70 protein-coding genes and 1 tRNA gene (2 of these 71 cut by a window edge) are annotated in these 52,717 nt (G+C 60.1%); 43 read left to right on the top strand and 28 right to left on the bottom strand.

From position 1 onward, the window contains the following. From ACFOGH_RS05910 to ACFOGH_RS05895, 4 genes are all read left to right on the top strand, one after another. Positions 1–814: the end of a hypothetical protein gene (locus ACFOGH_RS05910; protein ID WP_380072140.1), read on the top strand. The gene continues 929 nt to the left of window position 1, outside the view; only the last 814 of its 1,743 coding nucleotides appear in the window; its start codon lies beyond the left edge, outside the window; its stop codon occupies positions 812–814. Positions 815–1,144: 330 nt separating this feature from the next. Further along, on the top strand, positions 1,145–1,519 hold the full coding sequence (locus tag ACFOGH_RS05905; RefSeq protein ID WP_380072139.1) for an NADH:ubiquinone oxidoreductase subunit NDUFA12: 375 nt from the start codon (positions 1,145–1,147) through the stop codon (positions 1,517–1,519). 36 nt (positions 1,520–1,555) lie between these two features. Further along, entirely contained in the window at positions 1,556–2,038 is a 483-nt protein-coding gene (gene mlaD / locus ACFOGH_RS05900) for an outer membrane lipid asymmetry maintenance protein MlaD (protein WP_380072138.1), read from the top strand. After that, a complete protein-coding gene (locus ACFOGH_RS05895; RefSeq protein ID WP_380072137.1) occupies positions 2,035–2,490 on the top strand; it encodes a DUF2155 domain-containing protein in 456 nt (151 codons plus the stop codon). Before mlaD ends, ACFOGH_RS05895 begins: the two co-directional genes overlap by 4 nt. On the opposite strand, the gene aat is transcribed toward ACFOGH_RS05895, so the two are convergent. The 3 genes from aat to accB all read right to left on the bottom strand — a co-directional run bounded on the left by aat (position 2,439) and on the right by accB (position 5,253). Next, positions 2,439–3,083, bottom strand: coding sequence for a leucyl/phenylalanyl-tRNA--protein transferase (gene aat, locus ACFOGH_RS05890; RefSeq protein ID WP_380072136.1), 645 nt, complete (start codon positions 3,081–3,083; stop codon positions 2,439–2,441). The genes ACFOGH_RS05895 and aat overlap by 52 nt on opposite strands. A gap of 321 nt (positions 3,084–3,404) precedes the next feature. Further along, positions 3,405–4,754 carry an acetyl-CoA carboxylase biotin carboxylase subunit gene (gene accC / locus ACFOGH_RS05885; RefSeq protein ID WP_380072135.1) on the bottom strand — a complete coding sequence of 450 codons (1,350 nt, stop codon included), beginning with the start codon at positions 4,752–4,754 and terminating at the stop codon, positions 3,405–3,407. A gap of 4 nt (positions 4,755–4,758) precedes the next feature. Next, positions 4,759–5,253: an acetyl-CoA carboxylase biotin carboxyl carrier protein gene (gene accB / locus ACFOGH_RS05880; protein ID WP_380072134.1), complete on the bottom strand. Its 495-nt coding sequence runs from the start codon at positions 5,251–5,253 to the stop codon at positions 4,759–4,761. Between the two features lie 215 nt (positions 5,254–5,468). Here accB and ACFOGH_RS05875 point away from each other — a divergent pair, with 215 nt between their 5' ends. Further along, on the top strand, positions 5,469–6,773 hold the full coding sequence (locus ACFOGH_RS05875; protein ID WP_380072133.1) for an NAD(P)-dependent oxidoreductase: 1,305 nt from the start codon (positions 5,469–5,471) through the stop codon (positions 6,771–6,773). A gap of 10 nt (positions 6,774–6,783) precedes the next feature. Further along, complete coding sequence (gene preA, locus ACFOGH_RS05870; RefSeq protein ID WP_380072132.1) at positions 6,784–8,085, top strand: NAD-dependent dihydropyrimidine dehydrogenase subunit PreA; 1,302 nt, start codon at positions 6,784–6,786, stop codon at positions 8,083–8,085. A 21-nt stretch (positions 8,086–8,106) separates the two neighbouring features. Here preA and ACFOGH_RS05865 read toward each other — a convergent pair whose 3' ends face one another. Continuing rightward, positions 8,107–8,706, bottom strand: coding sequence for a hypothetical protein (locus ACFOGH_RS05865; RefSeq protein ID WP_380072131.1), 600 nt, complete (start codon positions 8,704–8,706; stop codon positions 8,107–8,109). Positions 8,707–8,954: 248 nt separating this feature from the next. On the opposite strand from ACFOGH_RS05865, the gene ACFOGH_RS05860 reads away from it, so the two are divergent. Continuing rightward, positions 8,955–9,941 (top strand): LLM class flavin-dependent oxidoreductase, encoded by a 987-nt coding sequence (locus ACFOGH_RS05860; protein WP_380072130.1) that lies wholly within the window; start codon positions 8,955–8,957, stop codon positions 9,939–9,941. Between the two features lie 274 nt (positions 9,942–10,215). Here ACFOGH_RS05860 and ACFOGH_RS05855 read toward each other — a convergent pair whose 3' ends face one another. The 3 genes from ACFOGH_RS05855 to ACFOGH_RS05845 form a co-directional block, all read right to left on the bottom strand. Continuing rightward, positions 10,216–10,905 (bottom strand): ankyrin repeat domain-containing protein, encoded by a 690-nt coding sequence (locus ACFOGH_RS05855; RefSeq protein ID WP_380072129.1) that lies wholly within the window; start codon positions 10,903–10,905, stop codon positions 10,216–10,218. Between the two features lie 102 nt (positions 10,906–11,007). Beyond that, entirely contained in the window at positions 11,008–11,469 is a 462-nt protein-coding gene (locus ACFOGH_RS05850) for a disulfide bond formation protein B (RefSeq protein WP_380072128.1), read from the bottom strand. Positions 11,470–11,476: 7 nt separating this feature from the next. Further along, positions 11,477–12,061 carry a YqaA family protein gene (locus tag ACFOGH_RS05845; RefSeq protein ID WP_380072127.1) on the bottom strand — a complete coding sequence of 195 codons (585 nt, stop codon included), beginning with the start codon at positions 12,059–12,061 and terminating at the stop codon, positions 11,477–11,479. 121 nt (positions 12,062–12,182) lie between these two features. On the opposite strand from ACFOGH_RS05845, the gene ypfJ reads away from it, so the two are divergent. The 4 genes from ypfJ (at position 12,183) to ACFOGH_RS05825 (ending at position 15,474) form a co-directional block, all read left to right on the top strand. Beyond that, positions 12,183–13,043 carry a KPN_02809 family neutral zinc metallopeptidase gene (gene ypfJ / locus ACFOGH_RS05840; protein WP_380072125.1) on the top strand — a complete coding sequence of 287 codons (861 nt, stop codon included), beginning with the start codon at positions 12,183–12,185 and terminating at the stop codon, positions 13,041–13,043. 126 nt (positions 13,044–13,169) lie between these two features. Beyond that, positions 13,170–13,253, top strand: a tRNA-Leu gene (locus tag ACFOGH_RS05835). A 264-nt stretch (positions 13,254–13,517) separates the two neighbouring features. Further along, complete coding sequence (locus ACFOGH_RS05830) at positions 13,518–14,363, top strand: tyrosine-type recombinase/integrase (RefSeq protein ID WP_380072124.1); 846 nt, start codon at positions 13,518–13,520, stop codon at positions 14,361–14,363. A gap of 244 nt (positions 14,364–14,607) precedes the next feature. Then, complete coding sequence (locus ACFOGH_RS05825; protein ID WP_380072123.1) at positions 14,608–15,474, top strand: hypothetical protein; 867 nt, start codon at positions 14,608–14,610, stop codon at positions 15,472–15,474. Positions 15,475–15,634: 160 nt separating this feature from the next. On the opposite strand, the gene ACFOGH_RS05820 is transcribed toward ACFOGH_RS05825, so the two are convergent. From ACFOGH_RS05820 to ACFOGH_RS05725, 20 genes are all read right to left on the bottom strand, one after another. Beyond that, positions 15,635–15,880 carry a hypothetical protein gene (locus ACFOGH_RS05820; RefSeq protein ID WP_380072122.1) on the bottom strand — a complete coding sequence of 82 codons (246 nt, stop codon included), beginning with the start codon at positions 15,878–15,880 and terminating at the stop codon, positions 15,635–15,637. Continuing rightward, positions 15,877–16,281 (bottom strand): ASCH domain-containing protein, encoded by a 405-nt coding sequence (locus ACFOGH_RS05815; protein WP_380072121.1) that lies wholly within the window; start codon positions 16,279–16,281, stop codon positions 15,877–15,879. Before ACFOGH_RS05815 ends, ACFOGH_RS05820 begins: the two co-directional genes overlap by 4 nt. Continuing rightward, positions 16,278–16,691 carry a DUF4326 domain-containing protein gene (locus tag ACFOGH_RS05810; protein ID WP_380072120.1) on the bottom strand — a complete coding sequence of 138 codons (414 nt, stop codon included), beginning with the start codon at positions 16,689–16,691 and terminating at the stop codon, positions 16,278–16,280. The genes ACFOGH_RS05815 and ACFOGH_RS05810 overlap by 4 nt, the downstream gene beginning before the upstream one ends. Continuing rightward, positions 16,688–16,960: a hypothetical protein gene (locus ACFOGH_RS05805; RefSeq protein WP_380072119.1), complete on the bottom strand. Its 273-nt coding sequence runs from the start codon at positions 16,958–16,960 to the stop codon at positions 16,688–16,690. Before ACFOGH_RS05805 ends, ACFOGH_RS05810 begins: the two co-directional genes overlap by 4 nt. Continuing rightward, positions 16,957–17,991, bottom strand: a complete 1,035-nt coding sequence (locus ACFOGH_RS05800) for a phage Gp37/Gp68 family protein (RefSeq protein ID WP_380072118.1) — start codon at positions 17,989–17,991, stop codon at positions 16,957–16,959. Before ACFOGH_RS05800 ends, ACFOGH_RS05805 begins: the two co-directional genes overlap by 4 nt. Continuing rightward, positions 17,984–18,175: a hypothetical protein gene (locus ACFOGH_RS05795; protein ID WP_380072117.1), complete on the bottom strand. Its 192-nt coding sequence runs from the start codon at positions 18,173–18,175 to the stop codon at positions 17,984–17,986. Before ACFOGH_RS05795 ends, ACFOGH_RS05800 begins: the two co-directional genes overlap by 8 nt. 5 nt (positions 18,176–18,180) lie before the next feature. Further along, complete coding sequence (locus ACFOGH_RS05790; RefSeq protein ID WP_380072116.1) at positions 18,181–18,474, bottom strand: hypothetical protein; 294 nt, start codon at positions 18,472–18,474, stop codon at positions 18,181–18,183. A gap of 2 nt (positions 18,475–18,476) precedes the next feature. After that, positions 18,477–19,001, bottom strand: coding sequence for a hypothetical protein (locus ACFOGH_RS05785; RefSeq protein WP_380072115.1), 525 nt, complete (start codon positions 18,999–19,001; stop codon positions 18,477–18,479). Positions 19,002–19,015: 14 nt separating this feature from the next. After that, positions 19,016–20,902: a ParB/RepB/Spo0J family partition protein gene (locus ACFOGH_RS05780; protein WP_380072114.1), complete on the bottom strand. Its 1,887-nt coding sequence runs from the start codon at positions 20,900–20,902 to the stop codon at positions 19,016–19,018. Between the two features lie 58 nt (positions 20,903–20,960). Continuing rightward, entirely contained in the window at positions 20,961–21,275 is a 315-nt protein-coding gene (locus ACFOGH_RS05775) for a Gp49 family protein (protein ID WP_380072113.1), read from the bottom strand. Positions 21,276–21,333: 58 nt separating this feature from the next. After that, entirely contained in the window at positions 21,334–21,486 is a 153-nt protein-coding gene (locus ACFOGH_RS05770; protein WP_380072112.1) for a hypothetical protein, read from the bottom strand. 1 nt (position 21,487) lies between these two features. After that, complete coding sequence (locus ACFOGH_RS05765; protein WP_380072111.1) at positions 21,488–21,922, bottom strand: TerB family tellurite resistance protein; 435 nt, start codon at positions 21,920–21,922, stop codon at positions 21,488–21,490. Position 21,923: 1 nt separating this feature from the next. Continuing rightward, complete coding sequence (locus tag ACFOGH_RS05760) at positions 21,924–22,211, bottom strand: hypothetical protein (RefSeq protein WP_380072110.1); 288 nt, start codon at positions 22,209–22,211, stop codon at positions 21,924–21,926. Between the two features lie 10 nt (positions 22,212–22,221). Continuing rightward, complete coding sequence (locus ACFOGH_RS05755) at positions 22,222–22,527, bottom strand: hypothetical protein (RefSeq protein WP_380072109.1); 306 nt, start codon at positions 22,525–22,527, stop codon at positions 22,222–22,224. Continuing rightward, positions 22,524–22,727, bottom strand: coding sequence for a hypothetical protein (locus tag ACFOGH_RS05750; RefSeq protein ID WP_380072108.1), 204 nt, complete (start codon positions 22,725–22,727; stop codon positions 22,524–22,526). The genes ACFOGH_RS05755 and ACFOGH_RS05750 overlap by 4 nt, the downstream gene beginning before the upstream one ends. Further along, on the bottom strand, positions 22,724–22,921 hold the full coding sequence (locus ACFOGH_RS05745; protein ID WP_380072107.1) for a hypothetical protein: 198 nt from the start codon (positions 22,919–22,921) through the stop codon (positions 22,724–22,726). Before ACFOGH_RS05745 ends, ACFOGH_RS05750 begins: the two co-directional genes overlap by 4 nt. After that, positions 22,921–23,106 carry a hypothetical protein gene (locus ACFOGH_RS05740; protein ID WP_380072106.1) on the bottom strand — a complete coding sequence of 62 codons (186 nt, stop codon included), beginning with the start codon at positions 23,104–23,106 and terminating at the stop codon, positions 22,921–22,923. Before ACFOGH_RS05740 ends, ACFOGH_RS05745 begins: the two co-directional genes overlap by 1 nt. A 341-nt stretch (positions 23,107–23,447) precedes the next feature. Next, positions 23,448–24,038 (bottom strand): hypothetical protein, encoded by a 591-nt coding sequence (locus tag ACFOGH_RS05735; RefSeq protein WP_380072105.1) that lies wholly within the window; start codon positions 24,036–24,038, stop codon positions 23,448–23,450. Between the two features lie 262 nt (positions 24,039–24,300). Beyond that, positions 24,301–24,663, bottom strand: coding sequence for a hypothetical protein (locus ACFOGH_RS05730; protein ID WP_380072104.1), 363 nt, complete (start codon positions 24,661–24,663; stop codon positions 24,301–24,303). Between the two features lie 159 nt (positions 24,664–24,822). Then, entirely contained in the window at positions 24,823–25,149 is a 327-nt protein-coding gene (locus ACFOGH_RS05725) for a helix-turn-helix domain-containing protein (RefSeq protein ID WP_380072103.1), read from the bottom strand. 80 nt (positions 25,150–25,229) lie between these two features. On the opposite strand from ACFOGH_RS05725, the gene ACFOGH_RS05720 reads away from it, so the two are divergent. Continuing rightward, positions 25,230–25,454 carry a helix-turn-helix domain-containing protein gene (locus tag ACFOGH_RS05720; RefSeq protein ID WP_380072102.1) on the top strand — a complete coding sequence of 75 codons (225 nt, stop codon included), beginning with the start codon at positions 25,230–25,232 and terminating at the stop codon, positions 25,452–25,454. A gap of 11 nt (positions 25,455–25,465) precedes the next feature. Here the strand turns inward: ACFOGH_RS05720 and ACFOGH_RS05715 are convergent, their stop codons facing one another. Then, the gene (locus ACFOGH_RS05715) at positions 25,466–25,750 is read right to left on the bottom strand and encodes a hypothetical protein (protein ID WP_380072101.1); all 285 of its coding nucleotides are present in this window, start codon (positions 25,748–25,750) and stop codon (positions 25,466–25,468) included. A gap of 323 nt (positions 25,751–26,073) precedes the next feature. Between ACFOGH_RS05715 and ACFOGH_RS05710 the strand changes: the two genes are divergently transcribed. The 31 genes from ACFOGH_RS05710 to ACFOGH_RS05560 form a co-directional block, all read left to right on the top strand. After that, positions 26,074–26,385 carry a hypothetical protein gene (locus ACFOGH_RS05710; RefSeq protein ID WP_380072100.1) on the top strand — a complete coding sequence of 104 codons (312 nt, stop codon included), beginning with the start codon at positions 26,074–26,076 and terminating at the stop codon, positions 26,383–26,385. Between the two features lie 354 nt (positions 26,386–26,739). Continuing rightward, positions 26,740–26,991, top strand: coding sequence for a hypothetical protein (locus ACFOGH_RS05705; RefSeq protein WP_380072099.1), 252 nt, complete (start codon positions 26,740–26,742; stop codon positions 26,989–26,991). Then, entirely contained in the window at positions 26,978–27,328 is a 351-nt protein-coding gene (locus tag ACFOGH_RS05700) for a hypothetical protein (RefSeq protein ID WP_380072098.1), read from the top strand. Before ACFOGH_RS05705 ends, ACFOGH_RS05700 begins: the two co-directional genes overlap by 14 nt. A 49-nt stretch (positions 27,329–27,377) precedes the next feature. Beyond that, on the top strand, positions 27,378–28,418 hold the full coding sequence (locus ACFOGH_RS05695; protein WP_380072097.1) for a helix-turn-helix domain-containing protein: 1,041 nt from the start codon (positions 27,378–27,380) through the stop codon (positions 28,416–28,418). Between the two features lie 48 nt (positions 28,419–28,466). Beyond that, complete coding sequence (locus tag ACFOGH_RS05690) at positions 28,467–29,843, top strand: DeoR family transcriptional regulator (protein WP_380072096.1); 1,377 nt, start codon at positions 28,467–28,469, stop codon at positions 29,841–29,843. Further along, entirely contained in the window at positions 29,840–30,133 is a 294-nt protein-coding gene (locus tag ACFOGH_RS05685) for a hypothetical protein (protein ID WP_380072095.1), read from the top strand. The genes ACFOGH_RS05690 and ACFOGH_RS05685 overlap by 4 nt, the downstream gene beginning before the upstream one ends. A gap of 36 nt (positions 30,134–30,169) precedes the next feature. Further along, positions 30,170–31,303: a DUF7146 domain-containing protein gene (locus tag ACFOGH_RS05680; RefSeq protein ID WP_380072094.1), complete on the top strand. Its 1,134-nt coding sequence runs from the start codon at positions 30,170–30,172 to the stop codon at positions 31,301–31,303. Continuing rightward, positions 31,296–31,646 (top strand): hypothetical protein, encoded by a 351-nt coding sequence (locus ACFOGH_RS05675; protein WP_380072093.1) that lies wholly within the window; start codon positions 31,296–31,298, stop codon positions 31,644–31,646. The genes ACFOGH_RS05680 and ACFOGH_RS05675 overlap by 8 nt, the downstream gene beginning before the upstream one ends. Positions 31,647–31,651: 5 nt before the next feature. Continuing rightward, a complete protein-coding gene (locus tag ACFOGH_RS05670; RefSeq protein WP_380072092.1) occupies positions 31,652–31,885 on the top strand; it encodes a hypothetical protein in 234 nt (77 codons plus the stop codon). A gap of 1 nt (position 31,886) precedes the next feature. Next, on the top strand, positions 31,887–33,749 hold the full coding sequence (locus ACFOGH_RS05665) for a phage/plasmid primase, P4 family (protein ID WP_380072091.1): 1,863 nt from the start codon (positions 31,887–31,889) through the stop codon (positions 33,747–33,749). Between the two features lie 437 nt (positions 33,750–34,186). Further along, positions 34,187–34,849 (top strand): hypothetical protein, encoded by a 663-nt coding sequence (locus ACFOGH_RS05660; protein WP_380072090.1) that lies wholly within the window; start codon positions 34,187–34,189, stop codon positions 34,847–34,849. 94 nt (positions 34,850–34,943) lie between these two features. Then, complete coding sequence (locus tag ACFOGH_RS05655) at positions 34,944–35,666, top strand: hypothetical protein (RefSeq protein WP_380072089.1); 723 nt, start codon at positions 34,944–34,946, stop codon at positions 35,664–35,666. Positions 35,667–35,823: 157 nt separating this feature from the next. Further along, positions 35,824–36,447 carry a DUF1441 family protein gene (locus ACFOGH_RS05650; RefSeq protein WP_380072088.1) on the top strand — a complete coding sequence of 208 codons (624 nt, stop codon included), beginning with the start codon at positions 35,824–35,826 and terminating at the stop codon, positions 36,445–36,447. Positions 36,448–36,455: 8 nt separating this feature from the next. Then, positions 36,456–38,606 carry a terminase gpA endonuclease subunit gene (locus ACFOGH_RS05645; protein ID WP_380072087.1) on the top strand — a complete coding sequence of 717 codons (2,151 nt, stop codon included), beginning with the start codon at positions 36,456–36,458 and terminating at the stop codon, positions 38,604–38,606. Next, on the top strand, positions 38,591–38,818 hold the full coding sequence (locus tag ACFOGH_RS05640; RefSeq protein WP_380072086.1) for a phage head-tail joining protein: 228 nt from the start codon (positions 38,591–38,593) through the stop codon (positions 38,816–38,818). Before ACFOGH_RS05645 ends, ACFOGH_RS05640 begins: the two co-directional genes overlap by 16 nt. 1 nt (position 38,819) lies before the next feature. Beyond that, positions 38,820–40,298 carry a phage portal protein gene (locus tag ACFOGH_RS05635; protein ID WP_380072085.1) on the top strand — a complete coding sequence of 493 codons (1,479 nt, stop codon included), beginning with the start codon at positions 38,820–38,822 and terminating at the stop codon, positions 40,296–40,298. A 19-nt stretch (positions 40,299–40,317) separates the two neighbouring features. After that, the gene (locus ACFOGH_RS05630; RefSeq protein WP_380072084.1) at positions 40,318–42,417 is read left to right on the top strand and encodes a head maturation protease, ClpP-related; all 2,100 of its coding nucleotides are present in this window, start codon (positions 40,318–40,320) and stop codon (positions 42,415–42,417) included. 84 nt (positions 42,418–42,501) lie between these two features. Then, complete coding sequence (locus tag ACFOGH_RS05625) at positions 42,502–42,834, top strand: DUF2190 family protein (protein ID WP_380072083.1); 333 nt, start codon at positions 42,502–42,504, stop codon at positions 42,832–42,834. Further along, positions 42,834–43,160: a head-tail joining protein gene (locus ACFOGH_RS05620; protein WP_380072082.1), complete on the top strand. Its 327-nt coding sequence runs from the start codon at positions 42,834–42,836 to the stop codon at positions 43,158–43,160. The genes ACFOGH_RS05625 and ACFOGH_RS05620 overlap by 1 nt, the downstream gene beginning before the upstream one ends. After that, the gene (locus ACFOGH_RS05615) at positions 43,157–43,576 is read left to right on the top strand and encodes a hypothetical protein (protein WP_380072081.1); all 420 of its coding nucleotides are present in this window, start codon (positions 43,157–43,159) and stop codon (positions 43,574–43,576) included. Before ACFOGH_RS05620 ends, ACFOGH_RS05615 begins: the two co-directional genes overlap by 4 nt. Positions 43,577–43,620: 44 nt before the next feature. Beyond that, positions 43,621–43,965 carry a hypothetical protein gene (locus tag ACFOGH_RS05610; RefSeq protein WP_380072080.1) on the top strand — a complete coding sequence of 115 codons (345 nt, stop codon included), beginning with the start codon at positions 43,621–43,623 and terminating at the stop codon, positions 43,963–43,965. 7 nt (positions 43,966–43,972) lie between these two features. Further along, the gene (locus ACFOGH_RS05605; RefSeq protein WP_380072079.1) at positions 43,973–44,347 is read left to right on the top strand and encodes a hypothetical protein; all 375 of its coding nucleotides are present in this window, start codon (positions 43,973–43,975) and stop codon (positions 44,345–44,347) included. 10 nt (positions 44,348–44,357) lie between these two features. Then, entirely contained in the window at positions 44,358–44,702 is a 345-nt protein-coding gene (locus tag ACFOGH_RS05600) for a hypothetical protein (protein ID WP_380072078.1), read from the top strand. A 35-nt stretch (positions 44,703–44,737) separates the two neighbouring features. Continuing rightward, a complete protein-coding gene (locus tag ACFOGH_RS05595) occupies positions 44,738–45,172 on the top strand; it encodes a hypothetical protein (RefSeq protein ID WP_380072077.1) in 435 nt (144 codons plus the stop codon). Positions 45,173–45,266: 94 nt separating this feature from the next. After that, complete coding sequence (locus ACFOGH_RS05590; RefSeq protein ID WP_380072076.1) at positions 45,267–45,815, top strand: hypothetical protein; 549 nt, start codon at positions 45,267–45,269, stop codon at positions 45,813–45,815. 98 nt (positions 45,816–45,913) lie between these two features. Next, a complete protein-coding gene (locus ACFOGH_RS05585; protein ID WP_380072075.1) occupies positions 45,914–46,189 on the top strand; it encodes a hypothetical protein in 276 nt (91 codons plus the stop codon). A 97-nt stretch (positions 46,190–46,286) separates the two neighbouring features. Beyond that, on the top strand, positions 46,287–50,477 hold the full coding sequence (locus ACFOGH_RS05580; RefSeq protein ID WP_380072074.1) for a hypothetical protein: 4,191 nt from the start codon (positions 46,287–46,289) through the stop codon (positions 50,475–50,477). Next, positions 50,474–51,472, top strand: a complete 999-nt coding sequence (locus tag ACFOGH_RS05575; protein WP_380072073.1) for a hypothetical protein — start codon at positions 50,474–50,476, stop codon at positions 51,470–51,472. The genes ACFOGH_RS05580 and ACFOGH_RS05575 overlap by 4 nt, the downstream gene beginning before the upstream one ends. Further along, a complete protein-coding gene (locus ACFOGH_RS05570) occupies positions 51,472–51,900 on the top strand; it encodes a hypothetical protein (protein WP_380072072.1) in 429 nt (142 codons plus the stop codon). Before ACFOGH_RS05575 ends, ACFOGH_RS05570 begins: the two co-directional genes overlap by 1 nt. Further along, positions 51,897–52,247, top strand: coding sequence for a hypothetical protein (locus ACFOGH_RS05565; RefSeq protein ID WP_380072071.1), 351 nt, complete (start codon positions 51,897–51,899; stop codon positions 52,245–52,247). The genes ACFOGH_RS05570 and ACFOGH_RS05565 overlap by 4 nt, the downstream gene beginning before the upstream one ends. Further along, positions 52,244–52,717, top strand: the 5' portion of a protein-coding gene (locus ACFOGH_RS05560; RefSeq protein WP_380072070.1) for a glycoside hydrolase family 19 protein. Its footprint extends 207 nt past the window's final position; the window shows 474 of its 681 coding nt (coding positions 1–474); its start codon is at positions 52,244–52,246; its stop codon lies beyond the right edge, outside the window. The genes ACFOGH_RS05565 and ACFOGH_RS05560 overlap by 4 nt, the downstream gene beginning before the upstream one ends.

Below are 52,717 nucleotides of genomic sequence, written 5' to 3'. Positions count from 1 at the left end.
CCCGGTGCCCGTCACCGAAAACCAGCGCATCCCGGAAGTGGACGAGGTGATCGAGGCGCAGCTTTTCGCAGGTCGCCTGATCGAAATGTCCGATCCATGGCAGCCGCTGATCGACCCCGCCGCCGTCGCGGCCCTGTCGCAAACCCTGCGCCAAGGCGCTGCAGCCTTCCGCCAGAACCTCTGGCACGGCCTGACCGAGGCGGGGATTGATACGCAAGACCCGTTCGAATGCCTGCTCTCGCTGCGCCGCCTGGGCGGTCGCCGCATCGAATCCGCCTATGGCGCGGGCACCCCAAACCCCCGCATCATGGGCGGGCGCACGCCCATCGTTCCCGCCACCATCCTGCAAGAAATCGCCCATCTGGCCAAAGCCGCACTTGGCGCGCAGCCGCCGCAGATCAACCTGCGCGTTCTCGTCGCCACCTCGGATGTGCATGAACACGGCAAGATGCTGATCGACGAGATGCTGCACCAGATCGGCGCCACGGCGCTGGATGGCGGCACCTCGACCGACCCCGACAAGCTGATCGCCCAAACCCTCAGTCAATCCCCCGACGCCATTGCGATTTCCACCTATAACGGCGTCGCACTCAGCTATTACCAAGCCCTGCGCGCGGGCCTTGACCAACACGGCCTCAGCACCCCGATCCTGATCGGCGGACGGCTGAACCAGATCCCCGAAGGCTCGAATTCCTCGCTGCCGCAGGACGTGGGCGCGCAACTCGCCGCCGAAGGCGCGCTTGTCTGCCGCGAGGCCGCCGAACTTCTGCCGATCTTGCAGCAGATTGCAGCCCGTGGCCTGCGTTCCCCCTAGAGCGGATCGACAGTCATCCCGGACAATCTGGCGAAGGCCATCGCCTTCGCCACGTGATACACGTGCGACTGAAACCGCCGGGCCCCAAAGGCCCGGCCAGCGCCCGACCCGCCCATGGCGGGCGCTTCTCGCCCGCCGGGTCGGACACTGGCCTCAGGGGGTTTCTTGCGGCACTGACTACAGGGCGACACCGCCCACGCGTGCGGGGAAACGCGATGCGTTTCCTGTTTCCGCCCGGACCTCTGCGCAAGCAAGCGCGTGAATGTAGATCGGCTCTAGACCTTGCCGCGCCAATCGGCCATATCAGACGAAACCCCTGCGGAGGCTTACATGTATTTCCTCAAGCGACTGTTGACCTGGTGGAACAGCCAGACTTTGGGCACCCAGATCTTTACCGCGCGCCGAGGCCAGAAAGTTGGCGAGGATGAGCAGGGCAATATCTATTACCAGACCGCAGATGCCAAACGCCGCTGGGTGATCTACAACGGCGAAACCGAGGCCAGCCGCGTGTCGCCCGATTGGCACGGCTGGTTGCATTTCACCTGGGATCAACCGCCCAGCAAAGCGCCGCTGAAGCATAAACCTTGGGAGCAGCCGCATCAGGAAAACCTGACCGGCACCGCCGCCGCCTATGCCCCCCCCGGTTCGATCCGCGCCCATGCCCCGGCCAAGCGCACCGACTACGAGGCATGGCAGCCTGAATAAGGCCCGCCCCTAAACAGCCCGAATAGGCCCGTTGAAATGAGCGAAAATCGCGCCGAAATCCTTGCCGGAGCCGCCGTTCTGGCCGCAGCCATCGGCTTTCTGGTCTATGCCACCGGCGGCCATGGCCTGTCGGCGCAGGCGGGCACCTATCCGCTGAAAGCCTCGTTCCGCTCGGTCGATGGCATCACGCCGGGGTCGGATGTCCGGCTGGCGGGTGTGAAGGTCGGCAGCATCACCGCCCTGACCCTGAACCCGGAAACCTTCTTTGCCGATGCCACCGTCGCCATCGACAGCAAGATCCAACTGCCTACCGATACCGCCATCCTGATTTCATCCGAGGGTTTGCTCGGTGGAAATTACGTTGAACTGGTGCCGGGTGGCGCGCCAGATGTGCTGGCTCCGGGCGATGAGATTGAAGACACCCAAGGCTCTGTCAGCCTGATTTCGCTGCTGATGAAATTCGTCTCGGGCGGTGGCTCGGGCGGCGACAAACCCGCAGCCTCCAGCACAACGCCATGAAAAGGCTGGCGATCTGCCTGTGTCTGATGGCCACTTTGGCCAGTGCGCAAGAGGTCGCCGAGGCCCCCGGCGCGAAGCTGCGCCTGCTGGATAAGCTGACCGGCAAAGTCACCGATCTTGATCTGTCCAAAGGCCAGTCGCAGACAATCGGGCGGTTGACGGTGCAGATGGACGGCTGCCGCTACTACCCCGACAGCCCCGCCGCCGAGGCCTTTGCGCATCTGACCATTCTCGATTCCAACGTGCCCGACCCGGTGTTCAACGGCTGGATGACCGCTTCCAGCCCCGCGCTGTCGGCTTTGGACAATGCGCGCTATGATGTCTGGGTGCTGCGCTGCGCCGTGCCAGACGTGGTGCTGCCCGAGGTCGAGGACCCGCCCGAGGATACCCCCGGCGAAGGTCAGCCTGCCGAGGATAACCCCGACGCCACCACCGATGACGGCAACGGCTGATAGCCCTTGGGCATAAAGCTGGCCTGTGCCTGCTGCGCCTGCGCAAGGCGGCGATGATACTCGGCCCGCGGGATTTCCACCGCGCCGAGGGATGCCAGATGCGGCGTCAGGAACTGCGTGTCAAACAACTGGAACCCGCCCGCCCGCAGCCGATGCACGAGGTAGGCGAGCGCGGTTTTTGACGCATTGGTGCGGCGCGAAAACATGCTTTCGCCAAAGAACGCCGCCCCCAAAGTCACGCCATACACCCCGCCAATCAGCGCATCTTCCTGCCAGACCTCAAGGCTATGCGCCTGGCCCATCTGGTGCAGCGCGGTGTAAAGCGCCGTGATCTCGGCATTGATCCAGGTTTCTGGCCGATCCGCACATCCTGCGACCACCTCGGCAAAGGCGGAGTTGACCGTCACGCGATAGTCTGCCGTCAGGATATGCTTGGCGAGCGAGCGCGAGATATGAAACCCCTCCAGCGGAAATACCCCGCGCCGTTTCGGGTCTACCCAATGAATCTCAGGATTATCGCGGCTTTCGGCCATCGGAAAAATCCCGATGCCATAGGCGCGCAGCAGGATGTCGGGGGTCAGGGCAGGGGACATTGGGGCACCTTTGTTCCCGCCATCTCAAGCAAACAACCCGCCCGGAATCAAGGCGCGAATGCGCCGCCGGGCAGCGCCCGACCGCCCCCTCGGGCGGGCGCTTCTGCGCTGTCTCGCCTAGAATTTCGGGGGAGGAGGTTGAACCATAAACCGCCTAGAACTTCTGTGGCTCGCCCACCCGGCGGTCTGGCGCAGCCCTGAGACAGCGCCCAATCGTTAAAACTTCGTTAAAATGACACATTCAACCCATTGACCCAAAACAATAAAAAATAGTCCCGAGTTGGGACCATGAAAAAGGGCGCCCGAAGGCGCCCCAATATCTTACTGTCCGAAGGTTCTCTCCAGCCATTTCTCCAGCCAGTGGATCCCATAATCCCCGGTCTGAATATCCGGCTCGGCCAGCAGCATGTCAAACAGCGGCACGGTGGTTTCAATCCCGTCAATGATCAACTCACCCAAAGCCCGCCGCAACCGCGCCAAAGCCTCGGGCCGATCCCGGCCATGCACGATCAGCTTGCCGATCAGGCTGTCATAATAGGGCGGGATCGAATAGCCGCCATAGAGCGCCGAATCCATCCGCACGCCCAAACCACCGGGGGCGTGGAACACCTTGACCTTGCCGGGGCGCGGCGCGAAATCGGGCAGGCGCTCGGCGTTGATCCGCACCTCGATGGCGTGGCCGTTGATCTCCAACTCATCCTGCGTGAACGACATCTCCATGCCAGCCGCAACGCGGATCTGCTCGCGCACAAGGTCGACACCAAAGATCGCCTCTGTCACCGGATGTTCCACCTGCAAACGGGTGTTCATCTCGATGAAGAAGAACTCGCCATCTTCATACAGGAACTCGATGGTGCCAGCGCCGATATAGTTGATCTTGGCCACCGCATCGGCGCAAGTCTTGCCGATCTTGGCGCGCATCGCAGGCGTGATGCAGGGGCCGGGGGCCTCCTCGAACACTTTCTGGTGCCGACGCTGCAGGCTGCAATCCCGCTCACCCAGATGCACGGCGCGGCCCTTGCCGTCACCGAACACCTGAATTTCGATGTGACGCGGCTTTTGCAGATATTTCTCGATATAGACTTCATCATTGCCGAACGCGGCCTTGGATTCCGATCGCGCGGTGCGGAAGGCGATCTCCAACTCCTCGGCATTGCGCGCGACCTTCATGCCGCGCCCACCGCCGCCCGCCGTGGCCTTGATGATCACCGGAAAGCCGATGCCCGCTGCCACGCCCACAGCCGTCTCAAAATCCGCCACACCACCGTCCGAGCCCGGTACCACCGGAATCCCCAGATCTTTCGCGGTGATCTTGGCGGTGATCTTGTCGCCCATGATGCGGATATGCTCGGCCTTGGGGCCGATAAAGGTGATGCCGTGATCTTCCAAAGCCTGCGCAAAGCTGGCGTTTTCCGACAAAAAGCCATAACCCGGATGCACCGCCTGCGCGCCGGTGATCTCGCAGGCCGAGATGATCGCGGCTTTCGACAAATAGCTGTCGGTGGACGAGGCCGGACCGATACAGACAGATTCATCCGCCATCCGCACATGCATCGCATCGGCGTCGGCGGTGGAATGCACGGCGACCGATTTGATCCCCATCTCGCGGCAAGCGCGGATCACGCGAAGGGCGATCTCGCCCCGGTTGGCGATCAGGATTTTTTCAAACATCGGCTTACTCGATGATCATCAGCGGCGCGCCGTATTCGACAGAATTGCCGTCGGCGACCAGAATACGCTTCACCGTGCCCGCGCGCTGTGCCGGGATGTGGTTCATGGTTTTCATCGCTTCGATGATCAGCACGGTCTGGCCTTCGCTCACGGTCGACCCCACGCTGACAAAGGGCGCAGCCCCCGGTTCAGCCGACAGATAGGCGGTGCCGACCATGGGCGAGGTCAAAGCGCCGGGATGCTGTGCGGGGTCTTCATGCGCAACCGGGGCGGCAGCGGCAGCCGGGGCCGCAGCGGCAGCAGGGGCCGGTGCATATTGCATCGTTGGCGCTGCGGCTGCGACCTGCACGATATTGGCCTGTTTGACGACGCGCACTTCAAGGCTGTCATCCTCGGCATATTCGCGTTTCACCGACAGTTCGGTCAGGTCATTCTTGTTCAAAAGCTCTGCCAGAGCCGAGATAAACGCAACGTCTGCGTCGGAAGATTGTTTGCTCATGCCGTCCTCTTTTGGCGTCATTTGAGGGCGCTGGATGGGCCATATCCGCACCTTGATCGGGCACTTATACATAGACAAGCGCCTAGAAAAAAGGCCCAACATCGGTCGCGGCGGTTTGGGGGCAAAAAAACTGTCTCGCGTAAAATTTACCGTTTGATAAAAAAATAAAGCTGTGCCAGCCTCAAAAAAACAACATAGCCAAGGGAGGCACCGCCTTGTCCAATAGCCCGTTGACCCCCGGCGTCGTGGCAGATCGCCTGCCACCTGCCGCCTACACCGACAATTTTTCCGATGTTCAGCCGGTGTTTGACCGGCACGAGGCGCGGGTGGCGGCAGATCGCTGCTATTTCTGCCATGATGCGCCCTGTATGACGGCTTGCCCGACCAGCATCGACATCCCTTTGTTCATTCGCCAGATCGCCACGGGCACACCCGATGCGGCAGCCAAGACGATCTTTGCGCAAAATATCCTTGGCGGCATGTGTGCTCGCGTCTGTCCGACCGAGCAGTTGTGTGAAGAGTCTTGTGTGCGTGAAACCGCCGAGGGTAAGCCCGTTGAGATCGGGCGCTTGCAGCGCTTTGCCACCGATACGCTTATGGCCAAAGGTGTGCATCCGTTCACGCGCGCGGCCTCAACGGGTAAGCGTATCGCGGTGGTGGGGGCAGGGCCTGCGGGTCTGGCCTGCGCGCATCGCCTGGCGATGAAGGGGCATGACGTGGTGGTGTTTGAACGCCGCGCCAAGCCCGGTGGTCTGAACGAATACGGCATCGCCACCTACAAGACCCCCGATAATTTCGCCGCGCGCGAGGTCGAATGGCTGCTGAAGATCGGCGGCATTACGATGAAAACCGGGGTGGAACTGGGCCATCATGTGACGCTTGAGGCGTTGCAGGCCGATTATGACGCGGTGTTCCTTGGCATCGGTCTGGCTGGCGTCAACGCACTGCGGGCGGCGGGGGAAGACCTTGCCGGGGTGCGCAATGCGGTTGATTTCATTGCCGAACTGCGCCAGTCCGACAAAGCCTCGGTCGCCGTGGGCCGTGATGTGGTGGTGATCGGTGGCGGCATGACGGCGGTTGATGCCGCCGTGCAATCCAAGCTGTTGGGTGCGAACTCAGTCACGATGGTCTATCGCCGTGGCAAAGATAAGATGAGTGCTTCGGAGTATGAGCAGGACCACGCGACGCAAAGCGGCGTGCGGATTATTTATGGCGCGGCTCCCGTCAAGGTTCTGGGCAGCGCTGCGGTGGAAGGCGTCGAGTTTGCCTATACCCATGACGGCCCGAATGGGCTTGAGATGGGTGAAACCTTCACCCTGAAGGCCGATCAGGTGTTCAAGGCGATTGGCCAGACGCTGACCGCTGCTCCGATTGCCAAGGATGGTGCCAAGCTGGTGAAACAGCAGGGCAAGGTCTGGGCAGGCGGCGATTGCGCCGCGGGTGGCGAAGATCTGACGGTGACCGCCGTGGCCGAGGGTCGCGATGCGGCGGAAGCCATTCATGCAAGCTTGATGGCGTAAGGGGAACATCATGGCAAATCTGACAACCAATTTCATCGGCATCAAATCCCCCAACCCGTTCTGGCTGGCCTCTGCGCCGCCGACTGACAAAGAGGTCAACGTGCGCCGCGCGTTTGAGGCTGGCTGGGGCGGTGTGGTCTGGAAAACCCTTGGCGCCGAAGGCCCGCCGGTGGTCAACGTCAACGGCCCGCGCTATGGCGCGATCTGGGGTGCGGATCGCCGCCTTTTGGGCCTGAACAACATCGAACTGATCACCGACCGGCCTTTGGAGGTCAATCTGCGCGAAATCAAGGCAGTGAAGCGTGACTATAAAGACCGCGCGATGATCATCAGCCTGATGGTGCCCTGTGATGAGGACAGTTGGCGCGACATTCTTGGTCATCTCGAAGATACCGAGGCCGACGGGGTGGAACTCAACTTCGGCTGCCCGCATGGCATGGCCGAGCGCGGCATGGGCGGCGCCGTGGGTCAGGTGCCTGAATATATCGAGATGGTGACGCGCTGGTGCAAAAAGCACACCCGGATGCCGGTGATCGTCAAGCTGACACCGAATATCACCGACATCCGCAAACCCGCCGAGGCCGCCAAGCGCGGCGGGGCGGATGCGGTTTCGCTGATCAACACGATCAACTCGATTACGTCGGTGAACCTCGACAGCTTTGCGCCAGAGCCGACGATCGACGGCAAAGGCACCCACGGCGGCTATTGCGGCCCGGCGGTGAAGCCGATTGCGCTAAACATGGTGGCGGAAATCGCCAGAAGCCGCGAAACCCACGGGCTGCCGATTTCCGGCATCGGTGGCGTCACCACTTGGCGCGATGCGGCGGAATTCATGGCGCTTGGCGCGGGCAATGTGCAGGTCTGCACGGCGGCGATGACCTATGGCTTCAAGATCGTGCAGGAAATGATTTCGGGTCTGTCCGAATATATGGACGAAAAGGGCATGACCAGCACGTCAGAACTGGTGGGACGTGCGGTGCCGAATGTCACCGATTGGCAATTCTTGAACCTGAATTACGTCACCAAAGCCCACATCAGCCAAGACGATTGCATCAAATGCGGGCGCTGCTATGCCGCCTGCGAGGATACCAGCCACCAAGCCATCGCGATGAGTGCGGATCGCACCTTCACCGTCAAGGACGAGGAATGCGTCGCCTGCAACCTTTGCGTCAACGTCTGCCCGGTGGAAAACTGCATCACCATGGTGGAACTGCCGAAGGGGGCGATCGACGAACGCACCGGCCGGCCGGTCAGCGATTATGCCAACTGGACGACGCATCCGAACAACCCCACCGCCACCGCCGCCGAATAAGGCTGCGTCACGCGCGCCAGATCAGGCGCGCGTGTCCACATGGTCTGGTTTGGCGTTGTCTGTCAGCGGCGCGGGTGGCTCCTCTGCTTCGGCAGGCGCATCGCCGGGCAGGGCGGAAATCTCACGCTCTTCCTGATAGGCACGCTCGGCTTGTTCGGACAGCACCTGCTCGGGCGGGGCTGTCGCCTCAACCTCGGGGCGCATCGGCTGGGCTGCTACCAAAGCCATCGCGGCGGCGGCGGTTTCATCCGGGGCCGATGTCACCGGAGCGGCGCTTGCGCTTTTCGGCAGATCATCCAGCAGCACCGCGCCATCGTTCAGATAAGGGATACCGTCAAGACTGATGCCATCCACCTCGGTTTCCGGCGCAATCGCCGTGCCATTTGCCTCTGCCGTGCCCGGATGCATCGGCAACAGCCCCTTGAAGATCGCCTCACTGGCCGCAGGGGGCAGCACGGGGCGAAGATTGGCCTCAGCAGGCAGTTCTGCACCGCCAAGCAGGCGCGCCGTATGCGCATCGTCCCCAACGCCACCCTGCGCCGCGATGCGCGCCACAGGCCTTACGGCCAGCCCCTGAATTTGCGCACCTGATGGCGCCGCAAGTGACGAGATCAGTCCCATCGCCATGCCCTTTCTACAGTCGCCCCCACCCTCGACCCTAGCAGAAAACGGCACGCCCCGCAGGCACAAAGCCCAAAGCTTTCGATGCACTTGCCGCGATTTTGCCATGATCTGCAAAGCCTTGCCTTGCACACACCAGATAAATCCTTGCAGACCCTTTTCTTTTTCACAAACTGAACCCAACTGTATAGAAACCGCGACGGGCCGGATCGGCCCCCGAAGCCGCGCCTCCCAACAAGAAGTTTCCCATGCAGTACTCGCTCCTCGATCTGTCCCCGGTTCCCGAAGGCCATACCGCCGCCGAGGCGCTTGCCAACACGCTGGACCTTGCCCGACATGCCGAGGCTTGGGGCTATCACCGCTTCTGGCTGGCCGAGCATCACAACATGCCGGGGATTGCTTCGGCGGCCACCTCCATCGTCATTGGCCATGTTGCGGGCGGCACCAAGACCATTCGCGTCGGCGCGGGCGGCATCATGCTGCCCAACCATGCGCCCTTGGTGATTGCCGAGCAGTTTGGCACCCTTGCCACGCTCTACCCCGACCGTATCGACCTTGGCTTGGGCCGCGCCCCCGGCACCGATCAGGGCACAGCACGCGCCCTGCGCCGCCATATGGAATCCTCGGATCAATTCCCCGAGGATGTGCTGGAACTGATCAACTACCTTGACGCGCCGCACCCCGACGCCCGCATCCGCGCGGTGCCGGGCGAGGGCACGCAGGTTCCGGTCTGGATCTTGGGCTCCAGCCTGTATGGCGCGCAACTCGCGGCCTATCTGGGCTTGCCCTATGCCTTTGCCAGCCATTTCGCGCCCGCCATGCTGGCGCAGGCGGTGGAAACCTACCGCGCCACGTTCCGCCCATCGCAATGGCTCGAGAAGCCGCATTTCATGTTGCTCGCAGGCATTGCCGCTGCAGAGACCGATGCCGAGGCGGAATATCTACGCTCGTCGCAAGTGCTGGCCTTCTCGCGGCTGCGCACGGGGCGCCCCGGCAAACTGCCGCGCCCGTCGCATGATCTGTCCGAGGTCAGCCCGCAAATGCGGGCCGAAGTCGAACATGCCCTGTCCTGCGCCGCCGTCGGCTCGCCCACCACCTTGCGCGGCCAGTTGGCCGGGTTGATCGAAACCTATGCCCCGGATGAGATCATGCTGACCGGCATGATCCACGACCATGCCGCGCGGCTGCGGTCGTTCGAGATCGCGGGCGAGGTGATGCGCGGGCTGAACGGCTAGGCGGGGTCTAATCTCACGTAGTGTAACGTGGCGGAGGCCATCGCCTTCGCCATGCGGTGCAGGGGTCGCTGAAACCGCCGGGCCTCAAAGGCCCGGCCAGCGCCCGACCCGCCAATGGCGGGCGCTTCTCGCCCGCCGGGTCGGGCACTGGCCTCAGTGGGTTTCAGGCGTCCCCGACTACAGACTGAAACCGCACACGCGGGCGGGGAAACGCAATGCGTTTCCTGTCTCCGCCCGGACTGTCTGCAAGCAAGTGCTTGATTACCTGTGCGTCCTACGGTGCTTCCGCGCGCAGCACCTCTGCCACCGCCTCTTGCCGCGCTTGCACAGCATAATCTAGCGCGGTTGACCCCGCAAAACCCTCATCCCGCAGGTTGGCATCCGCACCACGCTCCAGCAGCAGCGTGACCACATCCAGCAGCCCCAAAGCCGCCGCCACATGCAGCGCCGTCAGCCCTTGGGCCGATGCCGCATTGATCTGCGCCCCAGCCTCCAGCAGCGCGTCGATCAGCGCCAGCGGATCTTCCGGCGCATCGTCAAACTCATCCACCGCCGCCGCGCGCTCCACCGCCGCTTGCAGGGGCAGGCGGCCCGCCTTGTCGCGGCTGGCCAAATCCACGCCCTGTGCCAGAAACCAGTGCAGGCTGGCCAATGAGCCCAGATCAATCGCATGGAACAGCCAAGGCTGACCGCTTTGCGCGTCAATACTGGCGGCGAACTCTGGCCCCAACCCAACCAGAAAATCCACTTCGCCGGTTTGCAGCGCCTCGATGACCTGATCAGGATCGGCGATCGGCGCGGCGGAAGGCTTGGCAGGCGGCAGGGCAGGGGAAACCGCACGCAGTTGCAACACGGCCCGTCCGGCAATCCGCCAGACCAGCCGCAGCCAGAACAGGCCACGGCCGCGCAAATCACCCAGAGGGGCTGCGAAAGACCGGGGTTTCAAGGGTGGCTTATCTGTCATCCCGCCACCATGCCACGCGCGGCAAAGCTTAACAATTTCCAAACGGCAGAACACCAAGCGTTTGATTTCATTGCTGCGAAAAATGGTCCCACACCGGGACTGTCACGATTTCCGCGCAGCCAAGCCCCAGACCACCGCCAGAAAGCTCGACAAGATCGCATTCCACCCCGCCATCGACACCCCCAGCATCGCCCACGGCACCGCATCGCAACGCACCGGCTTGCCGACCACAATATCGGTGTTCAAAAGATCGCCCGCGCTCACCCCCTGCAAGGTATCAACGGTGCAGGTCGCGAGCCCCGCGAACCAGCCGAGTTCAACCCCGGCATGGTAAAACCCGATCCCCGCCGTGGTGGCCGCCGCCAGCATCCCCAGCAGCGGCAAGCCCGCGCCCCGGCTGCGCAGCGCCAACAGCCCGATCAGCACCGCCACCCCATGCGGCCAACGCTGATAGATGCACAGCACGCAGGGTATCAACCCGCCCGCATACTGGAACGCCAGCGCTCCGCCCAACAACAAGGCCGAGCCGAGCGTGGCGATCCAGATCAAGGAATTTCGCGTCATCAAAGCCTCACATCATCCGCGTGGCCAGCCAGATCAGCCCGCCCACCAAGATCAACCCCGCCACAATCGCCGTCATCCGCCGCTCAATAAAGCCGGTCATCCGCACACCATAGCGCTGCAGCGCCCAAGCCAGCAGATAGAACCGCCCGCCGCGTGCCACGATGGCCGACAGGATGAACCATTTCAGATCGAATGACACCACCCCTGACAGAATCGTGACCACCTTCATCGGCGGCAAATGCGTCAGCCCCGAGGTGATCAGCATCACCAGAATCGCCAGATCGCCGGTCTGCGATTTCAGCGTCTCGAACGCCGCCAGCTTGCCGTAGAACTCCAGCGCCGGACGCGCCAGCAGGTCAAACGCATAATGCCCGATCAGCCAACCGAACACCCCGCCCAGAACCGAAGTGATCGTCGCAATCAACGCATAGCGCCACACCCGATCCGGGCGCGACAGGCACATCGGAATGAACAACACATCGGCGGGGATCGGAAACACCGAGCTTTCGACAAACGACACAGCACCCATCGCAGGCTCGGCATAGCGCGAGCCTGCCCAACGCAGCGTCCAGTCATATAGCTTGCGAAACATCAAAGCCTCCGCGTTTTGGCTTCAATGGCCATGCGGGGGCTTGGGGTCAAGGGGGCGCGCAACCTGTTTGCACTTCGGGCGTTGACGGATAAGTTACCAGCATCACGAAGGGGGACATCGGATGGAATGGCGCGGACGCAGAGGCAGCGGCAATATCGAAGATCGGCGCAGCATGCGCGGCTCGCGCGGGGCCAGCATTGGCGGCGCGGGGGGCATCGGTGTGATTGCCGTGGTGGTGATCGGCTATTTCCTGGGTATCGACCTGACGCCATTGCTGAACGATGGCCAAACCCAGACCCAGCAGTCCGGCGCGCCGGTTGAAATCAGCGAGGCCGATCAGCAGGCGGGCCAGTTTGTCTCGGTCGTGCTGGCCGATACCGAAGAAATCTGGGCGAACATCTTCAAGCAGCAACTGGGTGAAACCTACACGCCCGCGACCTTGGTGCTGTACAAAGGCATCACCCGTTCGCCCTGCGGCGATGCCTCGGGGGCGACGGGACCGTTCTATTGCCCCGGTGACAAGAAGGTTTACCTCGACACCGATTTCTTCACCACCATGTCGCGGCAATTGGGCGCAGGCGGTGATTTCGCCATGGCCTACGTCGTGGCGCATGAGATTGGCCATCACGTGCAGGACGAGCTGGGGATTCTGAGCAAGGCCAACGAGATTCGCAGCCAATCATCCGAGGCCGACAGCAACGAAATCTCGGTGCGCATCGAATTGCAGGCCGATTGTCTGGCGGGCATCTGGGCGCGCGAAGTGCAACAGACCTATGGCGCGATCGAAAAGGGCGACTTTGACGAGGCCATCAACGCCGCCAAGCAAATCGGTGACGATACCTTGCAGCGCAACGCGGGCCGGGTGCCGATGCCGGAAAGCTTTACCCATGGCACCTCGGCGCAGCGCTCGAAATGGTTCATCACCGGGCTGAAGTCTGGGCAGCTCAGCGCCTGTGACACGTTCCGCGCGAATAGCCTTTAACCGGGGCGCGCGGCGCGCAAAGCCTGTTGACGCCGCCACGGGGCGCGGCTAAACCGCGCCTCAGAGGGGCTGTATGGCCCTGACACTTCGGACCGTTTGCGGTCGCTACCGCGAAGTGTGCAATGTGCGGGCGTGGCGGAATGGTAGACGCGGCAGACTCAAAATCTGCTTTCGCAAGAAGTGCCGGTTCGAGTCCGGCCGCCCGTACCACTCAATTTCCCTGTTTGGGCGCTATTCAGGAAAAATAGGGAAATTTGCAGCTGCGAAACCTTGGGTTTTCCGTAAATGATTGCCAGCGCGCCCAATTTGGCCCTTTCTGTTACGCATGAATTCCTCACGTGCGTAATCATGGCCAGCTTCCGAAAACTCCCATCAGGTAACACCCGCGCCGAAGTGTCCCGTCAGGGCAAAAGGGTATCCAAGGTATTCCCGACAAAGCAAGCTGCAAAAGAGTGGGCGGCGCGGCAGGAATTCTTGATTCTGGATGCTGTCGATAAGCCTGTCGATCACGGCACATTCGCCCAGGCGATGGATCGCTACGCCCGCGAGGTCTCGCCCACCAAGCGCGGGGAGTGGTGGGAGGTGTTGAAGCTGGGCAATTTCAGCAAAGACCCTATCGCCGAAACCAACATGGCAAAGCTGACGCCAGAGTTGTTTGCGCAGTGGCGCGACAAACGATCAACGCAGGTCAAGCCCGCGACGGTCGCGCGCGAGATGCAGTTGATGTCGGCGGTGCTGAGCTGTGCGCGCCGAGAGTGGGGCATGATCGCGGTCAATCCGATGTCTGACGTGCGCCGCCCAAAGAAGCCGGAATCGCGCGATAGATTGCCCACGGATGATGAGCTGGCGCGGCTGGCGCACGCCGCTGGCGATGATCTGACCACGGCCACAGCGCGGGCTTTCCATGCGTTCAAATTCGCGCTGGAAACGGCTATGCGGTCTGGGGAGATCGTGGCGCTGACCCGCGATCGCATCGACCTGAAGCGGCGGGTGGCCAAGCTGACCCACACCAAGAATGGCCGGTCGCGCGAGGTGCCGCTGTCGTCGGAGGCGGTACGGCTGATTGAGGCGCTGCCGCAGGATCTCGACCCGGTGTTTGGACTGGATAACCGGACGATTGATGCGCTGTGGCGCAAGGTGCGCGACAAGGCGCAGGCCGATGGGCTGAATTTTCACGATAGCAGACACGCGGCGATCACGCGGCTTTCGACAAAGCTGGATGTGCTGGCGCTGGCCCGGATGGTCGGGCATTCTGATCTGCGGATGCTGCAGGTGTATTACAACGAGAGTGCAGAGAATTTGGCCAAGCGCCTAGATTAGGTTACTCATGTGACGAAAAATCGGGTTCCTGTTGGCCTAATCTGCAGCGCTGCCAATGGTAGGTAGAGCGCGTAGATGCGCCAATGTAAACTCTATGACGATGCAAGGTCTAAAAATGATCCCGATCGCGAACAGCGAGTTCGACACGACTGCGCATTTGGAGCAAATAAGAATCGGAGGCAAGCACTGAAATCTGCGTAATAGAGTTTGCCTAGAAAAATTTTACAGCAGGGATTTTGCTACAATGTCAGTTCGCGCATGGATGTTGATGGGAGTATTGGGATTGATTGGATTTGCTGCTCTAGGGCAGGAGAACAAACAGCCCATGCCAGGTAACGAAGAAAGCGGTAGCCAGACAGATGGTAGCCAGGATCGACCTCCATATTTTCGATTGCCGGTTGTTATCTTCGATACAGATGAACAAGCCCAAGCTTCCAGGGATGAGCAGGAGAAAGCCCAGCAACACGACGCGAGTGACCTTGTCGCCCAGCAGAGCGTAGCCGACAGTACCAAGATTATTGTATACTATACCAAGTTGCAGTTCGTCTTGGCTTTGATTGGCGCTTTGGCTCTCATCATATCTCTCGAACTGAACCGCAGGGCTACCAGCGCCGCTATCGTAAGCGCGAAGGCAGCTAGGCAAGCTATTGATCAAGAGCAGGCCAATGCACAACGCGCCCTCCGCGCCTACGTTACTCTTGGAAAGGCACAGATTAGTGGTGTCGACGTCGGTACAGTGCCACGCTTTGATCTCGATTTGGTCAACACCGGCCAGACCCCCGCAAAGAAATTTTGGGTCCGTTATCGGGTGTACCTTACTCCAACGGACCCCTTTAACACAGCCGTCACTGAAATGAGAAATTCTAACCCCAAGGGTGATTTGGGGGCTGACAGAACATGTTCAATAAGCTGTCCCTTGAAAAGTGAAATCACTGAAGAAATTATGATCGCCATCAACAGCGGCAAAGGGTTCCTTTGGATTTGCGGTATCTACGGATACTTCGATGTGTTCGGCGTACAGAGGCGAGGGGTGTTCAAACTGGTCGCAACCCCAAACGGCAGCAACGGTTTCGGGCTTTCAGTCGGCCCAAATAACAATCGAACAAGCTAAGGCTATCAAGATTGTCTTTCCCCGCGTTCAACGTTTGGTGAGGTTGATAATTTAGGCAGAAGCGACGCATATTGACGCCGCAGAGATGACAGAAGCCACGATGGGAAGTCGGCATAACCTTATTCAATTGCAATCAATTTTTGTATTTGGCGGCGAGGTTTCATGGTGACTTGATCATCAGCATAGAGCCTTCGCGCTTGGTTTCCAGCTTGCCCGCGCGGACCCAGTTGCGAATCGTCTTTTCAGACTTGCCGAGGCGGGCGGCGTAGTCGGTCAGCGGTTGCCACTGTGGCAGGGGCGTGACCTTTGCGCCCGTCAGCAGGCGGGTGAGTTCTCGCACCTCGGCGCGCAGGGCTTGAAGCTCGCCTTGGTCAACGATGAGCATAGTGCGCGGTTCGAGCATCATTTTACTACCAGGTTGTTGCGCCAGTCAAAGAAGCCCAGGGCCCCTTTGACCGGGATGAAATCGACCGGCTGCACATTGCGCAGCACAAAGCCAAAGCGACCAAAGAACCACGGGCTCTCGCTGGTCTCCACACAATCCACGATTTCTGCGGTGCCAATGATGCCGCCACGATGAAAATCATCGGCAAGCTTTGGAGGCATATTGTCTCGACCGGTGATCCGAGTAACCTCGTAGCAGTCCAGTAGGTATTTTACAGGCGGGAGAGCCTTAGCCGCATGGATGCAGATCAGCCCGCGCTGCTTGGTCGGCCTAGAGCGGTTCTCGATGTCTTTCCCGGCGTTGATGATTGCCCACGCCCACGGCTGCCGGATTGACAGGGCAAGTTTTGGAAGGTCGGTCATTTGTTTGCCATCTCCAACAGCACATCGGCGTGGCAAGGCTGGCCGGGTTTGCACCAGCAGCACAGATCATGGCCGCGTAGGGTTTCAAAGTTTGCAAGGATCAACTGGCGTCTGCCATAAAAATGGTCGGTCAGATCGCGCTTGCCAATTTCGGTGAACATGGCCTGATCGGGCATCCGCAGTTGCCAAACGTCAGACCCTGTCAGCCAGAGTCCATAGAGAACGACGGCTTCCGCCTGCGACAATGGTGCGTCGAGGTTGTACCATGTCGATGGTGCCTCTAACCCTCCCGGATTGCCCACAAGCCAAGGGTTGCCATAAATGCGCCCCTTGCCGCGCGAGACGATGATTGCGCCCTCGGGTTTCCGCCAGCCTTTAGTGCGGAAAAGGGTGATGCGCCGGGGGGTCATGGCTGCACCGCCGGGAAGTCTTCACCGCAGAGCGTCTCGCCCTTTTGCAGGGCGGCTGTTGCGCCCTTGATTGTCAGGCTGAAGGTGTCTTGCCCGCCCAACCCGCCTTCGCCCAGCCTGACGGTCGCCAAGCCTGCGGCGACCATGGCTTTCCATGCGGGATGGTCTTTGTGGCCCTTACCGGCACAGAAGCGGTTGCGGTAGGATCTGTTTTCGCGGTTTGGCAGGCCGAGGGCGTGGCGGGCGAGGGTGATCTGTGCGGGGGTCATTCTGCCACCTCGGGGAATTGCGACCATTCCACGCCATCCAGTTTGCGGCCTGCACGCTTCTTGCCAATTTTCAGAAACTCTACGTGACCGGGCGGATACCTAGTCGACCGTGCATCTTCTGGACCAATCTGATCTGCGGCCCACTCGCCCCACTGCTTGAACAGGAACGGCACGCCAGCGGCCACGCATTGATCGCGCAGGCTGCGCGCCCAGTCGGGGTGCATTGGGCGGGCGTGGGGGCCGCTTTCGCCTCCGCAGATCACCCAGTCGATGCCCCACTCGCTGCCGACTCCAGTGTAATCGCAGCGGGAACAGCACTCATATGCACCTGTATCTGTATCCATTCGCAGGCCATCTAGCGAGGCGGGGCAGGGCAGGCAAACTAGGCCGTCGAGCGTCAAATCCACCGGGCCCAGCAGCGGCTCGGCGCTGATGCCCCGGACGGCGGCAGGACAGGCCAGTAGCTGAGGGATGCGCTCATTGGCGCTGGCTTGGTCACTGACCGAAGTCAGCATCCAGACGTTGGACATGGGCCAATGACGATTGCTGGCCTTTGCGTCGGCCTCATCGCCGAATAGGTGGCCAGCCATGCGCGCCACGTTCAGGCGGCGCGCGCCGTCGCAGGTGAGGCCCATGAGATATTCACGCGCCCGCTCGGGGCGTTTCGTCAGCACCTGAAACGTGTGCTGCGGGGCCAGCGCCATCACTGCGAAAACCTTGTCGATCCATTCATCCGGCACTTCAGGGTGGAACAGATCGCCGTGGGCGCAGACGAAGATCCTGCGGGGTTTCTTCCAGCGCAGGGGCTGGTCTAGCCATTGCTCGTTGAATCGCACCTCGCCGGTGAACTTGGACTCGCCTGCCGCGTTCTTGCGGGCAAGGCCCTCGCGGCTGGGGTGGTTTCCGATGGCGGGCCAACTGGTGATTAGGTGGGCGGCGTAGCAGTGGCGGCAACCATCATCGACAAGCGTGCAGCCGGTGATCGGGTTCCAAGTCGCATCGGTCCATTCGATCAGGGATTTGTCAGCCATGTTTGCGCGTCCTGTTCTGTTTGCGGGCGGCTTTGATCTTGCTGCGATCCTTGGTTGCAGCCTTCGGCTTGACGGTGTTATTGGGCGATGGCGTCCGCTGATAAATCTGCGACGGGCGCCAAGCTTCTGATGCCAGGATCGCGGCGGCGAATGCCGCGAAGTTGGGGTGCAATTTGGTTCCCATGATCATCACCCCTGCGGATAAAAGCGGTGGCCAGTGATGCGCTGCGCGCCCTCATCCGACTCGGCACAGATTTGGTAGGTGTCGTCGCCAAGCTGCTTGAGCCAGTGTGTCTGAACGTTAGGCGGCCAAGAGCATCCGGTATCGGCCAGCCCCGCCTCGGTGTATCCCGTCTCTTCCTCTACCGCGTCGAGGGTGATCAGCGCGGCGACCTGATGCGGATCGACCTCGCCCCACACAAATGCGGCCCAAGGATAGCCGTCTTCGTCGGTGAAAATGATCAGATCGTGTGCGGATGGCATGATCAGTCCCTTCCTTGCAGGTAGTGAAACCGATTGAGGAACGCCGCGTAAGCTTCTGGCGGCGTTAGGTATTGGATGTTCGGCGGTTCACCTGTTGCGGCGATACCTGGCCACGGGTGATCATTCAGCATGCAGAGGCGCTGTTCGTGTGCCAGCATCTCCATATCCGCTGCTTTGACATGATCGTTGCCGTCAGCGGATAGTCCAAATTGCGCAAGAATGGCGCGCTCAACCCGGCGCTCGATCTTCTTGTAATCTGGCAGCAGGCTTTTCAGGGGTCGCGAAACATCGCCCATCACCGCCTCGGCTGCATCGTGCATCAGGGCGGCGAAAGCGTGTTTTGGCGCTACACGTTGGCTGCACAGGATGGAATGCTCGGCGACCGAATAGAAAGTGTGGCACTGGCCTGTGAAGCGGCAGATGTGGGCCAGCCCATGCGCGATATCCCCGATCGTGACCGGGGTTTCCTCGGGCGCTTCGAAGTCGAAGTAGCGGCCAGACTGCAGCAGTATCGTGGGGCCAACCATATGATGTATTCCCGTCATGCTGCTTTCTCCTCGGGCTGGGCGATCTCGATGGCGGGCCATTGCAGTTCGGCGGGCAACCACTGGTCGATGCGGGTGTTCTGTTCGCGCGAGAGGCCGATGGCCTCGCGGTAATCGGCGCTGTTGAACAGTTGGTGCAGCGCCTTGGCTTTGTCGGCCTTTTTCTGGGCGCGGAACTTGGCATGGTCGAGTACGCGTTCGTCTGGTACGAGGTCGCACCAGATGTCATCCAGCACCGACACTGGCAGACGGCTGAAATAGGCGCTAGCGGTGGGTGTCCAGATCGCGCGGGGGTTTGTGCCGGCGATGTCTGCCAGCATCGGGCCAAGATCGTTGTCGCCGATCAGGCGGGCGAGGCCGCGGGCCAGCAGGTCGTTGCGGTGTTTTTTACCCAAGGCGCGGAAGGCAGTGAAGCCCTGGGGCGACATGCGGCCCATGGTTGCGTGTTGGGCATTGTCGAGTGCCAGCAGGTGATTGGGCGGTGTGAACCCTTCCGACTTTTCAGGCTCGACCGTTTGGGGGTTGGCCGTAAAGTGGATCGGCGACGAATAGGCCATCAGTTCACCTGAAAGCTTGTAGGCCAGCAGATCCAGCATCAGCTCGGCCCGCTCGCCGGCATGCAGTTGCAGGTCAGCCAAACGGATGCGCTTCAGGTCTTCGAGCAGGCTGGCCGACAGGGCGCGGCTTTCGGGCTTGGGGGTGGTGGCGGTGCCGCCTTCGGCTTCATCGTCGCCCGCAGCTTCGCGGTTGGGATCATCCTGGGCGCGACGGTAGGGGCCATAGGTGCGAAGGGCGCCGTGGTCATCGACGTAAAGCCAGAGGCCCGAAGTCGCGATATCGTCGTCGCTGTAATCGCCTTCGGCACGCGCAGACACATCCTCGAACCTGGCCTGATCCTCATCTGACAGATCGCCCTGTTCTGCCATGTCTGACAGTCGATCGAGATCTTCGATATCACCGTCGGGCAGTTCACCGGGCACCCGTTTGATGGGCTGCATATCGCGGCTGGCGGTATAATCGGGGTATGCAGCAGTCCAATGCTGCACCCATTTCCAGCCGGTGGATTGTTCGCCCGCTGCGGCCTCGGCAAGTTTGGTGGAGAACAGCGCGTCGAGTAGCGGTTCATCCAGCAGCCGCACGCGATCGGTGAACAGATCCTCAAGCACCCCACCGCCCGCATTACGGTAAGCTTGCAAGCCGACATAGATCGCCCGGCGGTCACCAGCGCTGATGCTTGCCGCCGCCAGCCTGTTGCGGATGTCTGTGGCGCTGGTTCCCCAATTCGACGTGGTGACGCGGGCCAGTTCCGCAATAAGCGCTTCATAGCTGCGGGCAGTGGTCAGGGCGCCAGCTTGATCGAGGCTGATCGCTCCTTCCCGCAAGGCCGACAATGCCTCATCCGGCAACTGTGCCAGGCGCAGGCGCTGACGCACATGTTGATCGCGCACGGCGAAAGCCGTCGCGATCTTGGTCACGTCAGCACCGGATGCGGCCATGCGGGCATAGGCGCGGACTTCATCAGCTGGGTGCAGCGCCTGGCGGGCGGTGTTCTCGGCGCTGGCCCAGAGGCGGGCCTGATCTTCGCTGAGCGTGACGCGCACGGGAACATTCGTGGCAGCGGGGTCGCGACCGTCACGCACGGCCAGCAGCATCAGCGCACGCAAGCGCCGGCCGCCCGCGACGATGCCGACCTTGCCATGGGTCTGCTCAGGGTTTGTGACATCTGCATAGCCAGCAAGGTTCTGCAGCAGGCCCAGCTCGCTGATGCTGTCGGCCAGCGCCGCGATATCCTCGGGCGGTGGCTCGGATCGGACATTGAGCGGGTGCATGTACAGATCCGAGAGCGGGATCATCATGGTGGGGTGGCGGGCGGTTTCGGACATTGGCAGGACTCCTCTGGCCATTGGGACGCCAGCCCGAACATGGGCTGGCGGAAAATGGTCAGGAGATTGCGGTGCGATGCAGACGATTCCGCAGAAGATAGCCTTCGAGTGCCCAGATCTTTTGGCGAGCATTCTCGCGCGCGATCCGCCGACCGATTGCCTCGTCATAGTTCTCAGGGCTGGCCGCAGCACTTTCGCCGGTCACGGTAAAGCCGTTCTGCAACGTGAGGCAGCAGATCGTTAAAGTGGTGCCGGGAAAGCGGTGGTAGTCTTCGCCAGAGATCGTTGCATCAATGTCTGCGGGCGTAATGCGCGGAGCTGTCAGGCCTTTCGACTGGATTTCGTTTTCAATCGCTGCTTCATCATTTGGCATCTTGGTTCTCTTATCGTTGCATGTGAGTGCGCGGTGGTGCCCGACCGCGCGCGGGTGATCAGGGCTTGGCGGACTTGCTGCCCACGAAAACGCCAGCCCCAAAGACGCCAAGGGTGCTGATGAAATCGAAGGCGAAGGGCATCACCATCTGCGCGATGATCACGCCGAAAGTGATGGCCAAGCCCGCCGCCCAAATGCTGAGTGCGCCCATTTTAGGCCGCCATCAGCCGGTTCAGATCGACGTTGGCCAGCTTTGCCAAGCGATCCAGAACGATCTTTTCCTGCGGCTCGACTTCGCCATCGCCTTCGGCCACGTCCAGCGCTGTCAGCACCACGGCTTCGGCCATGTCGGGGTTCTTCAGCACTTCGCCGACTTCATCCCAGAGGCCAGCGCGACCGACACGGCCACCGCCAGCACGGGACAGCATCTTTTCCATGGTCTGCTCGATCATTTTCTGATCGAAGCCTGCCGACAGCGCCTTGTTCGCCGCAACCGCCTTGATCGTGGCCTTGATCTCGCCATCCTCGATTTCGCCATCTGCGGCGGCCACCAGTGCAGCTGCGGCGCAAACCGCTTCCAGAAAATCGGTACGCCCGGAAAACTTCTGCGTCGCCTCGGCAGCTTTGCCTTTCAAAAATCCAAACATTTCAGTCTCCATGTATTGCCGGGTGCCGCCCGGCGCGGATGGCTTGAGCCTCAATTCTGCGATCAAATGCGGGCCAGTGGAGGCGGCGGGCTTCTTCGCAGGTGCGGCGGATGATTTCGGCGGGCAGGATCGGTTTCAGGCCGTGGCCACCGCATTCATTGCATTCGACGTAGATGTGGCGATGGTCAGTGATCGGCCCAAAGTCGTTGGCGCGGGGTTCAAGCGCCTCGCGGCGCAGGGCGCAGGCATCACAGGGTTCGCAATTGCCGCGCAGGTTGTGGTTGACCATCGGCTGCCCATCAGTTCACTTTTGGAACGGGTGACGTGCCGGAGTCATAATCGTCGTCGTCGATCAATCCTGCCTCGACCCAATCGGCGCCAAGCTCGGACATCGCATCAAAAACGAGATCATAATCACTGATCTCGCCGGCCATTTCTGCCATGTCGCCATCAAGGCAAATCAGCAGATATTGCAGTCGTGTGCCGTGTGCCGTCTCGTGTTCATCGAGCTTGGTATTGATCAGTTCGCTGATTGCGTTGACCAAAGCTGCAAAGTTCGGGTCACGCTGTTCTGTGTCTGCCTCTCGGAGGATGTCCACCATCACCCGGCACTCCTGGCGGCGGCTTCGGCCAGCAAGGCTGGCAGGGCGGCAGTGACCTGCAGCAGCATGCCATAGCCGCCGATGGCGAGGCCCACGAGGATGGCGGCGGCGGTGATGTTGCTGGCGATCCGGGCACGGGCGCGCAGTTCGGCGCGGCGCGCGGCGCGGTTGATCAGGGCTTGTGGAGCGGTGAGGTCAATCATGCGTCATCGCCGATCTGGGCAGGGCGCGCGTGCAATACGCAGGCAATGGCTTCTTCATCGGTCAGCAGCTCGATGATGATGATTTTGCCCATCGGCGTGCCATCGGGAAAAATACCGCGATCTGAACATGGATCTACCACGATACGCCTCGCTATGGTGCCGTCGATGGGCAGTTGCAGCGGAAAGCCGACCATCACGCACCGCCGATCATCGGTTGCACGGCAGAGGCGGCGCGCATGGCGCGTTGCATGCGGCAGATGCGCAGCTGGTCAATCGTCTGGCCGCGCAGGCCTTTCAGCGTTGCCCAGGCATTCGCGCGCAGGGCGTCCTGGTTATGAAATCGCTCGGGCGTGCGGACGACATAGAGCGCATCGGTCACAAGGCGTGGCTGCGCAGCGGGCGGCGGGGCAGTAGGGATATTCGCGGACAAAAGGGCCTCCATCGGGTTGCTGTAAGTGGTGGAAAGAAGTAGATTCGGTGCGAGCCGCCCTGCGCCACAGAGCGACCCGCCATACCCCCTTGATTTCAAAGCCAAAGGAGGCATGTTCATGACTGAAAAGAAGATTTGGGAAACCAAGCCTGCGCCGATCGCGGGAAGCGAACAGCGTGGAGTTACGCCAGCAATAATCGCTGACCCACCTCGGCGGGTTTGGAACGGAGCAGAGCCCGCGTTTAAGCCGGCAGACCCAAAGCCGCCCAGCAAAGAATAGTTATGTTCGGCTAGAAGCGGATGTTGACCCGCTTGACCTGATCGGACGGGATGTACGTCATGCGTGCGCCCCATGTGTCGTGGTTGATGTTTTGCCGCACCTGCTCGGAGCCATCCGGCATGCGTTCTTCCTCCACCACCATGATGATTGACCCATCCGAGGCCAGATACAGACCATTGAAGGGAGCATTGGCAAATCTGGTGCGGTCGTTCAGGTATAGAATGCGACCGTCTGCCGTATGAACCGAGATCTGGTTGGTTGCCAAGTTCGGGTAGCTGACGATTTTGTCCCATCCAAAGGATAATCCGTCCTCGGCGTGCAGGCCGATGGACTTCGCAGCCCACTGCCATGCTTCCAGCGCCCAGCCCCGCCAGATCAGCGCTACCCCAAAGGCCATCATCACGCCAATGATCGCGTTTGCAGCAACCGGCCCCGTTCCGTTTATCAGAGGCAGCAGGGCGGGAAGCCCAAAGGCCATAGTCAGAAAAGTGATTTCGCTGATGCTGTGGCCGCGCCTGCGGCCTGCATATGCGGTGACGTAGGCCAAGAACCCGACGCCGAGGCCAAGTTGAACTGTAAAGGGAAGGGTGGTCCAGTTCATCTGCGTTGCTCCGGGCAAGGGATGGCGGCTTCGCAAGCCTAACGTGGCTTTCCGCAAAGCGCATCCGTGTTGTGGCGATCGCGGACAAAAGGGCCTCCATCGGGTTGGTCGATGGAGTATGTGTTGCACGATGTGCAACTATACGCAAATGAAAAGTTGCACATCATGCAACAACAGCTTCACGAAGCTTTTCGAGGGCGCAGAATCACTTTGCGCTTTAGGGAAAGTTATTGTGATTGCTTTGGGCGGAGATGCGATCGTTTCAGCGGTTTAAGCAAGCCACCGTGTACCGAGTTCTAAACCGATCACTTTCCCGAGTTTGAGCGGCTTGGGTAGCTTTTCTTGGCGTTTCAAAGGCTGCTTTAATAGCAAGGTCGATGTCCAGCTCACCAGTCGCCATCGTAGCTTTTTTGACTTGCTTTGGAGACTGGCCCATCTGACGGGCGAGCATCACATTGGCGGCGGCCGCACCTTCGTTTTTGCAACTCAAAAGACGTGTCTCTTCAGCTAGTTCGCCCATAGCGGAAAAGTCTGTACCGCCAACTACCAGTTCCTCCGCACGCGCATCGGCTGCCATCAGGGCCAAAAGAACGCAAAATGTCGATTTCGAATCACGCAAAATCAAGATGTAGTTCCTTTCCTAGTCATCGCCATTTTTTTGCGCAGGCCTAGCGGCTTGCGTGTTCACGGCTTGTTCACCATAGTTTGAGTGCATTCTTGGGGAAATGTAACATGACTGAGGAAGAGTTCGCTGAAAGTGTTTCCAGGCTAACAGGTGAGCAGATCAACCGTCTGATTGAGGAAATGAGGCTGGCTGGATTTCTGCCTGCTTTACCATCCGAACCAAGAGCTCCCGAACCTCAGGGCGTGCATTGCGATAGGCGGTGACTATTTCCCGCTCAGCTTCCTCGCGCTCTTCAGAGAACAGGTCATAAATCGTCACTCCGAGGGCTTCCGCACAAAGCATGTAAATCTTGATCGTGGTGCCGCCGAATAGCTTCTCTGCTCGACTGATGGTTGCCTTGTCCTTGCCGATCATGTCGGCAAGGGCCTGCTGGGACAAGCCTCGAAGGTTTCTGATGCGCGCCAAATTCATGTCTGCATGATCCACGATTGGGTCAAAAGTGAAAAGTGCATGGTGTGCAACAAAACATCTTGATGTCTGTTGCATGACGTGCAACAGACTGGGCTATGGAAAAACTTTCCCAATATCTTAGCTCCAGCGGCAAAACCCAACGGCACTTCGCCGAAGAAGTTGGTGTTGATAAGAGCGTGATGTCTCGCTTCCTGTCGGGGAAGGCGAAACCTGGCCGCGAGGTCGCGGTTAGAATTGCTCGACTGTCAAATGATGCAGTCCCAGTAAGCTCATGGTCATCCGCTGAGCCAAGTTCGCCCCCTGCAGAGGACGCAGCATGAGTATGCAAGCGTCATTCTTCGATAGGCGGCTCCCAGTCATCCAATCCGATCTGGCGCACGTCTCTGCGTGCATCCCGTGTGGTCAAATGCCCCCCCAAGCGACGGCGGCTGTCAGCGGGGCGTCTGCCGGTGCCGTTGAACGCCAGTGGGTGACAGCCGAGCATGGCTCCGACCAACCAGCGCGGGTGACCTTCCGCCAGCAGAAGTTGCGCGGTTTGCAGTTCCTTGTCGGTGAGCGTGCCGTGGTGGACTTCGACTTCGTTCAACAAAACCCCCGTAGCGGGGTGCGGTCTCATAGCCATCTCTCTTTCCATCTTTTTGGGGATGGCTATGCGCGGCAGGGGGCTTCCGACCCTCTGCCGCAACCATCGACAGTTCGTGGTTTGCCAAGCTGCGGGGTGATTCGAGTCGTGTCAAGCGCGCGTTCCTCTCGGGATAATTTGCAACTTGGTGCCTGCCCGCAGGTCCCGCCCGCCTCGGCCCTGCAACCTGCGCCTGTCGGCGGGGCAGGGAACCTGCCGCCGCTCAACAATGTCCCTTCTGTTCTGGTGATCTGATGCCATCGCGCCGCCCTTTCCTGATATTTTCGTCTGCCAAACCTGCGCCACCTCGGCCCCAAATGTCTTTGGCAAATGGATTTGGGCGCGGCCAGCTGGCTCCGGTTGGCGGGCGTGGCCGCGGTGCGGCGGCGCATCGGCGGGTGTCGGTGCATCCGGCGATGGCCATGCGGCCGAATTTTCAGGTGTGGTGGTCGGCCCTGGTGATGCGCAAGTGCGGGTCGGCCAATGCCATCGCGCGGCAGTTCGAGGTCACGGATATGACCGGGCTGAACTGGTTGAACGGTGATACCTGCCCGGAAGGCTGGGCAGTGTTCCGGGCTCAGCAATGGTGGCCGGAAGAATTCAAACTGGATGGGGGCTGCGATGCGTAACCCCATTTTTACGCTGGGCACAGTATGCGTTCCTGCCACTGATCGGCGCCTTACCGGGGAGGCGGGGCGGCCCGTCAAGCGTGCCTCCCACGTTTCCTTGTTGGACCTGCGGGCGGCTGGCTTTGGCTGGTTGCCCGCGTCTTTTGAGAGCAGGTTTCAGCGGGCGGCTCGGGGAGCCGTTTCGCGCCTGATCGGCCTGACTGTCTCGGGCGATCAGAAGACTGGTGCGGGCCTGCCAGCCCGCGCCGCATTTTATTGCATCCGCATGGCATCCTCCTCCCGCCCTGCGGCCAGCGGCGGTGACGCGCACCTCCTCCCGCGTATCACCGCCGCGCCAAAGATCGGATGGGCAGCATGAGCGATAACGCGGCAAAAATCGATATTGTGACGGCTGCTGCAAACTTGGAGCGCGCCGTTCAGGCTCATGCAGAGGCTAAGCGCGCGACAGATACTGCCAGACGCGCAGAGACGGCAGAACTGAACTTTCTCAATGAAGCGCAAAAGGCCTTTGATGAGGTTGTGGCGGACATTCGCAAAGCCGCAGGTCACCGAGACAGCGCCTGGTCTAACATTCGGCAGCAGGTGATCCGTCATGACGTCGAATGAAGGCAGACTGCATCTGTCGACCGGAACTGACCCGGACATGGGGCAGGTTGCGCGGACGTTGCGGACTGCCGCGGCTGTGCATTCGGCAGCTGGTTCGATTGTCCTTCACGTCTCGCCATCGCTCGCACGCCGTCTTGCTCATCACCTCGATGGTGGAGGCTTTATCGATGCTCGCAAAGACGTTGCCCGCATGCTGACGGCTGAGCACGAGGAGTGGGTGACCAAGTGCCAGGGCATGATGAAGGATGCCCGCCGCAACAATCGTCAGGCGCAGATCACATTGGGTTTGGCGTTGGCGTTTTTAGCCCTCGGCGCTGGTTTGATTTTCTGGGCCTAGCGCCCGCGGTGCCTGCCCGCTGTGCAGGTTGATGTTTCAGGGGGTTATGATGGATCTGACGAAGATGAACCGCGGCGACCTGGATGCGCTGATCCGCAAGTTGCATGTGATTTCGAGCGCAACCGATGTGCTGGCGCTAGGCGGTCTTGAACCGTCGATCTGCCTGACCGGCGAGGCATCTGTCATCACGGTGGAGCCGATCCTTTCCTTCGGGCCGGTGGCGGAAGTTGCGTTGTTTGAGTTTGGAATTGATTTTGCGGCACCAGAGCCGTTGCAGGTGTCCGAGCCTGTTGAGGCAGCGGCACAAAAGCCGGGTGCCGTCGGCCCGCGGCTCTACCGCCCGCATCGCGGTAAACCTGCAACCCTCCAAGATCCGCAGATGAAGGAAGAACCCGCCGAACTCGATCTGGTGTCCGGCCCGGTGACGAATGCCGAACGGCAGCAGATCGAGGCGCTGCATAAGCAGGGCATGAGCAATGCCGACATCGCTAAGCGGCTGAACCGCCATGGCAGCATCATCGGCACCTGCATCTATCATTTGAAGCGGCAGGCCAAAGCGCCTGCGACTGGCAAGCCTGCGGCCAAACTGATCAATGAAGAGGCGGCGCGCAAAGAGGTGGTCTGCCTCGCAGGGCAGGCGGCGGATACACCGCGCGCCGAGTCAGCACAAATTCAGAAGCCGGGCGGAGATCAGGGAGGACTGCAGCAGCTTCGTCCTGCGGAGAATGACCCTGTGCAATCCGGTGCGAGGGATGGCCAGTTGGCCGCTATCGCACCGGATGAAGCCGCCCCGGCCTATACGGGGGAGACCAAGCGGATTTGGGAACATGTCAAGGCGCTCGGGTTTCCGAAGGGCTGGGATGCCGAGCTTGATCTTGAGGCAGTCGAGGCTTTCGGACGCGGCATGAAGCTGGATCGTCTGGCGCTGGATCTGGATGTGGATGCCAAGCTGATCCGCGACCGCTACGCCGCGCTGACATCCTGCATCCGCGATGAGCGCGGGCACATGTCGATCGACGGGCAAGAGAAGCTGGTGCGGATTGTGCGCGACCGACTGAAGGCCTTGCGGGCGGGTGCCAAGGCAGCCTGATCGACGCGGCGCAAGATCGCAGTTTCAAAGCAGATGACGGGGGCAGTTATGACGGATCAATCCTATGCCGCACAGGTCGCGGCAGATGTTGCGGCGCGCTATGGGATGCCAGTTTCCGCAAAGGCGGTGCAATTGGTGCCACGTGGTGTTTCGGCTACGCCGCTGCCGATCTGGGATGGCTCGCAGTTGGTCTATACGGCGGAAGCGCGCACATCGTGGCGCAGCAAGCAGCTTGCCAATTATCGCAATCGGAACGTTAGCCCGAAGGCTATCAATCGACGGCTACAGGTTGCAGCACTGCATGCAGAGGGGCTGCACGATGCGGCGATCGCGGCGCAGTTGGGCGAACATCAGTCGGTTGTGGCCAATGATCGCAAGCGGCTTGGATTGATCGCCATTCCTTCGCGCAATTCTCAGGTGGGCCGAGAGGACCGCAATGCCAGCATCCGGGCCTACATGGCGCAGGGTTGGGGCGCGGAAGCCATTGCCGCCGAGATCGGTGTTTCGGCTACCACTGTCAAAGATGTGGCGCGCAATGTGCTGCGCATTCCGTTCACCACATCGCGCAAGATGATCGCGGCTGCAAAGCCGAAGCCGCCGCGGTTGGTGAAGGAACGGGCAAAACAGCCAGTGCTGGTTCGTGTGGCAACGGCTAAGCCAACTGCGCGCCCTTCGGCATTGCAGCAAGTATCGCAGCAACGGCTGGCGGCACTGCGGGCGATGATCAATGGTTTGGGTCGGGATCTGACGCGGGCTGATCTTGATGCCTATGCAGCCCAGATTGGCCGCACCACCCATCAGATGCGGCGGGATATGGCATCGCTGGAACTGCAGTGGCCGCGTCCACCAAATTGGCGCGCGATGGCCACCATCCGACTTTCACCCGTCGAGCGGCAGGCGGTGCGCGACAGACGCCGGGCAGATATCGCCGCGATGGATCTGATGCAGGTGACGGTTGCGGATCTGATGCAACAGTTTGGCGTCAGCAAGCAGACGATTTCCCGCGATCTTGCAGCTTTGCAGATGCGCACGAAGCTGCCTGCTCGCGGCTTGCGGGGTGCGATCAAGGATGCAGTCGAGTCGCATCGGGCGATCATCAGGGATCTACATGCCAAGGGCGCGGATCGGGCTGCGATCAAGCAAGCAACCGGGCTGGGCCGCAATGCCATTTCTCGCCATCTCAAAGCGCTTGGTCTGCATCTGCCGCGCGGCTACGTCGATACTTGGGCCGGGCGCCCGCGCCCAGGTATGACCGACCGGGTGAAGCAGTTGCAGGCGCGGATCGCGGAGATGCGGGGCGCCGGTAAGAGCTATGCCGAGATCATGGCGGAAACTGGTCTCAAGAAGGCCAGCGTATCGCGGCATCTGCTGGAACTGGGTCTGACTGGACGGCAGGCCAATCAAACAGAGCGGGTGGCAGCATGAAATCCCGCGATGAAATCGGTGTGCTGTTTGAAGCAACAGCGGTGGCGCAAGAGACCATCACTGATGCGCTGACCAGCGCGCGTGCCCTGCGTCTGGTGCAGCGGCTCGAGTTGGCGGGCCCGGACTATGCCGGGGTTCTGGCCTGCGCATGGGCAATTGCCCGCGATCTGCCAACACGCCGGCGCGATGACGAACATATGGTCAGCCTTGCCCGTGCCTTGCGTGGCGCCATAGTCGCGGTGCTGCGGCCGGCGCCTGTGGGTCTGGATCGGCGGGACATTCATGGCTGATCGCATATCCAGAGTGCTGGGGCCCGCGCTATGCAGATGACCGATCATCGGATCGCCGATGCGAAGCGCAAAGGCATTGCCACGATCATGCAGCAGCTGGATATCTCCGGGCTGAAGCGGGCCGGGGTGGAGTGGACAGGGCCATGCCCAATCTGTGGTGGCACTGATCGGTTTTCGATCAACACCCGCAAGGGCCAGTTCAACTGCCGCCGGTGTGGCGGCAAGGGCGATGAGATCGGGCTTGTGATGTTTGTCATGGGCATGGAGTTCCTGCCGGCATTGGAATGGATCTGCGGGCCAAAGCAGGAACTATCTGCCGCAGAGATCGCCAAGCGGGCCGCGCGCGATGCCGAGAACAAGGCGCGCAAGGCCCGAGAGGCCAAGGCCTATCACGACAAGGCGGTCCGCGAAGGGCGCGAGATCTGGGAAGCTGGTAGGCCCGCCGAGGATAGTCCGGTGCGCGACTATCTGGCGCTGCGGGGCATCACGCGCGCTCTGTTCCCGAAGTTGCCCGCGTGCCTGCGGTTTCACCCGGCCTTGCCCTACATGGTGCCAAACCCAGATCGGGGCAGCAGCAACAAGTGGATCGAGATTCACCGGGGCCCCGCAATGCTGGCGGCAGTGCAGGGCCAGAATGATCGTTTCAGCGCAGTGCACCGCACCTGGTTCGATTTGGCGCAGCCGCAGGGCAAGGTCCGCATTCTCGATCCTGTGACGGCCGCGCCGCTGGCGCGCAAAAAGGGCTGGGGTGCCAAGAAGGGCGGGGCAATTCGCCTGCACAACGGCGCGGCAGATAACCGCACTCTGGTGATGGCCGAAGGCATTGAAACCACGCTGTCAGCGCTGATCGCGGCTTACTACCCCGGCGCGCACTATTGGGCAGGCGTCGATCTGGGCAACATGTCAGGCCAGCGCATCACAGGCCGGGGGCTGAAGTTCGCCGGCATTCCCGATCTGGAGGATACCGAGGCGTTCTTGCCGCCGCCGTGGGTTGATCGGCTGATCTTTGTCAAGGATGGCGATTCCGACCCGCGCGCAACGCAAGCCCAGCTTGAGGCGGGCATTCGACGCGCCATGGTGCATCGCCCCGGCCTGCGCGGCCAGATCGCGCCGTGCCCGGACGGCCTCGATCTGAATGACGTTTTGTTGGGAGGGGAGGGCGATGAGTGACGCCCAAGAACATCAGCAGTACTTGATTTGTGACATAAGGTCAGAATTCAAGAAAAACCCCTTTATTACGTTCTGGCGTCCAGACGATGCGGGCTACTGCTATCCACTGACGTGGGCAGGAAACTATGCGCCACAGTCGATTGAGGCGAACTGGAACTACTACAACGCGCATGACGAAGGCCGCTCTATCCGGTTCGCGGTGCTCCGGTCAGTTGCGGAAAAACTGGCGGTTACGACGCCACCGCGCATGATCTCCGGCGATGCCGGACCTGTTGTGCTCAACAAACACGCCTTGCGCCGGAAGCTACTCAAAGCGGCCTACGTCTCGCAGTTGCCGCGGTGACTAACATGACCATCACCCTCGATGCCACCACGCGCACTGCACGGATGGAAGGGGGCCGATGGTCCAACGTGGTGGTGCTGGCAGACCTGCCCAAGTGGCTGAAGCTCTATCGTGACCTCTGGTCTCGCCTGCCCGATGGCAAAAAGCCCGTGCCGGGAAAACCCGGCCCTTGGGCGCAGTTTTACGAAGCGGACTTGCATGCCCTCGAGCGTGCGGTGCGTGCAGCGCAGGAAATATGAGATGACTGAGCCAAACCTTGAATCCGTGCGGCGCGTGCTGGCCGATGCCCGCGATGTTGAATTGCCGGACGATATGGCCCCGCACCCCAGCGAAGATGCAGGGCAGGGCGGCGATGATGACCCCTATCAGGGTATGGAACCGGACTATACGCCGCTCTCGGCCGAGGGTGAAAGTGCGGAGGCGCTGCGCGAGGCCTCGACCTTCCCAATCAATGATCTGGGCAATGGGCAGCGGTTCGTTTTGCACTTTGGCGAGGATGTGATGTTCGTGCCGCGCGTGGGTTGGCACGTCTGGGATGGTCATGTTTGGGCGGTAGATCCTGATATGATCGCCGCCCGCCGCAAAGCGCAGCGCCTGTCTGAGCTGGTGCTGGCAGAAGTGCCATATCTGGTGCTGTCAGAAGAAAAGATGCTGATGATCGCGGAAGAACGCGCCCTGAAGTTGGAGCGTGACACTCTGGAAAAGCAGACTGATGAGGATGGCAAGCTGTCTGCCGAGACCATCGCTTCTATCGCCCGCGTGCGCCACGAGCTCGGCGTGATCGACGGCTACAAGACATCGCTTTCCAAAATACGTACCGCCCATCGCACCTTTGCTCGATCGACCGGCAACACTGCCAAGATCAAAGCGGCAATGACCGAGGCCGAAGTCCCGCTGGCAGTGAAGGTCGAGGATCTCGACACGCGACATCTCGATGTGAACACATTGAGTGGTGTGCTGCGATTCAACGTAACGCCGCGCCCAGGCACTTATCCTGCGGTTAATGTCGAAACGTTGCCGCATGATCGCGCGCTGCGGATGACAAAGATCATGGCAACGGCCTACGATAACTCCGCGCGCTGTCCGATTTTCTATGCCTTTCTTGACCGGATTATGCCCGACCCGCAAATGCAGTCCTTTCTACAGCGCTGGTTCGGATACTCGATGCTTGGCCTTACGAATGAGCAGGCTTTGGCGTTCTTCTTTGGGATGGGCGCAAACGGCAAATCAGCCATGGTCGATCTGATGGCGCGGTTGCTCGGCAGCTATGCTGCGACTGCCAAGATCGAAAGTTTGACGGGGCAGAACCGCAGGTCTGGCGGCGATGCGACACCGGACCTGATCAACATCGTCGGTGCACGCATGGTGCGCGCCTCGGAGCCAGAAAAGGGCGTCCAGTGGCAAGAGGGGCTGATCAAACAGTTGACCGGCGGAGAGCCGATCCTGGTGCGCGCCCTGAATGAGAACTTCTTTGAGGCCGAGCCCCGATTCAAACTGACCATCGGTGGCAACCACGCCCCCGACATCCGCGGCATGGATGACGGCATCTGGCGCCGGTTGATGATTGTCCCGTTTGATGTGCAGATCCCGAAGGAAGAGCGCGACCCCATGCTGGTGCAGCGCATGATGGCCGAGGGGCCCGGCATCCTGAACTGGCTGGTCGATGGGGCACGGTTTTACCTTGAGGGCGGATTATCCCCACCCGAGCAGGTGATGGCGGCCACAGACACGCTGCGCAAGGATGCTGACCCCTATGGCAAGTTTCTGGATCAGGCCTGCATCGTGACGGGGGATGAGCGTGACAGCCTGTCATCGCGCGAGCTGATGCTGTGTTTCATGTTCTGGCAGATGCAGAAGGGTGAGACGCCGTTCAAAGAACGAACGATCTCGACCAACATGAAAGAGCACTCGCGCCGATGGCGATCACCAAAGACCGGCAAGCAGTTCGTGGCGCGCGAGACGGGTCGGTTCAACGGCTATGACGGCCTGCGGTTGACAGACATCTTCCGCCGAGATTGGGATCTTGCCCCGAAGAATACCGAGGGACGCGCCCTGAGCCTCGGCCAAGCTGCCGACCCCAACCGTTATGGGGATGACTATTGATGCCGCCCCGCACCCCAGTCTTGCAAAAACCGGAGGGGATGGAGGGGATAGTATGCCTTCGGAGGGGATGGAGTTGGTTCAAGGGGTCGGGGGGAAGTGTTGAAAGATCAGAGGTTTGCGGCGTTTTGGGAGGGGATGGAGAGGATGGAGGGGATAATTGCAACCCGCCGCATGCGCGCGCGAATACGGGGTCTGGGGGAAGTGGAAGGGAATGTATCTCTATGTGGGGGTCAGATTTATCCCCTCCATCCTCTCCATCCTCTCCCGTTTCCGTTCAACTCTCTGATTTCGTTACGTTTCATCTTTTCAGCGTTCGGCAATCTATCCTCTCCCTTTTACCTTCTATCCTCTCCATCCCCTCCCTGAAAAAAACAAAAAAAACTACGAGTAGTTAAGAACAACCTAAAAACCGCTAAATCTGGTAATTGGAGATCGGCATGAAAAGAAAAACCACCGCCAAACGAGAGATGTCGATCAAGGCGGCGCTGGAATGGGCCTTCGGTGTCGAACATGCCCAGTTGGACTTTGATGACCTTTCGCCACAGGGTGCACGGCCCGGCATGTCCACCATCTGGCTTATGATGCAGCGCGGTGCGTTGGGCTGTCAGATTGACGGTGGTGGAAGCAGCCGCCCGGCCAGTGATGCCGAGACCATTGCCGCTGCGCTCGCTGGCTTGCCGGTGGCCTTGGGTGGTAAGGCCATGGCGGCAGATATGGCTGGGTGGGCAAGGGCTGGCATCGAACCAGAATGGCAGATCAACATGACCCCTCGTTGTGTGCCGCGGCAATGGTCACGTGAGAACCAGTTTGGGGCGTCTGCTAAAACGGTGGTGGTGGAGACGTTGGATATTCCGGGAAAGCGAGGGCGCCGAACTCGTTTTGATGTTTTGGCCTGCCCAGTAACCTACATACCGACAGCCTCGCAGATCGGCATGGTACGGCGGCGATACTTAGGCTGGCGGCTGGCTCTGCTGCATTTGCGCAGCACCCTCGATTGTGCGTTGGAAAACATCGCTCTGACAGAAGTGTTGCCAGCGTCTGCCCCATGGGAAGTATTAGATAAACCAGACATTAAAGCGTCTTCTCACAAAGCCGCTTGACACAAACAGCTTATATTGACATTTTGCCACGAGACTAATTGCGACCGGATGGGAAACCCTCCGGTCGTTTGCATTTCAGAGGTAGGGTAGAGATGTGAGCACAGGGCTGCGCCTTGACACATCTGCCTTCACCTCTGCTTTGCAGGCTCTTGCCAGTCGTGATGTTGGTGTCGCGGTAGCTTGGGCGTTGAATGACACAGCCGATGAAGTGCTGGATCATATCCAAGATCGCATGAAGGTGGTGTTCGACAGGCCAACACGCTTCACGCAAAACGCTTTCATGGTGGTGAAGGCTCAAGCCAACCGGCCAGAGGCTGTGGTGCAAGAGCGGCCCTTGGTTGGGTCGCGTCATTATCTGAAGGTAGAGGAAAGCGGCGGACAGAGACCGCAGTCGGGCTTTGAGCGTCTCTTGTCTCGAAGCCTTGCCTATGAAGGTGTGATCCAGTCGATCATACCAGCCGACAACGCGCGGCTTGATGCTTACGGCAACTGGTCGGCTGGTGAACGCAATCAGGTGCTATCAGGTTTGATGGCCCAGCGTGACGGGGCGGCTAACACCACCGCAGCCTCAAAGAAGCGCAATGGCAAGCGGGCGACATACTTCATCCCGAAGCGGGGATTGTCGCCCGATATCTACAAGCGCACCGCATCGGGTCAGATCGGCGTGGTCGCGCATATCTCGGCCAAGGTGCCAGTCTATCAACAGCGCCTCGGGTTTTTCGATACGGCTGCCGAGGTATGGCAGCAAAAACTTCCGGGTCATCTTGCCCGCACCATCGGCCAAATGCTCAACAAGCGGTTTGGGGCCAATGGATAAAGGCTGGGGTCCTTCCTGGCCAAAACACGCACACGGGTAATTCGCACCCCGTTACATGGGGCAGCGATTTTTTCGCCGGGGGTGGGTGTTACGGTTCTTGTGCTTGATTATGAAGGGAATTTCAATGTCGTCTATCCTCACTCTCGCAGATGGGAGTGTGGTTGATCTGTCGCGCTTTCCGCTGCCTGAGGGGGTAGAGGATGGTGTTCTCAACCGCGCTCAACTGGCTCTGGCATTCAACATGTCAGAAAACACGATCAGCAAGTGGGTGCTGCAAGGCATGCCCGTGCAGAGTGCCGGTCAAAACGGTGTCGCATACGAATTTTGCCTATCACATTGCTGGGCGTGGAAGCAGTCGCGCGATGAAGAGGCAATGGCAGCCAAGCGTCGCGGCGATCAGCTGGCCACGCAAGCCGCATTGGCCTTCCGCAACCTCGATGCTGATGAGGACGAAGCCAACAGCCACATGACGGCTGCTGAGGTGCGGGCTTGGGCTGAGGCCGAGTACCACCGCAACCGTGCTGCCGAGCAGCGCGGCGAATTGATGCGCACGTCGCGCGTTCAGCAAGCGGTTGAAGATTTGATCGTCGCGTTCGGCACCGCCATGGATACGCTGCCTGACTGGGCCGAGCTGGAGTTTGGCCTGACGCCTGACCAAGTTCAGCAGTTGCAGGATAAAGCCGATGCCATTCGCCAAGAAGCTCGCCAGATCTGCGAGCGGATGATCGGCGGCGGTGGCGTGATCCCCTTGGGTGCGCAGCAAGGCGAGTTGGTCGTCTAATGGTGCTCATGGCCGATACCTCTGCCCGCCAAGTCCAGCGGGTGCTTCCGCTACCGCCGTTTGTCACGCCAGAGGAAGTTCTGCGCGATAGCCTTCCGCTGCTCGATCCACCGAACCGGATCACCGTGACGGATGCAGCAGAGCGGTTTATGCGCATTCCGCTTGGCGGGTCATGGCGCGGCTTCGATCGCAACGTGACGCCTTACATGGTCGAGCCTGCCGATACGACCCAGTCGCGCCGGTTTAAAACTTGCTGTTTTGTTGGACCCTCGCAATCAGGCAAAACGGTGATGCTCCAAAGCGTCTCGATGCACGCTGTCATGTGCAACCCCGGCCCGGTGCAAGTGATCCACATGACGCAAGCCGATGCCAACGCATGGGTCGAGGAGAAGCTCGACCCCATCATTGCCAACAGCCCGTTTATCCGTGAACGCTTGGGGTCGTCGCGGGATGACAGCACGTTTAGTCGGAAGCGGTTCAAGGGGATGCGTCTGACCATCGGCTATCCGGTTGCAAACCAGCTTTCCAGCCGGTCGCAGCGGATGGTTCTGCTAACCGATTACGACCATATGCCGCAACGCCTTGGCCCAAAGGACAGCCCAGAGGGTTCGCCCTGGACCATGGCTTTGGGCCGTATCAAGTCTTTCATGTCGCGTGGCATGGTGCTGGTGGAAAGCACGCCGGCGTTTCCGGTTACGGATACAAACTGGCGTGCCGATGCTGCCAACCCCAATGCGTTTCCGCCCGTCAGTGCTGGGATCGGGCAGATCTACAATGAAGGCACCAGAGGTCGCTGGCATTGGGAGTGCCCGGATTGTGAGGGTCTGTTCGAGCCGCGCTTTGACCGCCTGCGCTATGATGACAGCCTTGACCCCGGCGCCGCTGCTGAAGGTGCGGAAATGGTCTGCCCACACTGTGGCACGCTGATCGCGCATCGACACAAGGTGCATCTCAACCGCCTAGCTTTGAAAGATCGTGGTGGATGGCTGCACGAGTCGACAAGGTTGAACGATCAGGGGCAGCGAGTGTTGTGCCGCCTATCCGATGCGGACTTGCGGCAGACGCAGATTGCAAGCTGGGCATTGGACGGCGCCGCCGCAGCCTTTGCAAACTGGATTGACCTGGTCACGCGATATGAGGCTGCGCGCAGAGAGTTTGAGGCGACCGGCGATGACATCAAAATGTCGCAGGTCTATTACACCGAAATCGGCCAGCCCTATGCCCGCCGCGAGACAGACGAGGCTGGCGCAGTTACGGTTCAGGCGCTGCGGGATTCAGCGCGGGATATTCCGACGCAAACCTGCCCGAGCTGGGCGCGGTTCCTGACCACTTCGGTGGATACAAACGGCAGCTGGTTTGCGGTTGCGGTGACGGCTTGGGGGTTGCAGGGCCAGCGCATGTTGGTTGATCGGTTTGATCTTCGGCAACCGCTTGACGCATCACCGCGGGCAAAGGACTCAGAAGGCCGGTATCGGGCAATTGATCCTGGCAAGTATGCGGAAGATGCTCACGTTCTATTGCCGCTTCTCGACCGCATTTATCCCGTGCAGGGGTCGGATTGGTCGCTGAAAACATCGGCCATGGTCTTGGATTTCAACGGCCCACCGGGCTGGTCAGACAATGCGGAAAAGCTTTGGCGCAAACTCAAGCGTGACGGGAAAGGCCATCTCGTTTTTCTGTCGATCGGTCGCGGCGGTTTCAAGATCCCCGATCGGGTTTGGTATGCCACGCCGGATCGCGGATCGAAGGGCAAAAAGGCGCGGGCGATCAAGCTGATGAATATGGCAGTCGATCGACTGAAGGATACCGTTCTGGCCGCTGTTGCTCGCATGGATGAGGGGCCGGGCTCATATCCTGTGCCGAAGTGGCTGGAAGAGGAACGGTTGACTGAGCTGCTGGCCGAACGCCGTGGTGAGGATGGTTACGATAAACGCCAAGGTGTTGTGCGAAATGAAACGCTCGACCTTTCGGTGCAGGCGCAGGCCTTGGCGGAATATCGGGGATTGAATCGGATAGATCCGGCTTCACCGCCAGAGTGGATGACGCTTTCCGAGGTCAACTCGTTTGCTGTTTGGACGGGGCAGGGGCGAGTTGGCGGAGATCAACGCCCATCGCCCGCGTCGGCAGAGAAACGCACCATCAAATGGCTGCGCAGGTAAGGACGATCATGGCATTTACGCAAACAGACGCAGACAATCTCAGAGCCGCTATCGCCCGAGGTGCCAAGCGTGTGCGCATCAACGGCGAGGAAGTCGAGTATGCCTCTATGGCCGAGCTCCGGGCGGCGCTTGCAATGGTCGATGCGGAACTTGCGGGGGTGTCCCGAGGTGGTTTTGCAGTGATTTATCCGCGCACAGGCAGGGGTCTTTGATATGAGTGCGTTCGGAAAGCTGATCGACCGCGTCGTATTGGATTTTGCGCCAAAGGCGGGGGTTGCGCGTATGCGAGCCCGGATCGCAGGCAACCATCTGATGAACTATGATGCGGCGTCGAAGGGTCGCCGCACCTATGGGTGGAAAGCCCCCTCAACGGATGGAGATGCTGCCGCTATGGCATCGCGCGCGCAGCTGCGCCAGCTCAGCCGCGACATGATGCGCAATCGCCCCTATGCACTGCGCGCCCGCGAAGTGGTTGTAACGAACGTGGTTGGGACAGGTATCGCGTTTTCCGTAGATCACAAAACGCAGGAGACCCGCGATAAAATCGAGGCAAAACTGCGTGCCCATCTGATGAGCCCAGCGATTGATGCGCGTGGCGAGTATGATTTGATGGAGATGCAGGTCGTCGCCATGCGTGCCGTCTTCACCGATGGCGAAGTATTGGCGCGTCGCCGGATTCGCACCGGGCAATATGCGCGCGCGCTCCCGCTTGGTTTTCAGGTCGAACTGATCGAGGCGGACTATCTGGATTTGTCCAAGGTCAGCAACGGCGCAAACCCCGTCATTGAAGGTGTGGAGTACGGCCCGATCGGGGATGTGCAGGCATATTGGCTGTATAAAGAGCATCCGGGCTCAGCGCGGCTAAATACCACGATGGAAAGCGAGCGGGTGGTGTGGCAGGATATCATTCATCTGCGCCGCTTCGATCGCCCCGGCCAGCTGCGCGGTGTGCCCTGGCTTGCGCCGGTCATGCTGACCATGGGTGAGTTGTCGGATTATCAGGAAGCACAGATCCTGAAACAGCGTATGGCGGCGCTTCTGGCGGGGGTGATTACCAATGACGATGCGCAGGGACAGAATCCCAGCAATTCAACAAAAGGCCTAGAGGATCTTGAGCCCGGTGCCTTGGTCAGCGCGCCGGCTGGATCCACGGTGACCTTCACCACTCCACCCCGCGTTGATGGCTATGGTGAGTTTATGCGCGAGGGCCTGGGCGCAATTGCAATGGGCATTGGCATAACGCGGGAATCGCTGACAGGAGATTTGTCCGGGGTCAATTTTAGCTCTGGCCGGATGGGCCGGATGGAAATGGATCGCAATGTCGAAGGTTGGCAGGAACACCTGATGATCGGCCAGTTTTGTCGCGGCATTGGGCGCTGGGTTGCAGATGCTTGGAAACTGATCTCCGAAGCTGAACTTGCCCGCGAGGTCTTTGCGATAGATTGGACGGCGCCGCGCCGCCCGTTGATCGACCCGAACGATGAGATCGACGCCGAAATCAAGGCGATTGATGCCGGAATCAAGAGCCGTCAGGGTGTGCAGCGCAAGCTGGGTGTCGACCCGGACCGGGTGCGGCGCGAACGCGCTGACGATGTCCAAAAAGACGCTGATGCAAAATTGACGACAGCAGCCGTCACTCCACCAAAAACCGCTGCGGAGACCCGCAAGGCAAAGGCTGCAACGCCCGCCTAATTCCCAAAGGGAGATTGAGATGAAACGAGGCACCGATCTGATCATCGGCGGCGAGCTGGTGCTTTCCGGCTACATTCTGACGGACGATTCCGCATCTTGGATGTGGGATAATGCCAACTACTTTTCGCCCGCCTTGGTGCGCGATGCGCTAGGTGAGTTGGGAGAAGGTCAAGTCACCGTTCGGCTTTGTTCCGTTGGTGGTGAGGTTGTGGCGGGCGAAGCCATTCGTGCAATCCTTGCGAGCCATCCTGGGGGCACGCGGATCATCGTTGAGGGACAAGCTGCCTCGGCTGCGTCATTGTTATTTATGGCAGGCACAGTGCGCGAGATGAGCATTGGGTCGTTCCTGATGATCCATAACCCCTCGGGTGGGGCTTGGGGGGAGGCTCAGACCCTGCGCAAAGAGGCGGATAATCTCGATAAGCTCGCCGCGATCTATGCCACTGTCTACGCCAAAGCATCGGGCAAAACCCAAGCAGAGATGCTGGCAATCATGGCAAACGAGACTTGGTACTCTGCCGAGGAAGCCATCTCAGAAGGCTTTGCGGATGCGGTATCGCAGGAAGGCAATGCGTCGGCGCAGCAACCAGCCGCAGTCGCGCAAATGTCGTTGGCTCAAACACAAACCATTATGGCGGATCAACGCGCGAAATTTCTCGCGCACCTGACCGCCCATCGTTCGGCAACAGGCGTGCAGCCTGCCCGACCCCCCGCCGCGTCGAGCGGTATCCCGGCCATGCTGGCCACAGCACAGGAGGCAGTCATGCCGAATCCCACCCCGGCCGCTCCGGCGGCTCCGACGAACCCGTCCCAGCCTTTGATGGCTGCGCCGGTTGATGCAAATGCGATCATGCTGGCCGAGCGCACCCGCGCGCAGGATATTCGCGCTGCGGCTCAACCCTTCATGGAATCGGGCCGTCTGACCGAAGCCGATGTCACCGCCCTGATCAGCGATGGCAGCGACGTGGTCACGGCGCGCAGCCGCATGCTGACCACGATGGCGGCTCGCGAACCCATGCCAAACCGCGTTGCGCCGGTGCCGCGTGGTCAGGACGAAACCGAAACCCGCCGCATGGCGATGGAGGACTCTCTGGTGGCGCGTCTGAGCCGCGCAGAGCCGAGCGAAGCCGCCCGCGCTTTCATGACGCATTCGCTGGTCGAAATGGCTGCAGAGCGCATGGGTCAATCGCGGGTTCCGGGCAATTTTGCGGCACGTGAACAGGTGTTGATGGCGGCTTTCAACACCACGAGCGACTTCCCGATCTTGTTCGAAAACGCTCTGAACCGGGCTTTGGCCGCACGCTACAATTCGGCAATGCCGACCTATCGGCGGATTGCCCGTCAGCGCACATACCAAGACTTCCGCGACCATTCGACGGTGCGGGTCGGTGATTTCCCGACGCTTCAGGCCGTCAATCCCGAGGGCGGCGAGATCCAGTCTGGCAACTTCTCGGAATCGAAAGAGAAAACCGCAGTCAAAGCCTACGGCATCATGGTGAACTTCAGCCGCCAGATGTTGGTCAATGACTCGCTGAACGGCATCCAGCAAATTCTGAATGACCGTGGTGCGGCCGTTGCACGCTTTGAAGAATCTACTTTCTACGCCATGGCACTCAGCGGTGCGAACGCTGATGGGCCAACCTTGCTGGAAACGACCCGTCAGGTGTTCAACACCACCGACTTGACCAAAGCAGCTGCCGCTGCGGCGATCACCATCGCATCGCTCGGCATTGGCCGTGCTGCCATCCGCAAGCATAAAAGCTTGGATGGCAATGATTTGGATATCTCAGCATCCATCCTTCTGGTGGGCCCGGATAAGCAGACTGAAGCTGAGCAACTGGTGGCGCCCGTTCTGGCGGCGCAATCGAACAACGTTAACCCATTCTCGGGCCGTTTGGAGGTTGTGACCACCGCAAAGATCACGGGCAATGCCTGGTATCTGTTTGCGGATGCTGCCGAAGCCGCCTGCTTCGAATGGGGGCTGTTGGATGGCTATTCGGCGCCACGGTTCCGTATCGACAATCCCTTCGGTGTTCAGGGCACCTCGATGTCGTTGGAACATGACTTCGGTTGCGGTGCGATCGACTGGCGCGGTGGCTTCAAGAACGCCGGCGCATAAGCCTCATTTGACAACATGACCTGACGAAGGGGCGGCCATTCGGGTCGCCCTTCGTCATTTCACCCCTAAAATTCGGAGACGAAAATGAAGAACTATGTTCAAGCAGGCAATACCATCACCGTCCCGGCTCCCTATGCCGTTGCGTCCGGTGCGGGTGCCAAAGTGGGTGCAATCATCGGCATTGCTCAACACTCTGCTGTCATCACCGACCCCGTCTTGTTGTCGCGAGAAGGCGTCTTTACCGTGGCAAAAGTCTCGGCTCAGGCATGGGCAGTTGGCGACAAGATCTATTGGGACGATGCTGCCAAAAACTTCACGACCACATCGTCCGCGAATACCCTTGTCGGTACTGCGTTGGCTATTGCTGTCAACCCGACTGCCACAGGTGTTGTTCTGCTGGATGGCTGCGTTCGTTAATGACCTCGGTCTTTGACGGTCTTGCGGGCGTCACGGCTTCTGTGCTGGGAGCGCCGGTGCCTTACCTGCCCAAAGGCGGTCCATCCCGCGATGTTCAATCGGTCTTTCGTGAGACTCCGATTGAAGCAACAGATCAGGATGGGCATCCCGTCCTGATCGTTGCACCAACTTGGCGTGTGCGCCGCAACCTTGTCCCGGAACTGGCGCGGGGCGACAAAATATCGCCCGCCAATGGCAAGGCCTATGCCGTCAAAAACATATGGCCTTCGGGATCACCGGCTGCGGACGCCGCTGTGATTTGCGAGTTGGAATTGGTGACAGCATGAATCATCGCTCGCTATTCCGTACCTTGGCCCGAGACGCGCTGGCTAACGATCTTCGGATGATCGAATTGACGCAGATGTCGGCTTGGGCGGGAAACATCTCGGCGGATGCTCTGCCAGTTCTTGGAGTTGTGACGCCACAGGAGCGGGTTTCGCCCGAGACGTTCGACATGTTTGAACGGTCTACATTGCTTCAGGTCGTCGTCAAACGGCTTGGTGGCGATGAATTGGAAGATGACCTCGATGCAGACGCTGATGCGATCGAGATTTGTGTCTGTGCTGCGATCATGGGCGCAGGCTATCGCTGCTTTCCAGAAGATTTGACCCTCGCCCTCAACGGCGACGGCGAACAGCGGATCGGCACGGCCATCGTCAATTTTCGGGTCACTTATCACCGCGGTCTCGACGGACAATCCTGATTTGGTCTGTCGGGGCTAAAACCTTCATTCGAAAAGGATAACCCATGGCAGCGATTGCCACCACAACCTCGCAGGGGTCGGGTCAGCGCACCGCTGTCTCCAACACCCTGACCGCGAGCGACACCTTCGCCTATACGCCGGGCGCGGGCCAGCTGCTGTTCCTGTTCAACCCCACGGGAAGTACGATCACTCCGACCATCGTGGGTGACACAGCCACGCTGTTCTACCCGGCAGAATTGGGCATTCCAGTCGCTGTCAGCGCTGGTGTTGCTGTGCCTGTCACCGCTGGGCAGATGATTGTCGTCAATCTGGACGAACAATACAAACTGCTGTCCCCCACCAACACGATCACGGCGGGCGCTGGCCTGATCGCGATCCTTACCCTGTGAGGTAGCAATGGCACTTATCACCCCGACGCCGCTTCCGCGCGTGTTCAATACCGCACCTGGGGCCGGTGTTTTTGCACCGATGACGCTGACCACTCTCGGCGCATCGGACACATTCGAATTTCGCCGCGGCACCGGGCAGATCCTGTTTCTGCGCAACCCCACCGGCGGCACGCTTTCGCCGCTGATTGATGGTGGCGACGGCGTCACGGTGCCTCTTGCCGGCTGGGGGCTGCGAACTGTGTCGGGCGGCTATCCGGCCTTCGCGATCACCACCCTGCAAAACAAGCTGCTCTGGCTGGATACGATCCCGGCGTTCTTGCAGGGCACCATCACGATCACCTCCGGCGCGGGCCTGCTCGCCGGTCTGCTCAACCCCATCTAAGGAGCCGCACATGGCCAAGATTATCAACCCCGCCAAGCGCCCGCTGACGCTGAACACTGGACACGTTGTCCCTGCCGACGGTGAACTGAAAACCACCAATGATGTTCTGCGCTGCACGGACAATGCGCCGACGCTGGGTGGCCTTGCCCTGTCTGGGCAGATCACGCTCGAATACGACGAGGAAATCGACCCGGATGGCGTCGCGGTGCCGCTGACCGTTATCGAGGCGCTGCCCGAAGCTGCGGCACAGGCCGAGGCTGACCGGCAGCTTGCCGTCGCAGCAGAAGAAAACGCGGCCGGTTTGAAGGCTCTTGCTGAAAAGCAGGAAGCTGATGCCGCCCCGCGCAAAAAGTAACCGTCCCACCTCAACCTGCATGAAAGGAGCCTGTTATGGCTGCTGCAATTTCCTATATCGGGGCGGTCATCGCCGTCTCGGTCGCCACGCCTGCAACCATTGATGCCTCGGGCTTCAATGCTCTGACCTATACCACTGTCGGCAAAATCGCGTCCTTTGGCTCGGTGGGCGATTCATCTGCCGACATTGCCATCGAACTGCTCGAGGGCCGCACTGAACACGTCAACGGTGTCAAGGACGGCGGCGCAATCCCGTTTTCCGTCCGCTTCGATACCGACGCCGGTCAAACGTTGTTGGTGAATAACTCGAATAACAATGTCGATTTGTCCTTCAAGATCACAGACCCGGATGGGAAGATCGCGTATTTCTACGGCAAAATTGCCAACGTGAAAGACAATGAACGCGCGCCGGGCAGCTACAAAGGTTTGTCGGGCGAAGTTCGCGTCAACAGCGCCACCGTTCGCGTCTGATAGGGCCAGCTTCGGCTGAGCCTTCAACTGCTTTGTCGGGCTGGCGCCGGGTTGATCCCGCCCAGCCCGATTTTCGTTAACATGAGGACGTGTAATGGATTTCTCGACTTTTGACACCCGCAAAGCTGCTGAGACTGGGCGCACTGTACAGATCCGCGACCAACAAACGGGCGAGCCGATCGTTTATGACGATAAGCCCTGCTGTTTCATCGTGCGCGGGCTTTCGTCGCGGTCTTATCAAGCGGCAATCAAGGCCGAACATGCGGCGCGCATGAAATCGCCCCGCGGCGCAAAGGCCTCGGAAGATGCGAAGATGATCAGTGATATTCATGATGACCTGGTCAAATCCGCTTCCCGGTTGATCGTGGGCTTCGTGGCTGTTCAGCGGATGGGGGATGATGGAAAGCTTCGCGATCTCACCACCTCAGACGACGATATCAAATGGTTCCTGGACCTGAATTTCCTCAGTATGGAACATCTGATGCGTTCTTCTGCTCTGACCATTGGGCCAGGCGAGTCCTCGGAACAATTCGAAGACCGCAAGGCAGAGTATGAGGCCCGCTGGCACAAACCGTCGTTTGCCCAGCAGGTGCTGGATGCCGCGCAGGATGAGGGTTTTTTGCAGCAAACGTTGAAAGGCTGATCCTTACGGCGCGGCAATGGGGCTATCTCCATTCCAAGCCGAAAACTTGGGAGCGGAACCGGTTGCAGCAGTTGCAGCATGAACGCGAGCCGCTTTTGTTGCCGGATTTGGATGCCGGGCAGTATCTGGTCGATGCGATGTTCAAGATGGGCCCGACCATCAGCACCGGCATGGATGAAGTTGCTGCCGACTGGATCACCATCGACGCTTTTGCAAGAGGCACAGGCAGGATCAGCGAGCCTTGGGAGTTTGAGGCGCTGTTTGAGATGTGCGCCGCCTATTTTCAGGGGTGGCGCGCTGGCGTTGAGCCCTTGGCGATGTCGCCAGTAGAGATCGCATTGGCTGCTTCCGCGTCCGAGTCAGATCAACCCTGATCACCTTTCACACCTGTTCAACCCCGCTGCCGATTGGCTGCGGGGTCTTTCGTTTTGTCCAAAGGCCATCTGAATGTCAGCAGCACCGACCGGCGCAATGCGCGCCACGCTTGGCCTTGATTTCAGCCAGTTTGAATCTGGTGCCCGTGCCACTGGCAAGATTGCCGGCGGTATGGCTGAGACGATGGTGCGCGCCAGTGAGCGGATCACGCAATCTGTCGCAGGGCAGGCGCGGTCGTTCGATCAACTGCGCAGTTCGGTCGATCCTGCATATGCATCAGCACAAAGTTACGCTGCTGTTCAGCGTCAACTGGCGGGCATGGTCGAGTTGGGCACCGTCAGCCAGCGCGCTGCCAATATCGTTCTGGAACAGGCTGCGGCGAAGTATATGGGCGTCGAAACTGCAGCGCAGCGCGCGGCGCGTGCCCAGCTTGAAAATGCATCTGCCGTTGAAACAGCGACGCGTGGCTATACGTCGCTCCGCACCCAGCTTGATCCTGTCTTCGCAGCATCAAAGCAGTATGAAGCCGCGCAGGAACGGCTTAATGCCGCCGTTAAAGCGGGCGTGATCTCTCAAGGAGAGGCAAACCGCGTTTTGGGCATGGCAGAGGCCAAATATCTTGGCCTGGCACCTGTTGCGCAAAAGACCGCGAATGCCGTTGCTGACCTTGGTCAAAAATCCGGCTTTGCTGCTGGTGGCGGCCTCCGAAGCCTTGGATTGCAGTTGAATCAGGTTGCTCAGGTCGGTGGGATGACGGGTAACTGGCTCGCTGCATTGGCCGTTCAGTTACCGGATATTTTGCTGGCCTTCGGCACCTTGGGCGTATTTGCAGGCATTGCTGCAGGTGCGATGATTCCGCTTATCAGCACACTCGTTTCGAGCAAAACGTCGACGGAACTTTCTGCCGCGGCCACCAAACAATATTCCGAAGCGCTGTCTCAAATTACGTCAGATATGAGCAGCGCTAAAGCGCTTGAGGCCGAATATGCAGCAGCAGTGATCAGCGGGAGTTCCCAGCGGGTGGCTGCGCTACAGGCCGAGGCAGCAACCCGGGCTGCCTTGCTGCAAATGGATCAAAACAAGCTTTTGGCAGACCAGGCTGCAGCAAAGGCGGCGCTGGCGAATGTTCAGGCTGAATTGCAGGCCACTCTCGACGCCCAAGCCGCGCAGCTCGAAGCTATGGCTCAAGTTCGCGATCAATTGGCGCAAGGCTTTCTAGATCCGACTACGGCGCAAAATGCGCTGGAAAACATGAAGGTTGGTCTTGAAGAAATTAACGCTCAGCTTGTTGTTCAGCGTGAGAGCGCGAAGAAGTCTGGGCTAGAATTTGATCTTGTATCAAGGCAGATAGACTCCAATAAATTTGCGCTTGATGCGGTTCGAGATATGCTTCTGCGTATTGAGAACGGCGTGCCTCCAATTGCAGTTGCGCTGAACAATGCCGCAAGTGAGGCCCTTGGTCTCTCATCGGCACTCAGCCAAGCTTATGGGTATGCTGCAGGTTTGCGCAGTGCCATCGAGGGCATGAACTTCACCAACATCGCTACAGCGGCCAGCAACGCTGCGCTGCTAGCCGGTTCAACTGTTGCTGCTGCAACTGCTGCGGGACAGCTGGCGGAGCAGCGCGCGAAGCTGGCGCCCATGCTCGGCAGCGAGGATGCCATCATCCGCAAACAGGCTGCATCGCAGCTTGAGGCCTACGATGCTGCTTTGCAGACAAATGTGGCGCTGCAGGAACAACATACAGCTTTGGTAAAAACTGCGAATGCCGCGAACGGCGCTGGAAAGGCGACAAAGGCCGCGATGAGCGAGGCTGAGAAAGCCACGAAAAAAGCTGCAAAAGCCGCTGCCGAGGCTGCCAAAGAATACGCTGATACGATGAAGGGTTTTGTGACCAGCGGCATCGGCAGTTTTGTTGATCAGATGGTCGATGGCTTCAGCGGCGGGATGAAGAGCATCAAGGATTTGCTGGTCAATACGATCAAGCAAATGATCGCCTACGCGCTGAAAAACAAGATCATGCTGGCACTTGGCTTGGGCGGTGTTCCAGGCTCTGCTATTGCCGGTGCAGCTGGTGGGGCGGCAGGTCAAGCTGCCGGTGGCGTTGGGAATATCCTGAGTGGTATCGCTGGCTTCGGTGCCTCGCTGTTCTCTGGCGCATCTGGTCTCCTCACCGCTCTGACTGGGGCTGGAGGCGGTCTGGCGACTGCCGGGACATACCTCTCATCGGTGCTTGGTGGCGCAACCACCAGCCTCGCTGGCTTTGGGGCTGCCGTGGGCGCGCTTGCCTTGCCGCTTCTCGCAGTCGGCGCGATCTTCTCATTCTTCAAAACCAAAACCGTTCAACTCGACGCAGGTCTGCGGCTTACCGTCAACGGCTTGGAAACAGCAGTCGAGACGTTCAGCCGAGTGAAGAAAACGCGCTTCTGGGGTCTATCGACGAAGAAAAAGACCACTTACACGGCAGCCGATGCAGAGGTCGCGGACCCGATCAGCCGCGCCATCGGTGACATGCAGCAGGGCATCATCGACATGGCTGGGTTGTTGGGGATCGGCAGCGATGCGTTCGATACGTTCTCAAAGCAACTGCAAATTTCGACGAAAGGGCTGAGCGAAGATCAGGCTTTGGCCGCGATCCAGAAGGCAATCAACGGCCTGGGCGATGATTTCGCGGAACTGGCGACGGGTCTGACAGACTTTGTGCATGACGGTGAAGGCGCTATGGCAGCGCTGACCCGACTGACCCAATCTATGAAGGCTGTCAATCTGATGGCCGACACACTGGGCCTGTCCTTCCGCGCAGTCGGTTTGATCGGCGCAGATATGGCATCGCAGCTTGCCGATGAGTTCGGCGGTCTGGATGCTCTCAGCACGGCGGTCGGGAACTACTACAACAAATTCTACACCGAGGCCGAACGCAACGCGACGGCGACCAGGCAGGCCACCGAGGCGCTAGCAAGGTTGAACGTCTCTATGCCGCAGTCGCGCGACGAATATCGGGCGATGATCGAGGTGCAGGATTTGACGACCGAATCTGGTCGTGAGTTGTTTGCGGCGCTGGTCAGTATGTCCGGCGTCATGGATCAGGTGCTGCCGCAGGTTTCATCGTTTACCGCGGCCATCGCCACGCTGGTCGGTGATGTGCAGACTGGCCTCTCGGCGATGATCGCCGCCACCCAGAGCGCGCAGAGCGATGCCTTGAACGCAGCAAACGCTTGGCGCGATACCGCCAAGGCGCTGCGCAAATACATCGCCGACATGCGCGGGCAAACCTCTGCGATGACGACCGGCGCGCGGGCCTTGGCGTTCAACCAAGCGCAGTTCCAAGGCCTGCTGGCAGCGGCGCTTGCGGGCAATCTCGAGGCCGCAGGCCAACTGACCGGCGCCGCAGATGCGCTGCTGACCAGTTCGGGTGAGACGGCCACCACCACGCAGGAGGCTGCGCTTGCACAGGCTCAGGTGCTGGCAGGACTGACGCAGGTGGCCAACTCGTCTGACGTGCGGGCGGCGAGCCTTGATACCTTGGCCACTCTGCTGGGCGATCAGTTGACGGTTCTGCAAACGATCAGCGATTACCTGACCGGCGGCGGAAACGACGCGGCCTATCTCGCCACATTGACCGCGAGCCTCGGCACTCTGCAAACCCAGATCGGGATAGGCAATACCGATCTGGTTGCGCAACTTGCGGCCCCGATGGGGGTGCTGACCACTGGCCTTGCAGCACTTGTTGCAGCGATAAATCAGGACGTTGCTGACCGGGCGGCGCGGGCTGCGGCAGATGCGGCGGCTCAGGCTGCTGCGGCCGCGGCAGAGGCTGCAAGATTGGCAGAGGAAGCTGCTGCCGCTGAGGCGTCAAGATTGGCAGCGGAAGCTGCGGCAACGCTGGCGGCAGAGACGGCGGCGGCCGCAGCAGAAGCAGCCAGGGTGCTTCGGGATAGGATCAATGGCGGCAGTAGGCATGAGCGCCCCGACAACGCTCGCGGCTTTGCCGCCGGGGGGATGCACGCGGGCGGACTGAGGATCGTCGGCGAGAACGGGCCAGAATTGGAAGCGACTGGGCCATCCCGCATCTTCAACGCCAGCCAGACCGAGCGGATGCTTCGTGGAGGCAGCAATGCCGGTGGCTTTGAGGCGGTGGTTAATGAATTGCGCAGCCTACGACAGCAGGTGGCCTCGTTCCAGGATCAGAGCCGCCAGCTTGACACACAGAACCTCGATGAAAACCGCAAGACGCGGAAGATCGCCGAAAATTGGGAGATCAACGGTATGCCAGAGGTGCGCGCATGAAAGTTATAAAGCCGATCAAGGTGACGGAAACAAATTGGTATGCCGTAAACTTCAACCAAATGAGCGATTATGCTGCATGGAATAGCGGTGTCGCGTATCCGGTTGGAACCATTCGGTGTTACCTGCCGACCAAATCCCAATACAAGTGCATCATCGCAACCAATGCCGGCGAAGATCCAGAAGCGTTTCCCACAAAATGGGCGCGAATTGGGTCTATGCAGATCTGGCGTCCGTTTGATGGCTTCATTTCGCAAAGTCCTGCAACTGTTCTCGGGTCATCGACGTTCGATGCGACCGGGCTTGGGCTTTGGGCTTTTCCCGGCCTGATCTCGCAAAAGGCCAACAAATTCACCTTCAGCTTAACCGGATTGGGTGCCTTTGACACCGTGGCAGTTCTGGCGACGGATTGCTCGCAGGTCAGGGCATATTTCTATGACCAAAACGGGACCAAGCAAACCGATCTGACAATTCGGGCGCTCGACGACACTCAAATCGTTGATGCCTGGGATTATTGTTTCGGCGATTTGACCTATCGCAGGGACTTCGTTTTTGAGGGCTTTGATGGGTGGGGATCGACCAATCTGTCGCAACTTTATATCGAGATTTCCTACGATGCCCTGACGACATTTGAGGCACCTATCGGCATCGGTGAAATCGTGGTGGGCCAATCGCGCGAACTTGGCCGCTGCCATTCCGATGCAAAGATCCAGCTTGTCGATTATTCAAAGAAGAACATCGACGAATACGGCACGGTGACGATTGTTCAGCGCGCTTACAGCCAGAACGCCTCGTTTGAGATTGAGATCGCGACAGTCGATCGCAACAGGGTTCAGGCCCTAATCACCAGCCTTCGGGCAACCCCATGCGTTTACTACCCGACCGCAGGCGATGCCAATCAGGGCATCGCCATCTACGGCTACGTCAAAGACTACAATACCACCTACGCAACACCTGACCGGGCCTATGCAGCGCTCGAAGTCGAAGGGATGATCTGATGCCACTTCAAGCACCACCAAACGCCCCGAACCGGGCGACACCATCCACGTTTCGCGCGGATATGGATGCGTTCCTGGCGTGGCTGTTCACGCTGTTCGCCGCAGGCTTGGGCTACGGCACCGGGTCTGGCGGCGCGGTGACGCAAGCGACCTCGCGGGTCACAGGTGTCACGCTCAACAAAATCTGTGGGCGGATCAACTTGGTCTCGGCGGCAGGGTCAGCAACTTGGGCCAGCTTTGTCGTCACCAACTCCTTTGCCGAATTGGGCGATGTGATCATCGTCACCCAGCGCACCGGGGCCAACCTCTACCAATTCGCGACAAAGGCGGCAGCGGGCAGCTTCACCATTTCCGTCAGCGCCTTGGCGGGCACCGCCACCGAAGCGCCGCAGATTTCCTATGCGATCATCAAGGCGGTGGACGCATGACCCACACTGAAACAGGCAAACCGATGATTGAAAATTCCGACCGTGGCATCACGCTGGCGAAACCTCTGGCTTGGTCGATGCTCGTCAGCATTGTCGGGGCGATCTGGTATGGGGCCAGCACGATCACCGGCCTGAGCCAGTCCACGCAGGCCGTCACCACGGCGCTGTCGGTGATCCAAGCGTCCAGTGCGCAAGTCGAAGGCCGCGTGCGCGTGCTGGAAAACAATGCCGCCGCTGGCCTCGCCCGCTACGATGCGCTCAAGCAGTCAGTGGATGAGGTCAAAGACAATCAGCGCGAAACCAACGATCTGCTGCGGCAGGTATTGCAGGGGGGCAGCAAGAAATGATTGTCACCCCCGCTTTCCTCTCGAAACTCGCGGGTGCCCCGGTCAACGCAAATATGGTCAGCACTATCTCTGGCCTTGTCATGCAGCCGGTCGGCTTGGACCGGCCGCACCGCCTGGCGCATTACCTCGGCCAATTGGCGCATGAAAGCGGCTGCTGGAAATACGACCGCGAAATCTGGGGGCCGACGCCCGCGCAGACGCGCTATGATACCAGAACCGATCTCGGCAATACCGCCGCCCTTGATGGTGACGGCTATCGGTTCAGGGGCAGGGGGCCGATCCAGATCACGGGGCGGGCGAACTATGCGGGCTTCACCGCTTGGTGCCGTAAGTTCAATCCATCGGCCCCGGATTTCACCGCCAGCCCTGACGCGGTTGTCACCGATCCGTGGGAAGGCCTTGGCCCGATCTGGTATTGGGATACCCGCAAGATCAACAAGCTGGCCGATGCTGGCGACATCACCGCTGTA

Source organism: Cypionkella sinensis, from assembly GCF_042646385.1.
GTDB lineage: Bacteria > Pseudomonadota > Alphaproteobacteria > Rhodobacterales > Rhodobacteraceae > Cypionkella > Cypionkella sinensis.
Note: the sequence above shows the minus strand (reverse complement) of the source record. Positions and strands in the feature narration are given on the sequence as shown.

Excerpts from the sequence above, each read along its gene's own strand:
- ACFOGH_RS05905 (WP_380072139.1), top strand. The coding sequence starts at position 1,145 with ATGTATTTCCTCAAGCGACTGTTGACCTGGTGGAACAGCCAGACTTTG.
- mlaD (WP_380072138.1), top strand. The coding sequence starts at position 1,556 with ATGAGCGAAAATCGCGCCGAAATCCTTGCCGGAGCCGCCGTTCTGGCC.
- ACFOGH_RS05895 (WP_380072137.1), top strand. The coding sequence starts at position 2,035 with ATGAAAAGGCTGGCGATCTGCCTGTGTCTGATGGCCACTTTGGCCAGT.
- aat (WP_380072136.1), bottom strand. The coding sequence starts at position 3,083 with ATGTCCCCTGCCCTGACCCCCGACATCCTGCTGCGCGCCTATGGCATC.
- accC (WP_380072135.1), bottom strand. The coding sequence starts at position 4,754 with ATGTTTGAAAAAATCCTGATCGCCAACCGGGGCGAGATCGCCCTTCGC.
- accB (WP_380072134.1), bottom strand. The coding sequence starts at position 5,253 with ATGAGCAAACAATCTTCCGACGCAGACGTTGCGTTTATCTCGGCTCTG.
- preA (WP_380072132.1), top strand. The coding sequence starts at position 6,784 with ATGGCAAATCTGACAACCAATTTCATCGGCATCAAATCCCCCAACCCG.
- ACFOGH_RS05865 (WP_380072131.1), bottom strand. The coding sequence starts at position 8,706 with ATGGGACTGATCTCGTCACTTGCGGCGCCATCAGGTGCGCAAATTCAG.
- ACFOGH_RS05860 (WP_380072130.1), top strand. The coding sequence starts at position 8,955 with ATGCAGTACTCGCTCCTCGATCTGTCCCCGGTTCCCGAAGGCCATACC.
- ACFOGH_RS05855 (WP_380072129.1), bottom strand. The coding sequence starts at position 10,905 with ATGACAGATAAGCCACCCTTGAAACCCCGGTCTTTCGCAGCCCCTCTG.
- ACFOGH_RS05850 (WP_380072128.1), bottom strand. The coding sequence starts at position 11,469 with ATGACGCGAAATTCCTTGATCTGGATCGCCACGCTCGGCTCGGCCTTG.
- ACFOGH_RS05845 (WP_380072127.1), bottom strand. The coding sequence starts at position 12,061 with ATGTTTCGCAAGCTATATGACTGGACGCTGCGTTGGGCAGGCTCGCGC.
- ypfJ (WP_380072125.1), top strand. The coding sequence starts at position 12,183 with ATGGAATGGCGCGGACGCAGAGGCAGCGGCAATATCGAAGATCGGCGC.
- ACFOGH_RS05825 (WP_380072123.1), top strand. The coding sequence starts at position 14,608 with ATGTCAGTTCGCGCATGGATGTTGATGGGAGTATTGGGATTGATTGGA.
- ACFOGH_RS05820 (WP_380072122.1), bottom strand. The coding sequence starts at position 15,880 with ATGATGCTCGAACCGCGCACTATGCTCATCGTTGACCAAGGCGAGCTT.
- ACFOGH_RS05815 (WP_380072121.1), bottom strand. The coding sequence starts at position 16,281 with ATGACCGACCTTCCAAAACTTGCCCTGTCAATCCGGCAGCCGTGGGCG.
- ACFOGH_RS05810 (WP_380072120.1), bottom strand. The coding sequence starts at position 16,691 with ATGACCCCCCGGCGCATCACCCTTTTCCGCACTAAAGGCTGGCGGAAA.
- ACFOGH_RS05805 (WP_380072119.1), bottom strand. The coding sequence starts at position 16,960 with ATGACCCCCGCACAGATCACCCTCGCCCGCCACGCCCTCGGCCTGCCA.
- ACFOGH_RS05800 (WP_380072118.1), bottom strand. The coding sequence starts at position 17,991 with ATGGCTGACAAATCCCTGATCGAATGGACCGATGCGACTTGGAACCCG.
- ACFOGH_RS05795 (WP_380072117.1), bottom strand. The coding sequence starts at position 18,175 with ATGGGAACCAAATTGCACCCCAACTTCGCGGCATTCGCCGCCGCGATC.
- ACFOGH_RS05790 (WP_380072116.1), bottom strand. The coding sequence starts at position 18,474 with ATGCCATCCGCACACGATCTGATCATTTTCACCGACGAAGACGGCTAT.
- ACFOGH_RS05785 (WP_380072115.1), bottom strand. The coding sequence starts at position 19,001 with ATGGTTGGCCCCACGATACTGCTGCAGTCTGGCCGCTACTTCGACTTC.
- ACFOGH_RS05780 (WP_380072114.1), bottom strand. The coding sequence starts at position 20,902 with ATGTCCGAAACCGCCCGCCACCCCACCATGATGATCCCGCTCTCGGAT.
- ACFOGH_RS05775 (WP_380072113.1), bottom strand. The coding sequence starts at position 21,275 with ATGCCAAATGATGAAGCAGCGATTGAAAACGAAATCCAGTCGAAAGGC.
- ACFOGH_RS05770 (WP_380072112.1), bottom strand. The coding sequence starts at position 21,486 with ATGGGCGCACTCAGCATTTGGGCGGCGGGCTTGGCCATCACTTTCGGC.
- ACFOGH_RS05765 (WP_380072111.1), bottom strand. The coding sequence starts at position 21,922 with ATGTTTGGATTTTTGAAAGGCAAAGCTGCCGAGGCGACGCAGAAGTTT.
- ACFOGH_RS05760 (WP_380072110.1), bottom strand. The coding sequence starts at position 22,211 with ATGGTCAACCACAACCTGCGCGGCAATTGCGAACCCTGTGATGCCTGC.
- ACFOGH_RS05750 (WP_380072108.1), bottom strand. The coding sequence starts at position 22,727 with ATGATTGACCTCACCGCTCCACAAGCCCTGATCAACCGCGCCGCGCGC.
- ACFOGH_RS05745 (WP_380072107.1), bottom strand. The coding sequence starts at position 22,921 with ATGGTCGGCTTTCCGCTGCAACTGCCCATCGACGGCACCATAGCGAGG.
- ACFOGH_RS05735 (WP_380072105.1), bottom strand. The coding sequence starts at position 24,038 with ATGAACTGGACCACCCTTCCCTTTACAGTTCAACTTGGCCTCGGCGTC.
- ACFOGH_RS05720 (WP_380072102.1), top strand. The coding sequence starts at position 25,230 with ATGGAAAAACTTTCCCAATATCTTAGCTCCAGCGGCAAAACCCAACGG.
- ACFOGH_RS05715 (WP_380072101.1), bottom strand. The coding sequence starts at position 25,750 with ATGAGACCGCACCCCGCTACGGGGGTTTTGTTGAACGAAGTCGAAGTC.
- ACFOGH_RS05710 (WP_380072100.1), top strand. The coding sequence starts at position 26,074 with ATGTCTTTGGCAAATGGATTTGGGCGCGGCCAGCTGGCTCCGGTTGGC.
- ACFOGH_RS05705 (WP_380072099.1), top strand. The coding sequence starts at position 26,740 with ATGAGCGATAACGCGGCAAAAATCGATATTGTGACGGCTGCTGCAAAC.
- ACFOGH_RS05700 (WP_380072098.1), top strand. The coding sequence starts at position 26,978 with ATGACGTCGAATGAAGGCAGACTGCATCTGTCGACCGGAACTGACCCG.
- ACFOGH_RS05695 (WP_380072097.1), top strand. The coding sequence starts at position 27,378 with ATGGATCTGACGAAGATGAACCGCGGCGACCTGGATGCGCTGATCCGC.
- ACFOGH_RS05690 (WP_380072096.1), top strand. The coding sequence starts at position 28,467 with ATGACGGATCAATCCTATGCCGCACAGGTCGCGGCAGATGTTGCGGCG.
- ACFOGH_RS05685 (WP_380072095.1), top strand. The coding sequence starts at position 29,840 with ATGAAATCCCGCGATGAAATCGGTGTGCTGTTTGAAGCAACAGCGGTG.
- ACFOGH_RS05680 (WP_380072094.1), top strand. The coding sequence starts at position 30,170 with ATGACCGATCATCGGATCGCCGATGCGAAGCGCAAAGGCATTGCCACG.
- ACFOGH_RS05675 (WP_380072093.1), top strand. The coding sequence starts at position 31,296 with ATGAGTGACGCCCAAGAACATCAGCAGTACTTGATTTGTGACATAAGG.
- ACFOGH_RS05670 (WP_380072092.1), top strand. The coding sequence starts at position 31,652 with ATGACCATCACCCTCGATGCCACCACGCGCACTGCACGGATGGAAGGG.
- ACFOGH_RS05665 (WP_380072091.1), top strand. The coding sequence starts at position 31,887 with ATGACTGAGCCAAACCTTGAATCCGTGCGGCGCGTGCTGGCCGATGCC.
- ACFOGH_RS05660 (WP_380072090.1), top strand. The coding sequence starts at position 34,187 with ATGAAAAGAAAAACCACCGCCAAACGAGAGATGTCGATCAAGGCGGCG.
- ACFOGH_RS05645 (WP_380072087.1), top strand. The coding sequence starts at position 36,456 with ATGGCCGATACCTCTGCCCGCCAAGTCCAGCGGGTGCTTCCGCTACCG.
- ACFOGH_RS05640 (WP_380072086.1), top strand. The coding sequence starts at position 38,591 with ATGGCTGCGCAGGTAAGGACGATCATGGCATTTACGCAAACAGACGCA.
- ACFOGH_RS05635 (WP_380072085.1), top strand. The coding sequence starts at position 38,820 with ATGAGTGCGTTCGGAAAGCTGATCGACCGCGTCGTATTGGATTTTGCG.
- ACFOGH_RS05630 (WP_380072084.1), top strand. The coding sequence starts at position 40,318 with ATGAAACGAGGCACCGATCTGATCATCGGCGGCGAGCTGGTGCTTTCC.
- ACFOGH_RS05625 (WP_380072083.1), top strand. The coding sequence starts at position 42,502 with ATGAAGAACTATGTTCAAGCAGGCAATACCATCACCGTCCCGGCTCCC.
- ACFOGH_RS05620 (WP_380072082.1), top strand. The coding sequence starts at position 42,834 with ATGACCTCGGTCTTTGACGGTCTTGCGGGCGTCACGGCTTCTGTGCTG.
- ACFOGH_RS05615 (WP_380072081.1), top strand. The coding sequence starts at position 43,157 with ATGAATCATCGCTCGCTATTCCGTACCTTGGCCCGAGACGCGCTGGCT.
- ACFOGH_RS05610 (WP_380072080.1), top strand. The coding sequence starts at position 43,621 with ATGGCAGCGATTGCCACCACAACCTCGCAGGGGTCGGGTCAGCGCACC.
- ACFOGH_RS05605 (WP_380072079.1), top strand. The coding sequence starts at position 43,973 with ATGGCACTTATCACCCCGACGCCGCTTCCGCGCGTGTTCAATACCGCA.
- ACFOGH_RS05600 (WP_380072078.1), top strand. The coding sequence starts at position 44,358 with ATGGCCAAGATTATCAACCCCGCCAAGCGCCCGCTGACGCTGAACACT.
- ACFOGH_RS05595 (WP_380072077.1), top strand. The coding sequence starts at position 44,738 with ATGGCTGCTGCAATTTCCTATATCGGGGCGGTCATCGCCGTCTCGGTC.
- ACFOGH_RS05590 (WP_380072076.1), top strand. The coding sequence starts at position 45,267 with ATGGATTTCTCGACTTTTGACACCCGCAAAGCTGCTGAGACTGGGCGC.
- ACFOGH_RS05580 (WP_380072074.1), top strand. The coding sequence starts at position 46,287 with ATGCGCGCCACGCTTGGCCTTGATTTCAGCCAGTTTGAATCTGGTGCC.
- ACFOGH_RS05575 (WP_380072073.1), top strand. The coding sequence starts at position 50,474 with ATGAAAGTTATAAAGCCGATCAAGGTGACGGAAACAAATTGGTATGCC.
- ACFOGH_RS05570 (WP_380072072.1), top strand. The coding sequence starts at position 51,472 with ATGCCACTTCAAGCACCACCAAACGCCCCGAACCGGGCGACACCATCC.
- ACFOGH_RS05565 (WP_380072071.1), top strand. The coding sequence starts at position 51,897 with ATGACCCACACTGAAACAGGCAAACCGATGATTGAAAATTCCGACCGT.